A 45608-nucleotide genomic window follows, 5' to 3' on the forward strand; every position below is an offset into this window, starting at 1 on the left:
CTTCCAGTTCGGATAAGGCAAAGGGCTTGGCCATGTAATCGTCTGCACCGAGGTCCAGGCCCTTGACCCTTTGTTCGACCGAGTCGGCCGCGGTCAGTATCAATACCGGCAGATGCGAATTTCTGGCGCGCAGCCGGCGTAATACTTCGAGTCCGCTCATTTTTGGCAGCCCCAAATCGAGTATCAGTAAGTCAAAATCCTGAGTGGATAAGGCGGAGTCCGCTTCCTGCCCGTTGCCTACGCAGTCGGTGGCATAGCCGGATTGGCGTAAGGAGCGTGTGAGGCCATCGGCCAGCACACTGTCGTCTTCTGCAAGCAAGATACGCATGATGTTTGAATTGTCCCGGAATTTTTATCATTGTCACAGGCGATACACGCGTCGTATTCAACCTGTCTCAGCCCTGCCTGTGATTATCGGCATGTGTACTGGGCTCGCGTTGAGCCAGATACAACTTTACCGTAAAAAACCTGGCTTTATCCTGATTTAAGATAGATATTCTGCTATTTCAGAAGAAACTTGTGACACTTTAATGAATGTTGTCTATACAAGTGGAACTTTCGCAGGTAGGTAGCAACTAAGTGTCTGTGAAATTTCTTCCTGCCTTAACACTTTTAAGAGAAGCCCGAATGAAACTGAATCTGCGTCAGTCTGCCTTAAGTCTGTTTGTTGCTGCCTGTTTTATACCAGTCAGTGGCGGTGCCGCTACCCTCGGCAATATCAGTCAACAAGAGACAGGCGCTGTGCTGCCTGCTGCCGTCCAGTTTACAACGTCCAATGGTGCCGTATTACGCATAGATCTGATCAGTGCGGATGTATTCCGGGTTCAGGCTGGCCTCAATGGAACACTGAGTCCGGCGACTGACAAGGCAGCGCCTATCGTGTTGCCGCAAACACCGCAGGCGGTAAATTTTCAACTGACACTGCAAGACGGTTATCGCTTATTACAGACCGCAGGTTTTGCACTGAGAATTTATGATCAACCGCTGCGGCTGGCCTTGTATGCACCAGACAACCAGAGAAAAATCTGGGAAGAAGTGCAGCCTTTGGATATCACTGAACAGCAAAGTTTTCAGACCTTATCGAGTTCAAAAGACGAAGTGTTTCTCGGTGGCGGGCAGCAAAATGGCAGCTATGTGTTTAAAGGGAAGACCCTCGATATTTCCTATTCCGGCGGATGGGAAGAGGGGGACAGGCCAAGTCCCGCACCGTTTTACATGAGTAATCGCGGCTACGGCGTGTTACGCAACACCTGGTCAAATGGCAGCTATGATTTCCGCTCTGCGGATGTGATTCATACCAGCCATGCTGAAGCGCGCTTTGACGCTTACTACTTTGTAGGTGATTTGCCACGCATACTGAATGCCTATACCAATCTGACTGGCAGAGCAAAGTTGTTGCCGCGCTGGGCATTGGAATTTGGCGATGCGGATTGCTATAACGACGGTGACAATATCAAAAAGCCCGGCACAGTACCAGCGGGCTGGTCGGACGGGCCAACGGGAAAAACGCCGGATGTGGTGCAGTCAGTTGCAGCACGCTATCGTGAGCACGATATGCCGGGTGGCTGGATATTGCCAAATGATGGTTATGGCTGTGGCTACTCGGATTTGCCAACGGTCGTCAGTGGTTTGAAAAAATATGGATTCCGTACCGGGTTATGGACAGAAAACGGCGTTGACCAAATCGCCTGGGAGGTTGGCAAAGCGGGGACGCGCGCACAAAAGCTGGATGTGGCATGGACCGGAAAAGGATATCAATTCTCGTTGGATGCCAATCAGGCAGCGGCGCAAGGCATATTGACTAACTCCGAAGCACGGCCTTTCGTCTGGACCGTGATGGGGTGGGCTGGCACCCAGCGTTATGCCGTGACCTGGACCGGTGATCAGTCGGGCAGCTGGGATTACATACGCTGGCATATTCCTACCCTGATCGGTTCCGGCCTGTCCGGCCAGGCCTACGCGACCGGTGATGTGGATGGGATTTTCGGCGGCAGTCCGGAAACCTTTACCCGTGATCTGCAATGGAAGACGTTCACGCCGGTGTTGATGGGCATGTCGGGCTGGTCCAAAGCCGTGCGCAAGCACCCGTGGTGGTTTGACGAGCCTTACCGCAGCATTAACCGCCAGTACCTGAAGCTGAAAATGCGCCTGACACCGTACATGTACACCTATGCCCGGGAAGCCGAGCTGAGCGGCGCCCCCATCGTGCGTGGCCTGATGTGGGATCATCCGCAAGACGCGTATGCACTGACTGAGCAATACAAATACCAATTTTTTCTCGGTAAAGACTTTCTGGTCGCACCTGTTTATAAGAGTCAGGCTGCGAGCCGTGGCTGGCGCAAAGGTATTTATCTGCCGCAGGGGCAGTGGATCGATTATTGGGATGGGCGGGTAGTTGAAGCCGGAGTGAATGGCAAAGTGATCGATCAACAGGTAACGCTGGAGCGCTTACCTGTGATGGTACGTGCCGGCGCCATCCTGCCTATGTACCCGAGTGCTTTGTATGACGGGCAGGTCGCGAAAGACACGCTGACACTGGATATTTATCCGTATGGAAAATCCAGTTTTACCATGTATGAAGATGATGGTGAAACCCGCCAGTATCAGAAGGGCGAGTTCGCTTCCCAGACCTTTACGGTCGATGCACCAGCTGGTAAAGCGGGTGATATCCGCGTTCGGGTTGAGCCGGTGACCGGTAGCTATCGTGATATGGAAGCAGCGCGCGCATTGGAATTACAGATACATAGCCGGGTTGCACCGAATCAGGTCTTGGCCGGAACGCAGGAACTACAGGCGTTGAACAGTCGCGCTGCCTGGCTGACTGCATCCAGTGGCTGGTACTACGATGCTCAGGATAAGTACGGCACAGTTTATGTGAAAACGGCTAAGCAAACTGTGCGTGAAGCGCAGGAATTTTTATTGCGTATTCCTACAGATCAAAAGCTGAACGCGACCGCATCTTATCTATCCGCGCCAGACTTGGGCGATGCGATCGCACCGGATAACCTGTTGGTGGTCAATCGTCCTGCCGAAGAGCCAGGTCACCCGCTGGAAAACGCTTTTGACGGTAAGCCGGAAACCTGGTTCCGTACGGTGCGTGATCAGTCGCAGAAAACCGGGGCACATGAATTTGCGCTGGCGCTGGGTGAGCGCCGTATGGTGAAGGGCTTTGAGATTGCACCGCGTACCGATCAGCATTGGCAATATGGTCAGCCTAAGGATGTTGAAGTGTACTTGGCAGACAGCAACGGTGAATGGGGGCAGCCGGTATATCGCGGACGCTTGCGTAAGCAGCAGGCTAAGCAAAAAGTTGAATTTGCAGCCAAGCCCGGACGTCTGTTCCGCTTTCGCATTTTGAGTACCTATGACCAGAGTGATGATGGCAGCACACAGGATCCTATGGTACTTACATCTTCTGCAGAAGCGAGTCCGGCAAAAGCCTATCACGCCGCGATTCCTGCGGTCGTCACGCCGGTCACGATCTCCGAATTCAATGTTCTGGAGCAAGCCTTACCTGACCTGCCTAAGCAACAATTGTATTTGTCGGATGTGCTGGCTAAGACCAGTTTACCGCTCAGCCTGGATCAATCCGCCTATCGGCCCGACGGAAGTTCTGGCGTGATGCAAATGAATGGACTGAAATTCCGCAAAGGGCTGGGCGTGGTGGGCAATACCGCCATACCTTTACAATTGAGCGGACAGTGGCAAACCTTCCGTGCCGATGTTGGTATCGATGATGCGTGTCGCCAGTTTGGTGGTCTGCAATTCCAGGTGTGGGGCGATGAGCGCTTGCTGTTTGACAGCGGCTTGATTAAAGCACCTGCGGTGGTGAAGCCCGAACTGGATATCCGTGGTGTGAAGCAATTGCGCCTAGTAACGACCGGCGTACAAGGCAACACCAAAGCGCCGGTCTGTGCCAACTGGGCAAATGCACAATTGCTAGGATATCAGGGGGATCAGGTGCAGCCCTGAGCATTGTTGACTCCATAACCCTTAGGCTGAAAGGCTGGAAAAACACGGGGTCACAGAAAGATTAAAAAATCGCTTGCCAAAAGAACTGATTTTTTATACAGTGCTGAAAACGCTCAATGTACTGTGTTTAAATACAGCACTTTTCCACCATCCGATTATTGACTGAAAGAATGTATGGACGATAAAAAACCTGACAACAGCTCTGAAAAAGCTAAAGCCCTTGCCGCTGCACTCGCACAGATCGAGAAGCAATTTGGTAAAGGTTCGGTCATGCGTATGGCTGATGGCGAGGTGGTTGAAGAAGTGCAGGTGGTTTCCACTGGTTCCCTGGGGCTGGATATTGCGCTGGGTGTAGGTGGTTTGCCACGTGGCCGTGTGGTGGAAATTTATGGACCTGAGTCATCCGGTAAAACCACGCTGACACTGCAAGCAATTGCTGAGATGCAGAAGCTGGGCGGTACATGCGCGTTTATCGATGCTGAGCACGCACTGGATGTTGGTTATGCTCAGAAGCTGGGTGTGAATTTATCTGATTTGCTGATTTCTCAGCCGGATACCGGTGAACAGGCATTGGAAATTACCGATGCACTGGTACGTTCCGGCAGTGTCGATCTGGTGGTCGTGGATTCCGTTGCGGCATTGACGCCAAGAGCTGAGATTGAAGGCGATATGGGAGATTCCCTGCCAGGTTTGCAGGCGCGCCTGATGTCCCAGGCTTTGCGTAAGCTCACAGGCAGCATCAAGCGCACCAATACCTTGGTCATCTTTATTAACCAGATACGTATGAAGATCGGTGTGATGTTTGGTAGCCCTGAAACCACGACCGGTGGTAATGCATTGAAATTCTATGCATCGGTTCGTCTCGATATTCGCCGCACAGGCTCAATCAAGTCGGGTGATGAAGTCGTTGGCAGCGAAACTAAAGTGAAAGTCGTGAAGAATAAAGTCGCTCCACCGTTTAGAGAAGCGCATTTCGACATCATGTATGGCGAAGGGACGTCGCGCGAAGGTGAGATTCTGGATCTGGGCGCGGAAGCGAAGATCGTAGAAAAATCGGGTGCCTGGTATAGCTATAACGGTGAAAAAATTGGTCAGGGCAAGGATAATGCGCGCAGCTTCCTGAAAGATCATCCGGAACTCGCGTATGAAATTGAAAACAAAGTGCGTGAACATCTGGGCGTTCCTTTGTTGCCAGCAGGGAACGACGAGTAACGATCAGTCATGCGCTCCGAGTAATGATATACACGGGTCTTGAGTTGTCGCTGATGAATATGAACGCCAGCATGGTTTGCTGGCGTTTTTCATTTCTAACGGTAAAATTATTGTTGCCTGATGCAAAAGCCTAAATTAAGCCTGAAAGGCCGTGCCCTGCGTTACTTATCGCAGCGTGAACATAGTCGCCTGGAACTGGCACGCAAGCTCAGCCCCTATGTGGGTGAAGGAGAGGATCTCGATGCGGTGCTGGATTGGTTGCGGGATGCTAAATTCCTTTCCGCAGAGCGCTTTTCTGAATCTCTGGTGCATAGGCGTTCTGCACGTTTTGGAAATCATCGCATACTGGCCGAACTACAAAGTCACCAACTCAGTGCCGAAGATATGGAAAACCGTAAAGCAGAAATGCAGGAAACTGAGTTAGCCAGAGCAGTGGCTTTGTTACATAGAAAATTTCCTGCCGCACCGGCTGATCAGGAAGACAAATATAAGCAAATACGTTTTTTGCAACAACGCGGATTTTCCAGTTCGTCGATACGTGCGGCTATGCAGGCTGAGCGTGAGGATTTGCTCTGACAGCCCGCTGCTTGTAGCAAAAACTTAAATGGCTTCCCGTGTAAGTCACCTAATTTTGTTTCATGGTTGTTATCTTAAAATAAATGATTCTGGTAAAAAACCGCTGTTCCTTGCAAGTTCATCGTTTAGCTGTGCTAGAATTCCGTGGTTTTTGCAGCGCCGCAGGAGCGGCTGTTACCGTAGAAGCTGCGGTAACGACACGCAATTGTGGCTCTTTTATTCAGAATTAGCCGCCCAAAAAGGCATGATGCCCATATCTCAGTCCACCACAAACCGCACGTTGAAGCATACGCGCGCGATTACTATCGAAGCGTTTGCACGCGACGATGGCTTGTGGGATCTTGACGCTCGCATAACTGATCACAAGCAACGTGATATTCAGCTCGCTTCCGGCCTGCGGCCACAAGGCGCGGCTTTGCACGACCTGACTTTGCGTGTGACAGTTGATCTGCAACTCAATGTGGTTGATGCATTTGCCTGCTCGGACGCGGTTCCTTATCCTGGATATTGTGAGTCTATTGGCCCTGATTACCAGAAACTGATTGGTTTGAACCTGATGCGTCAGTTCCGTCAGGGCGTCAAAGAGCGACTATCCGGTACCAATGGGTGTACGCACCTCACAGAGTTAGCACAGATTCTACCTACCGCAGCAATTCAAGCATTCGCCGGTGACGTGATCGATACACGTGACGCCGCCAGCAATTCCACTGATTCCAACCAGCCTTTCCAGTTAGACCGCTGCCACGCATTGCGTCTGGATGGACCGGCCGTTGTTCAGTATTACCCGCGTTGGGCGAAATCTTCGCCTGATGCAAAATCACCCAGCTAGTTTGTTTAATTATTATTTATACCTCAGTGTCTGAAGGGAAGTCGTATGAAAATCCATGAGTATCAGGGTAAAGAAATCCTCCGCAAATACGGAGTGACCGTACCGCGCGGTATCCCATGCATGTCCGTTGAAGAAGCAGTCAAAGCGGCTGAAACTCTGGGCGGACCAGTCTGGGTCGTCAAAGCACAGATCCATGCCGGTGGCCGTGGTAAAGGTGGTGGCGTTAAAGTTGCTAAATCCCTGGAGCAAGTGCGTGAATACGCAGACGCCATCATGGGTATGCAATTGGTCACACACCAAACCAGCCCTGAAGGCCAGAAAGTTCGCCGTTTGCTGATCGAAGAAGGCGCGGACATCAAGAAAGAACTGTACGTGAGTATGGTGACCGACCGTATCAGCCAGCGCGTTGTGTTGATGGCTTCCTCCGAAGGCGGTATGGACATTGAAGAAGTAGCGGAAAAACATCCGGAACTGATTCACTCCATCGCTATCGACCCTAGCGCAGGCCTGCAAGATGCAGAAGCTGACGATATCTCCCGCAAAATCGGTGTGCCTGAAGGCTCTATCGCTGATGCACGTGTGCAGTTGCAAGGTTTGTACAAAGCATTCATGGAAACTGACTGCTCCCTGGCAGAAATCAATCCACTGATCCTGACCGGCTCTGGTAAAGTGATCGCGCTGGATGCGAAATTCAACTTCGACGCGAACTCTCTGTTCCGTCAACCGGAAATCGTCGCTTACCGCGATCTGGATGAAGAAGATCCGGCTGAAATCGAAGCGTCCAAGTTTGACCTGGCTTACATCTCCCTCGACGGTAACATCGGTTGCCTGGTGAACGGTGCTGGTTTGGCGATGGCAACAATGGATACCATCAAACTGTTTGGCGGCGAGCCAGCTAACTTCCTCGACGTAGGCGGTGGTGCAACAGCTGAGAAAGTTACTGAAGCATTCAAGATCATGTTGAAAAACCCAGGTCTGAAAGCCATCCTGGTCAACATCTTCGGCGGTATTATGCGTTGCGACGTGATCGCAGAAGGCGTGATCACTGCATCTAAAGCTGTTTCCCTGCAAGTACCTCTGGTTGTACGCATGAAGGGTACGAATGAAGACATCGGTAAGAAAATGCTGGCTGACTCCGGTCTGCCTATCATTTCTGCTGACACGATGGAAGAAGCAGCTCAGAAGGTTGTTGCCGCTGCTGCTCACGCTTAATTATCGCAAGGAATCACTATGTCCATCCTGATTAATAAAGACACTAAAGTCATTACCCAAGGTATCACTGGTAAAACTGGCCAGTTCCATACACGTATGTGCCGCGATTACGCGAACGGCAAAGAATGTTTCGTTGCTGGCGTGAATCCAAAGAAAGCCGGTGAAGATTTCGAAGGCATCCCGATTTACGCAAACGTGACAGAAGCAAAAGCTGCAACTGGCGCTACCGTTTCCGTGATCTATGTTCCGCCAGCAGGTGCCGCGGCAGCGATCTGGGAAGCCGTGGAAGCGGAACTCGATCTGGCGATCTGTATCACTGAAGGCATCCCTGTTCGTGACATGATGATGTTGAAAGACCGCATGGCTAAAGCCGGTAGCAAAACTAAATTGCTCGGCCCTAACTGCCCTGGTCTGATCACACCAGACGAAATCAAAATCGGTATCATGCCTGGTCATATCCACAAGAAAGGCCGTATCGGCGTGGTTTCCCGTTCCGGTACACTGACTTATGAAGCAGTTGGTCAGTTAACCGCACTGGGTCTGGGTCAGTCTTCCGCAGTTGGTATCGGTGGCGATCCAATCAATGGTCTGAAACACATTGACGTCATGAAGATGTTCAATGATGATCCAGATACAGATGCAGTGATCATGATCGGTGAAATCGGTGGTCCGGATGAGGCAAACGCCGCTTACTGGATCAAAGAAAACATGAAAAAACCAGTCGTTGGCTTCATCGCTGGCGTGACTGCACCTCCAGGCAAACGTATGGGCCATGCTGGCGCATTGATTTCCGGTGGTGCAGATACAGCGCAAGCTAAGCTGGAAATTATGGAAGCTTGCGGTATTAAAACAACAAAGAACCCGTCTGAAATGGCGCGTTTGTTGAAAGCAATGCTGTAATCTGAACTGATTCAGGTAGCTGGTATCGAAAAGGCCGCGCATGTCGCGGCCTTTTTTGCATCTGGCGTACGCAGTATTTGTGCTTATGTGTGAATTAAGTGCAAACTGTTGTGGTCAGTGTTAAGCTTATCGTTGGCAAGGTCTTATGGGATCTGGATCATGATCAGGTTTGCGTAAAAGTTGACAGGTTGGTTTACAAGTTTGCGTAATGGCATATGCATTTGGTCTAAATTCCTTTAAACACCGGAAAACCGGAAATGCCGGAAACGCTGATTTGCCTGTGACTAGCAGGTCCTGAAAACAAAGAGATAATGCCCAGTTCGCAAAAAATAGAATTTTCTGCACTGTCCGATACAGGAAAAGTCAGAGCACACAACGAAGATGCGATTGTCGTGTGCGAAGACTACGCCTGTGCAATTCTGGCCGATGGTATGGGTGGATACAAAGCAGGCGAAGTGGCCAGTGCGATGGCAACTCAAATTATTGCTGACGATTTAAGCCATCATTTTGAGCGCCGCTGGTTACCACATTTTCGTCTTCGCGGAAAACAAATAAATCGCTGGCTGCATGATGCTATCGATCATGCGAATGCGCAGATACTGCGCGCGTCACAGGCTGATCCGGCTTGTTTCGGTATGGGTACTACAGTCGTGGTTGCTTGTTTTTTTGAGGATAAGCTGGCCATTTCTCATGTTGGTGATTCCCGTGCCTATGTTTTCCGGCAAGGCCGTTTGATCAGACTGAGCTATGATCACTCGGTATTGCAGGAGCAAATTGATGCTGGTTACATCTCTGAGGAGCAGGCGCGACATTCTGCAATAAAAAATTTAATCACCCGCGCCGTTGGAACACAGAGTTATGTGCAGGTAGAGCAGCATATCCATGACGTGTACGATGAGGATATTGTTCTTTTATGCTCTGATGGTTTGACTGACATGCTCAGGCATGATGAAATTCTACAGATCCTTGAGCAAAATAAACTGAATTTGCCAGCTTGTTGTGAGCGCCTGATTGCAGCTGCGAATGCACAGGGTGGATTTGATAATGTCTCTGTTGTGTTGCTACGTGTACCAGCAGTACGCGGGCAGAGTTGGTTGCAGCGTCTGACTGGACGCTGATTGCTATTTAATTATTTTCTGAATCTGAGATTATGGCGAAAATTATCGTCACCTTTAACGGGTTGATACAACAAGAAGTCAGCATCAGTAAGTCGCGTATTACGATAGGGCGCAGACCTGGCAATGACATCGTGATCGATCATTTGACTGTGAGCGGGCAGCATGCCGCGATCGATACCACATCGAATGGCTCATTTATTCTCGATCTGGGTAGCACCAATGGCACCATGGTCAATAGTCAGCCTGTCAAAAAACATTTATTGCAACATGATGATGTGATTGACATCGGTAAATATAAGTTGCGTTTTCAGGTCAATAAACAAGAGCAGATCAGGACGCTGGACACAGCAACATTGACTCCGGCAGCGAAAACAGGCATCGCGAAAATTAAAGTCATGAACGGCGCGAATATCGGCAAAGAGCTGACGCTGACCAAACCAGTGACGACGATAGGATCGCCAGCTGCACAGGTAATCGCGATCACAAAACAGGATGGCCGGTATACCCTGCGCTTTGTTGAGGGAAAAGAGATGCCTAAATTAAATGGTCAACTTCTCAGCGATGCATCTCATACCTTGAATCACGCTGATATCATCGACTTGTTGGGCGTACACATGCAATTCAGTTTGTGCTGAAATAGAAAGTAGTCGTGTTTGCTAATGTCAACGGAAATTTTTGACGAAAACTGGCAGTTAACTGACAAATTTTGTCTGGACTCAAAAAAATGTCAGCGTTTTGCGAGTAAGTTTGGTACATGGCTGAGCTGGCACACTGTTTGCTGACTATACGATCAGGAATATTCCTGATTACCTCTCAACTGGAGATTAAGCATGAAATCGATGACATTTGCTAAGAAAGTACAACAAGGTTTTACTTTGATCGAATTGATGATCGTTGTTGCGATTATCGGTATTCTGGCTGCTGTTGCATTGCCAGCATACAATGACTATACAACACGTGCTCAGGTAGCTGAACCGGTTGAATTGCTGGCTGGTCTGAAAGGTCCTTTGGCAGCTTATGGCTACGAAAATGCAGCATGGCCAACAGCATTGGTTGCCTCTAACCCAGCTGCAACAGAAATCGTTGCAACTTTAACAGGTAAATACTCAAATGTAACAAGTACTATCACAGGAACTTTCCCAATTGGTGCTGCGACTGCAACTTTGTCTTCCGGCCAGGCTAGCGGTAAAAAAGTAATTTTGAAAACTTCTGATGGTGGCCAGACTTGGGCATGTAATTCCACAGCAGGTACTGATGTTGCAATCAAATGGTTGCCACAAGCTTGCAAATAATCTGTTTGTGTAATTGATAAAGAAAGGTGCTTTCTGAAGGGCACCTTTTTTTTTCTCAATATATTGTTTCTTTTTTAATTTTTATCGGGCTTTCTCTGATGTTTATGCCTGTATAAAAGCTGTTTGATGCAACAAGGAATTTGATTCAATTGACTGCTTGTTCTAAGACCAGAAGCTAGAACATTGATGTTTCCTGTGGGGAGGGTGAAAAATGAAATCAAGAAGATTATTAAAAAACATTCAGCGTGGATTTACCTTGATCGAACTAATGATCGTGGTCGCTATCATTGGTATCCTGGCTGCCGTTGCATTGCCAGCGTATAACGACTACACCACGCGTGCCCAGGTCGCGGAAGCGGTCGAATTACTGGGAGGTTTGAAAGGCGCTGTGGCGGCCTATGGGTATGAAAATTCTTCCTGGCCAACGATGGTAACCTCCAGCTCAACGGTCGCAGCGACCAATATCGTCGCGACTTTGTCCGGCAAATACGCGACGGTGACGCCGAGCGTAACGGGTACTTTTCCATCAGGTATAATCAAGGCAACAATGCAAGCTGGTCAGGCAAGTAGTGAAATTGTTGGTTTGGCAACTACTAATGGTGGGCAAACCTGGAATTGTTCGTCAGGAAATGGCGTAACAACGGTTGATAAAAAATGGTTGCCGCAAGCCTGTAAATAAATTGCGTGAGCGATTCGTTGTGTATTTTTCTTAAGGCACCCGAGGGTGCCTTGTGTTTTTTTATTTATTTTTTATGCGTAGCTGGTGAAACAAATTCGTTACGTCCTAGCTATAGATGTACAAAAAACAGCGCAGTACAATGCTGCTATTGATCCTCAGATGGCAAAGCTGAATTAATTATGAGTACAGGAAAACCTAGATTAAAGGCGGCAACCTTGCATTTGTTAGTTTCAGGTGTGATTGCTGGTGTCGTTACTGCATTGATTTTGTTGTTATGGTATCCAGGGCAGTACGCGGAAATCGCAAGAGGCCTCAAACTGATTATTCTGGTGGCTGGGGTAGATATTGTACTTGGCCCTTTATTGACGCTAGTCGTCTTTAATCCTGTAAAAAGCCGGACAGAACTAGTGCGTGATATCAGCGTGATCGCGTTGTTACAAGCTTCTGCTCTGATCTATGGAGTACATACAGTATTTGTCGCGCGTCCGGTTGCCTTGGTCTTCGAGGGTAGTCAGTTCCGTTTGGTAAGTGCAGCGGAAGTCGAGCAAAAAGAATTAGTGCAGGCATCCCCGGGCTTGCGGAAATTGTCTTTGACTGGTCCCATAATATTGGGAGCCCGAGAATTTAAAGATGCGAAAGAAAAATCTGACGCGACCTTCACCGCTTTCGCGGGCGCAGATATTGGTGTCCGACCATCCTTCTGGCAGAACTATGAACAGTCAGCCGAAAAGGTCAAACTGCTCGCTAAACCACTGTCCATTTTGCGCTCAAAATATCCAGGGCAGAAAGCCCTGATTGACAGGGCAGTGCAAGAATCAGGTTTGCCAGATACGGCTTTAGGGTTTGTGCCTTTAATTGCCAGAGGTACTGAGTGGTCAGTTTTGGTGGATGCGGAGAGCTCGGCAGTAAAAGGATTTGTTAAACTTGACGGTTTTTGACTCTTTCCTGTTCAATGCAAATTGCGGTAATCGTCTTTGTCGCAAGCCGGCATCGCGGGCTTTATATTGCAAATACCAAAGCGGCTTTTGCAATTTCTTTTTCGAAATATGAAACCACAACTTGTTTTAGCAGCACTCCCATTTACTTTGGGTATGGTGATCGCATTTCTGACACCCGTGCACCTGCATCCCCTGCGCTCCTATTTTAATGATTTGGCGATCATATTGGGTTTGTTAGTCAGCGTTTGGATGGCTGCTGGTATCACAGGCTTCCGTTGGCGCTTGAATGCCATCGCCGCAGGTTTTACATCTATTGTGCTACTGATCTTCTTGCAGTATGGCTTGTCCAACCATCAGCCCTGGTATGAGCTTTTGTTGCCATCTGCCTATTTTTTGCTGGCTGCGCTCGCTACGATGCTAGGTGCGGGCTGTGCCTCCGATAATGAGCAATGCGAAAGGCTGGGCTTGATACTGGCGATTGCATTTTTGTTGGCGGGCCTGGTATCGGTGCTGATACAGGTGGTGCAAGCTATGGGCTGGTATTTGGGGCCTTTGTTGATGTACATGGGCAAGTCAGGCGTGTTTCAGCGGCCTTATGCGAATCTGGCGCAACCCAATCAACTCGCTCTGGTGCTGAGTTTTTCAATAGCTGCCTGTTGGTTTTTATATCGTGAAGTTCGCTTAAGTCGTGCGGTGGCGCTGGTATTCAGTGTAATTTTATTGGCAGGAATGGTACTGACACAATCGCGCATAGGCTGGCTTATCGTCCCTGCTTTTGCCATCGTGTTGAGTTTGCCTGATGCCGCCGGACGGCGCTTGCATCCGGCTGCTGCATTGAGCTTTGTGATAGGGTATGCGATCTCGGTGCTGCTGCTTCCTAAGCTGGTTGCGGCCATCGGCCTGGCCGGCGCGTCTGTTGTTGACCATGTCGTTGGTAGTCGCTCCGAGCGTCTTGGTCTGTGGAAGCAAGCCTGGCAACTGGCACAGACTCACCCGTGGACAGGTGTAGGCTGGTTTGGCTTCGGGAGCGGCCAGGTACAGATTGCGGCTGATCTGCCATCCACTACCTATGCCGAACATGCACACAATATTTTGTTGAATTTCGCGGCGGAGATGGGATTTCCGGTCACTATCCTGTTGGCAACTGGCTTGTTGTGGTGGTGTTGGCACGCTTGTGTACGTACTGCTCAGTCTTCTTTTGTGCGTTTCGCTGGCTTGTGCCTGATTGCGGCTGCGGTCCATAGCCTGGTGGAATTTCCACTGTGGTATGCCTACATCCTGTTACCGCTGGCGTTGATGATGGGGGCATTGCATCAGCGCCGCTGGCCTGTTTCAGTCTATGCAGTGCCTGCGATTTACCCCCGTACGCTGGTCCTGATCGCGCTACTGGCTGCAACTTTGCTGACCTGGGATTATATGCGGGTAGTCCGTGCCTTTAAGGTGCTGAGGGTCGATCCTGTCGCGAATCAGCTGCAGAGTCAGCTACAACAGCCCGCATACACGGTGTTTCCACAGTTTTATGCTTATTTTCATTTATTTCAGATACAGCCTCACACTGGTATGTCGGATGCTGAGATCGGGGAGTTACGCTTTTGGGTTGAGCGTTTCGGCTTTGTGCACAACCTCAATAAGCTGGCGGAAGTTTATGTGTTGAATCATCGCCCCGACGAGGGCGTACGCGCGATGCAAACGCTGCAGCGTTTGCATCCTGAGGCTTATGTGGAATATTTTGATTACTGGCAGGCAAAAGCGCGGCAAGAGCCCGCATTCCAGGCCGTTATCAACAGGATTCCTGCCAGAGATGCCCCCTGAGGTATGAGCAGTAATGCGGGGCGCAGGCCATCGCCAGGCGGTAGTGGACCCGCGCCATGCTCAAGTCTGGGCGGGTGCGGCATCAATCATGCTGGTCCAGTCACCCGATTTCCCGCCGTGTTTTTCCAATACCCGGATATCACTCATCACCATACCGCGGTCCACTGCTTTGCACATGTCGTAAATGGTCAGTAAGCCTATCTGGACGGCGCTCAGTGCTTCCATTTCTACGCCAGTTTTTCCTATGGTTTCCACTTGTGCAGTACAGATTATCATTGCCTTCTCTGCCACGATGTTAAAATCAACACTGACCCGTGTCAGTGGTAGCGGATGACATAAAGGAATCAGATCGCTGGTACGCTTGGCGGCCATAATTGCTGCGATACGTGCAATGCCTAAGACATCGCCTTTTTTTGCATTGCCCTGCGTGACGATGGTTAGTGTTGCCGCTTGCATGCGTATTGATCCACTGGCAACCGCAGTGCGGTGCGTATCTTGTTTTCCCGCCACGTCGACCATATGTGCTTGTCCTGATTGGTCGAAATGAGTCAGTTCTGTCGATTGCGCTTCTATAGTCATAGCTTGAGAGGATCAGTGTAAGATGTCCGGAGTATATCCAGCAGTGTCGCCGCGTGGTGCGCTGATCAGAAAAAAAATCACACAAATCGGGCGCTTGGCAACGATGGGCTTGATACTCGCTAGCTGTATTTATCCTGCAGGCAGGTCCGCCAGTGTGCAGGCGCAAAACCTGCCTAACCTGGGGGATACGGCACGGGAAGACTTGTCGCCGCTGATGGAGCGGCGCCTGGGTGAACAGATCATGAGCAGTGTGCGGCGTGATCCGGATTATATGGATGATGGCCCAGTTTCGGAATATCTGAATCGGCTTGGTAACCGCATGTTAGATGCGCGACCTGATGCGCGTGGTGAGCAATCTTATGATTTTGAATTTTTTGCGGTGCGTGATCCGGTATTGAACGCATTTGCCTTTCCTGGCGGTTTTATTGGTTTTCACTCCGGCCTGATACTCGCTGCGCAATCGGAATCAGAACTCGCATCTGTGATGGGGCACGAAATTGGTCATGTGGCACAACGCCATATAGCCCGCATGATCGCGGGTCAGAAATATGATGCGTTTATCCCTTTGGCTGCACTCGCACTGGCAATTTTAGCTGCCCGCTCCAGCCCCGATGCCGCGATGGCAGTGGCCGCTGGCGGGCAGGGGCTCGCTATCCAGAAACAATTGAATTTTAGCCGCGAGGCTGAACGGGAGGCTGATCGCATCGGCTTTCAGATTTTGCGGGATGCCGGTTTTGACACCAATGGCATGGTTGCTTTTTTTGGCCGCTTACAAGCCTCAATGCGAAATTATACCGATAACGCACCCGCCTATTTGCGCAGCCATCCGCTGACCAGCGATCGTATCGCTGATATCCAGGCCAGGGTGCTGGATCAGCGCTATCGCCAGGTCGAAGACAGTATCGACTTCTTTTTACTGAAGGCGCGTATTCGGGTCTTGCAAGACGCGACGGTACAGGGCTTGATGGACAGCAAAGCCGCATTTGATCTGCAAATCAAATCCGAACGCACGGAAGACAAAATTGCGGCTACCTATGGTTTAGCCTTCGTCGCTCTGAAGCAGTTAGATACGCTGAAGGCACAGACGCTGTACAACGAAGCCAGAAAGCTGGCTGAGCAAAGTAAGTCAGCGCAATCGACGTTGACCCGTAGCAGCATGTTTGCCAGTCTGGCGATTGATATCGCTGTGGCCGAAAAACGCTATCCCCAGGCAATTGCGGATGCAGAAAAGTCTATGCAACAGCTGCCCTTGTCGCGTGGCTTGGTCTACCAGTATGTGGAGGCATTGATTGCCGCGAAACAGGAAGCGAAAGCTGAAGTTTTTTTACGTGATCAGGTCGTGCTGTACCGGCAGGACGCACGCTTGCAGAATCTGTTAGCTAAAGTCTATGCTGCGCAGGGCAAGCAGGCATTGCAACACATCGCATTGGCCGAAGCCTATGCAATCCAGGTCAACTGGAAAGCCGCCATGCAGCAACTGGAGCTGGCCAGGCGCGAGAAAGACGCGCAGTATTACGAGTTATCCGTGATAGATGCCCGCGAACGCGAATGGAAAGAAGCGCATAAGGAAGAACTGACTGAAAAGAATAAAAAATAGTCCGGTTCTGATTTCACTGGTTGCGCAACTTTGTTGAATAACAGGGTCTGCCACATTTCTTCACTTATTTGCCGCACCAATTTGGTATTTTTTGAAAAAACAGGTTCCATTTGGTTTTTGCGAGTAGGCATATATATTGCTTTTAAGTAAAAAAGAGAAATTAAGGAGTTTTCATGTTCGCGTGGTTTAATGCAAAAGAGAGTAAGCAGTTTGGTGTGTCATTGGCTGAGTTTTATCTTGAGCGTGTGTTGGTTGAAGGGAAATCACGTACAAAAAAAAATGTGGGAATGAAGCAGGCAGAGCTTTTATTGAAATTGCAGGCGCAGTTACGAACTTTTACAACTAGTCATTCGTTAAACGTTTATAAGAAAGCCGCATTGAGTAATGCTTTTCAATGGAAGTTGAAGGACGCAGGCTTGGACAGGGAGCAGGTCGATCAATTGGTCAGTTGGCTGACCCGGCAGCTATAGGACTCTGACTTCATAGTTCATGAAGCCCGTGACTGGGTATTTTGATTCATGTACAAATTAAGTATCACTATGCCTTGCGGGCGAAAACCAGTATTAGTCCTGCGCTGCGTTCGTGTTACCTTTTTTCACCCTAGATAAAACATGACTTTGCTTAAACGCCTCCGCGCCTTTCTGAGTAAAAAAGAGAGCCACAGCTCTTTCGTTGACCCCGTATCGAGTCAGCGTGAAAAGGAAATGCAACTGGCCATAGGCCTGATTGAGGAAGGAAATGCGCTCGAAGAGCAGGGTAAGTCTGATCTGGCCTTACAGAAGTACCGCCAGGCAAGCAGTACAGACTCGCAATCGGCACGCGCCCATCTGAATATAGGTAATATTCACACTTCCGTAGGTCGCTTTAATGATGCCTTGCGCGAATACCGTACGGCGATTTCTAAGCAGGCAGATTATGTTGGCGCGCATTTCAATCTGGGACGTACCTATATGCTCGCGGCTCAGCCGGAAGCGGCGCAAACTGCGTTCCAGACCGCGCTGGCGCTGGATCCTTCATTTGTTCATGCCTATATCGCGCTCGGAAATGTGCAGGCTGAACTGGGTAAAACAGAGGCGTCTGTCGCCAGTTATGAAAAAGCACTGACGCTGACGCCGGGTAATCCTGAGATTTACCGTAATCTGGCGCTCACTTATTCTGAGCAAAGGGCGCATGCCAAGGCGATAGAGAAATTTGAGTGCATATTGGAGATGGACCCGGCATCTGAATTAGCTCACCAGGGTTTGATCACAGTTTATCAGCGCATGGGGGCCTTAGATAAAGTACTGGAAGTATGTCGCCACGCGTTGCAACAAAGCCCAGATTCAGTGCCTGTCTACACGCAACTGTTATTCCAGCTATCTCACGATGTGCATACCAGTCCGCAAGACTTGTTTGCGCAACACAAAGAATTTGCGACTAAATTTGAATTGCCATTACATTCTGCGCGCTATCAGCATGAGCCTGCAGGCTCAGCCGACAAGCAACTGCGCGTGGGTATCGTCAGTGCGGATTTACGTGGGCATGCGGTTACGTCTTTTATAGAGCCTTTATTGAGCGCTTTGGCAGTTGTTCCGGATGTGGAACTACATATTTTCTATAATTTCCCGGAAGAAGATGAGGCAAGTGCACGTTTGCGTACTTTCTTACCACTTTGGAAAAACGTAGCTGCTTTGACCGACGAGCAGTTTGCTCAAGTGGTGGTAGACGATGAGATTGATATCCTGATTGATTTGTCTGGTCATACGCAATGGCATCGCCTGTTATCGTTTGCACGCCGTCCGGCACCGGTGCAAGTCAGCTGGCTCGGTTATCCGGGAACAACTGGATTGCAAGAGATGGATTACTTCATCGCAGACCATCACTTTTTGCCTTACCCCGAGTTTGATGCATGCTTCACTGAAAAACTCGTTCGTTTGCCGATTACCACGACTTTTCTGCCGTTTGAAGCGGCACCGGATGTATCACCATCGCCTTTATTGCAACGCGCGTATCTGACTTTTGGCAGTTTTAATCGTGCTAATAAAATTAGCCGCGAAGTGGTGGCTTTATGGGCCCAGGTACTACGCGAGATACCTGATGCACGTATGAAGCTGGCAGGTTTGCCTGGGCTGATGGATTACCAATTTTTGATTAACTGGTTTCAGGAAGAGGGTATTTCTGCAGACAGACTGGATTTTTATACCCGCACCTATATGGAAGATTATCTGGCTTCGCACAAAGAAGTCGATGTCTGCCTGGACACCTTCCCGTACACCGGTGGTACGACGACTAACCATGCGATGTGGATGGGGGTGCCTACGTTAACCCTGACCGGAAAAACAGCGCCGGGACGGCAGTCTGCTGCCAACTTGCTGCACGTTGGTATTGCCGAGCATTTCGTTGCAGACTCAGAGCAGGATTTCGTAGCAAAAGCAGTCTGGCTCAATGAAAACCGCAGCTATCTGACTGAATTACGGATGCAATTGCGCGCGCGGTTTGCACAATCCGGATTTTTACAGCCAGAGCAAGTCGCGCATGCATTGTATGCTGCCTTGCGCCAGATGTGGGGTGTCCGCTGCCAGGGTGAGCCTGCACGGCCGTTCGAGGTATTGCGGCAGGAGGAGGGCTATGTTTGCCTTCCACTGGAAGAAAGCTCAACATGAGCAAAGAGTCGGTATATGTGACGCGCCCCAGTCTGCCACCGCTGGCAGATATGCTGCCCTATCTGGAAAAAATCTGGCAAACCGGCATCCTGACCAATGGTGGCCCTATGCACCAGGAGTTAGAGCTGGCATTGGCACGTTATTTAAACGTACCTTATATTTCCTTGTTTTCAAATGCAACCATCGCTCTGATCACTGCATTCAAAGCGTTGCATTTAAGTGGTGAAGTCATCACAACGCCATATTCATTTGTCGCGACTTCGCATGCATTGATGTGGAATCAGATTACTCCTGTGTTTGTCGATATTGACCCGCTCACTTTGAATCTGAATCCTGATCTGATAGAGGCGGCTATCACTGACAAGACCACTGCGATTTTACCTGTGCACTGCTATGGCATACCCTGCAATATAGAGGCGATACAGGCGATAGCAGATAAACACGGTTTAAAAGTTATCTATGATGCTGCACACGCATTTTCTGTGCGTCAGGGTCAGCGCAGCATACTGAGTGCCGGTGACCTGTCTGTCTTAAGTTTTCATGCGACTAAAGTGTTTAATACCTTCGAGGGTGGCGCCATCGTCTCACCGGATGAGGCAAGCAAACGGCATATCGATCACTTAAAGAATTTTGGTTTTGTCGATGAAGTCAGTGTGGTCGAAATTGGCATCAACGGGAAAATGAATGAATTTCAGGCGGCTGTAGGTTTGCTGCAGTTACAGCGTGTCGACGCAGCGATACAGAGTCGTGCCGAAATAGATCGCTATTACCGCGAACAACTGGCGAACGTGAAAGGGATATCTTTTTTGCATACGCCGGCTGACTGGAGTTCCAATTTTTCTTATTTTCCGATAGAAATTGGCAGTGAATTTCCTGTGTCGCGCGACGCGCTGTATCACCACTTTAAACAGCATGATATCCATCCCAGACGCTATTTTTATCCATTGATACCAGAATTTGAAATGTACCGGCATCTGGCTTCCGCCAATATTGCGAACCTGCCTGAAGCTAAAAAAGTCTCAGAACGTGTTTTATGTTTGCCGATTTATCCCGACATGCCGCGTGAAGTGCAGCAAAAAATCGTCAGTCTGATTCTGGCGCTGGCGCAGGGAGCTGAGGCATGAAAGCATATGCCAGCATACAGGCGCTTGCTTATGCATTGCCTGAACAGATTTTAGACAATGCCGAGCTGGCACAGATATTCCCTGAGTGGACTGCCGAGAAGATTTTTGAAAAAACCGGTATCCGTCAGCGCCATATCGCAGCAGTTGGAGAGACTGCAGCTGACCTGGCTGTACAGGCAGCAAAGAAGCTATTTGCTGAACCAGACATTTCCCCGGCCAGCATCGACTATTTACTGTTTTGTACCCAGACGCCGGATTACCTGCTACCCAGCTCGGCCTGCCTGATTCATCAGCAATTGGGTCTGACTTCTGCTTGTCCCGCGCTGGATTTGAATATGGGCTGCTCAGGCTATGTCTATGGTTTGTCCGTCGCGAAAGCCCTGGTCGAGTCAGGCATGGCGAACAATGTTTTACTGCTGACGGGTGACACCTATACCAAGTTAATTGCAGAAAATGACCGCAGTGTACGGCCTTTGTTTGGCGATGCTGCAACCGCTACGCTGATTCAGGCAAAACCGGGTGAGCTGGCAGCGATATCTGCTTTTAACATGGGTACCGATGGCAGTGGCTATGAGCATTTGATTGTGCCGCAAAGCGGCTGTCGCTCTATGGGCTGCGAGGATGCAGCTGTATTTACCGATCATGCAGGCAATGTCAGGGATGCGTCCAGACTGTATATGAACGGCCCTGAAATATTGAAATTCACGCTGCAAAAAATTCCCGGACTATGTAACGAGACCCTGGAGCTGGGCGGCTTGGGCTGGGATAGCATCGATATGCTGATACTGCATCAGGCTAATCGCTTTTTGCTGGAAGCACTCAGGAAGAAAATCGGTATTGCTACAGGTCGTTTTTTAATCGAACTGGAACATGTGGGAAATACGGTTTCCTCATCAATTCCGCTGGCGCTGGCCATCAGCATAGAAAAAGGTTGGAATGCGCAGCATAAGACAGTGTTACTGGCCGGTTTTGGCGTAGGTTATTCCTGGGGCGCTTGTATAATCCGGTTCGATCAAAAACTTATCGTAAAAAGTTAAAGAATTTATTTTCAGGAGTAAGGTATGCAAGAATTTTTTGAAGGTATGGCGGAGATTCTGGAACTGGACAGCGCGCAGATACAGCCGGATCTGAGTCTGCAGGATTATGCCTGGGATTCGCTGGCGGTAGTATCGACGATGGCGCTGGTTGATGATGTGTACTCCGTGATGCTGGATGGTCAGGCGCTGGCAAAATGCACTACTGTTGCTGACATTCTGGCGCTGATAGACGCGGCGAAGAAAGACTGATATGAGTGCCACTGATGCGCAGACCGGCTTGCAGATTCGCGTAGATCACGTTGCTATCCGCGGTGTGGTCAGTGCTGTTCCTCAGCAAACTTGTACGAATCAGGATTTCGCAGACCGCTTTGATACGCAGGTGATTGATGAGATCACCAAGATGACTGGTGTCGAGCGCAGGCATATTGCGGGCCCCAATCAGACCACGGCCGATCTGGCGGAAGCTGCGGCAAGTCGCTTATTGAGTCAATTGGCCTGGTCAGCTGAGAGTGTGGATGCGGTCATTTTTGTATCGCAAACACCGGATTTTCGTTTGCCGGCGACTGCCTGCACCTTGCAGCACAGGCTGGGCTTATCTAAGAATTGTGCAGCACTGGACGTTAACCTGGGTTGCTCCGGTTATGTGTATGGCTTGTGGCTTGCTTCACGCTTAATTGATGGTCTTGCTGTCAAACGTGTGTTGCTGTTGGCCGGAGACACCTCCAGCAAGCTGGTTAATACGGAGGACCGGGCGACTGCTCTATTGTTCGGCGATGCCGGAACTGCGACTGCGCTGGAGTATAACGAGCAAGCTCAACCCGCGTATTACGTGATTGGCACGGATGGTGGCGGTGCACGTCATCTGATGGTGCCACGCAGCCCGGTACGTGCAGAACAACAAGAGGATGCACGTCTTAGTCAGCTGAATCCCGACTATTTGTATATGGATGGCGCGCAAGTATTTAACTTCACCATCAGCAGCGTACCGGCATTAGTCAGACAGTTGCTGAGTTTTTCAGGGCAAACGTTGGAAAGTACTGAGCATTTCCTGTTTCATCAGGCAAATGCCTTCATGCTGAGGCACATCGCAAAAAAACTCAAAATTCCTGCAGACCAGTTTTCCTTGAATTTACAGCGCTTCGGTAACACTTCCAGCGCTTCTATTCCCTTACTATTGACCGATATCAGTCGCCAAACCGCCTTACGTGAACGCGTTGTGATGGCTGGTTTTGGCGTTGGTTATTCCTGGGCTGCGGTCAGTTGCGATCTCAGTCTGTTGCAGGTGACGGACTTAATTGAAGTTGAATCATGATATTTAATGAAAACGCTTTGCAGGGACAGCACATACTGGTCACAGGTGCTTCATCAGGAATTGGACGCGCAGCTGCGATTGCCATGGCGTCTTGCGGTGCCAGATTATGTCTGAGTGCACGCGATGCGGCGAGACTGGACGAAACCCTGCAAGCTTTAGCCGGATCAGGGCATTACTGCGTACCAGCTGAGTTGGATGGCAGTGATCACATCGTTGAGCTGATACAGAAAACGGCACAGTTACATGGCCCGTTTAGTGGCATGTTCCATGCGGCCGGTATCAGCATGTTACGTCCCGCAAAACTGTCGAAGGAAAAGCAGTTTGATGAAATATATGCTTCCAGTGTGAAGTCGGCGATGGCATTGGCGCGCGCGGCGTCGCTGCGCGGTGTGATGGAAGACGGCAGTGCTATCGTGATGATGTCATCCGTGGCCGCAACGCGCGGCCAGGCTGGTATGGCGCTGTATTCGTCGGCGAAAGCGGCAATAGAAGGCCTGGTGCGCTCACTTGCTGTTGAGTTTGCCCCACGTCGCATTCGTGTGAATGCGATAGCTGCCGGTGCGGTGGAAACAGCGATGCATGCACAGCTGACTCATACACTGGGTGAGCAATCCTTATCCGCGTATGAGCAAAAGCATTTGCTGGGATTCGGCACTGTGGACGACATTGCCAGCGCCGTAATCTATCTGATGGCAGAGTCCGGACGCTGGATGACAGGCACCAGCTTGTCTGTCGATGGCGGTTATTCAGTAAGGTAAAAGATGACTCTCCCAACTCAACTCATACTGGCTGGTGCCGGAGGCATGGGCCAGGAACTACTGGCGCTGCTGGCGCCGGATATTGCTAGTGGACGTGTTGTTATCCGTGGCATCATTGATGACACGATAGCGCCCACCGCCTGTTTTTCAGCCGATTTTCCTTACTCGGTACTTGGTGGAATTGCTGGTTTTCAGCCTGAAGCTGAAGACCGTGTTCTGCTTGCGATAGGCGAGCCACAGGCCAGGATGACGGTGGCACATGCACTCAAAAAACAGGGCGCATGTTTTTACACCTACATCCATGCAAATGTGGTGGTTGCACCCAATGCCAGCATAGGTGAAGGCGTAGTGATTTATCCGTTCTGCCTGATTTCAGCCAATACCCGGCTTGCGGATTTTGTCGTGATTAACACCCATTCCGGAGCAGGACATGATGTGGAAATCGGTGAGTCCAGCGTCATTTGTGCACATGTGGATCTGACCGGGCATGTGAAGATAGGCAGCGCGGTACTGGTCGGCTCGCATGCTTCTGTATTGCCGTCGGTGGTTGTGGGCGATGGCGCCAGGATAGGTGCGGGTGCCATCGTGGTCCGGCGCGTGCGCGAGCACACTACCGTTTATGCGCAGCCCGCCAGGACACTGACATGATGAATAAAAAATTACGGGACCATTACTGGCACTTGTTATGCCATCGTTCCGAATTGCCGCAGCCAGGAGATTTTCTGCGCCTACAATGGTTGGGACAGGATATCGTCGCAGCCAACGATGCGGGCGAAATCATTGTTTTCGATAATTTGTGTCCGCACCGTGGCGCGCGGTTTTTTGACGCCGAATACGGCAATGCTCCTATCAGTTGTGCCTATCATGGCTGGACATTTCAAGCCGGAACCTTGCTGATACCGAGTCGCGAAAAATACCAGGCCTGTGAATTAAGCAAAGTCAGCATGGGTATGCTGAAGACAGAATGGTGTGGTGATTTTTTGTTCGCCTCAGTGAAGCCAGCGCAGACGCTGGACATGCAATTAGGAGAGTTGTCGCAACAACTCGCATCCATTTCCATGGATATTAACGGACGTGCTGACTGGAATGCCTATACCTACGAGTGCGATTGGAAAATCGCCATTGAAAATGGTCTGGATTCGCTGCATACGCCCTACGTCCATACTGACACCTTGGGGCGCTTAAGCTTGTCTGATCCTGACAATGTCTATATCGCAGACAATTCAACAGCGTCTTTTCAGATTACTGATGCGTCTGTGGCTAAGAAACTCAGGTCAGCTGCGCGCTTATTTTCTCGAACTGAGCCTATAGACGGATACATCAGTATTTATCTGTTCCCATTCACGATGCTGACGTCTACCTGTGGCCTTTCGTATTCGCTGCAGAATTTTTTCCCCTCTGCGCAAGAACAAAAAACCCATTTTTACAGCCGCTTATTGAAAACTTCGTTAAGAGCAGGTGTGCCAGCCGTCAGCATGGATCATTTTTTCCTATCCACTGCTGAGGTCAACCGTCAGGTTTTCCGTGAAGATCATCACATTTGCAGCCGTATCCCCATACAGGGCTATGACTGGAATGATGTCAGCCGTTTATCTGTGGATGAAGAAAAAATTATTCATTTCAGAAAAAGCCTGCAGCGCGTAGCCAGTGCAGGTGATGTTTAAGCTCTCCAGCTTGTCAGCTGTCCAGTCGTGGCATCGCTTGAAACGGATAGCTGGACTTGAGTGACTGGACCTTGCCTTTGCGCAGACGCACAGCGGCTGTAATACCCGGCAGTTCCAGCCATAAATCACTGGCCTCGTCTTCTTCTATCCAGTGCATCAATGCTTCAGTGCTGAGTGCCTGAGCCTGTTGATCGCGGATACGATCGAGGCAGTCTGCGATGTCTCTGTCATCGAGCAGGCATAAGTTGTGTTCACTGATAAAAAACAGCCGGCCAGTTTCGTCCATCACTGCCTCATGTAGCTGATTCACAACTGTGCCTGTATGTAGTTGCAGATGGCTTGGTGAGAGAGTGCAGATATAAGGCGCTGCTTCCAGATCGACATAGACCCGTTGTGGTCCATTCTGGAAATACCAGCGACCGTTCTCATCATGGGTGTAATTACGTTGTATGAAGCTGATCAGACTGGGGTGACGAATGATATCGCCGGGCAGGCCGAGTGCCTGACAGCGCTCATCGCGCATGCGCCACTGGCCGCGTGCATCGAGTGCCAGCCAGCCAAAACAATGGGGTACATTGGGCCATTTGGTCATGGCTGCTTTGACTATCTCATCCATCATTCACCTGTTTCTGTATGCGCCTTGCTATGGCATGTGCTGTTACGCTTTGAGCTTGTATATCCGTCTGAACGCTTATACAAACTGTTCAAAATAGCCCAGAATTTTTTGCGGCAGCCAGTCCAGCTTACCGGGGAAGCCACCCGTCGCAAAGCCCACATGGCCGCCATGTTGCGGGTAGTCCAGTGTGACACAAGGCGCGGCCTGGCGGGGTAAATGCTGGCCTGGCAGGAAAGGATCATTCCTGGCATTCAGTACCAGCGCAGGAATGCGGATATCGTTCAGTATCCAGCGGGCACTGGCGCGATGCCAGTAATCGTCGGTATCCCGATAACCGTGCAGAGGCGCCGTGACCACGTTGTCGAACTCGTACAGATTTTGCGCTGCCAGCATGCGCTGTTGATCAAACAGACCAGGGAACTGTCTGAGCTTTTCCAGACATTTGGGTTTCAGGGTTTTCAGGAACATGCGGGTGTACAGCATGTTCAGTCCGCCAGACAAAGCAGCGCCACCCTGCGCCAGATCCAGCGGCGCAGAGACTGCGCATACCGCATCGGCCAGACTGGCCTGATGCTGGGATTCACCGGTCCAGCGTAATAAGGCGTTGCCACCCAGCGACACACCGGCTGCAAAAAAACGCGCTGTCGTATACCGAGTCCGCCAGTGCTGATGCAGACGGCGCAGTATCCAGTTGATTTCATTGGAGTCGCCAGAATGGTAGAAGCGCGGCGCCTGATTGAGTTCGCCTGAGCAGCCGCGGAAATGTGGAATCACGCCCGACCAGCCACGCTGCTGCAGCGCATACATCAGCGCCTGGGCATAATGACTCTGGCTTGATCCTTCCAGTCCATGGAACAGTACCACGCAAGGCTGACCCGGCTGGCCATCGAGAAAATCCACATCGATAAAATCCTGATCCGGTGTTTGCCAGCGTTCGCGCCTTAACGCGACTGCAGGACGCGGGATCCACAGCGCTGGCAGTATGGTTTGCAGATGGCCGCCGGGCAGCCATGCAGGAGCTTGATAATTCATGGTTTAGTGCAAGGTACTGGCTTTGAACAGATCCAGTGGTGCTTTGCCTGCTGCAACGGAAGAGTGATGCATGGTGATACGCCATCCTTGCGGTGTTTTCATGTACACATTGGTCGCCAGGATGTGGATATCGGCCAGTTGTTCATTTGGGCGCTGTATCTGCTCGATCACACTGTGCACAGCGGTCAGCATATTATGTGTCGCATGAATTTGATGCGCCTGTACCTGTACACCGCCTCGTTCAAAAATCGCTTCCCATGAGGCCCTGATCGCGGCGTGTCCAATCAGGCGTGGTGCGCCGGGATGGATGCAGACGATTTCTTCATCCTCTGCCCACAGTGCCATCATGGTGTCGAGGTCAGCACGGCTCAGGGCATCGTAAAAGGCAGCTTCGGTCTCTTCCGGGCTGCCGTTCATTTGCTTTTTAGCTGGCATATTCTGATCCGGGTTCGGACAGGCCGGATTAATGCGCTTTGAGTACAGTGCCGGGTGCCAGTTTGTATTTGGTGCCGCAATAAGAGCAGGTTGCTTCGCCACCGTGAGACAGATCCAGAAACACACGTGGGTGTGAGGACCACAATGGCATGGCTGGATTCGGACAATGTGCAGGCAGGTCTTTGGCTTGCAGTTCAACGACATTGTTCGCAGTATTTGGGGTGGACATAAGCGCTCCGTTGTAAGTGTCATCAGTCAGCTGACCGGCAGGGTCAGCGTTAAGCCGCGATTTTAACGGATTTGCGCCACTTCGGTCAGCGTTCTGCGCTGATTTTCATTCGCGGCTAGAATACCGGGCTGCTTGCGCGTGTTGGGGTGCTTTATCGCTAAGCCCGACTGCCACGACTGATCAGACTCGGTATTCAGTGTCTGCGCGGGCGGCGCTGTCGTCCGACAACGTAGCGATATCAACGCGCGCTGCTTGCCCGACGCAGCATACGTGGAACAATTTTTCTTAAAGTCAGAACGATGACATCGATTAAAACAAATCAGGATGCCTGGAAAGAGGCGCTGCAAGCCGGTGCGCCCACCTGGTTCGGTATCGCTGCCTGGGGTTTAGTGGTTGGGGTAGCCATGATTAAAGCGGGTCTCAGCACATCGCAGGCGCTAGGTATGACCTTGCTGGTATTTGCCGGTTCAGCACAACTGGCATCCTTGCCTTTGCTGGCTGCACATGCGCCGCTGTGGGTGATTTTTGCGACTGCGCTGGCAGTAAACCTGCGCTTTGTGATTTTTTCCGCGATACTCGCGCCGCATTTTGCTCATCTGCCGTTGCGTACCCGCGCCTGGCTGGGGTATACCTCAGGCGACTTGTCGGTCAGCCTGTTTTTACAGAAATACCCTGAGCTCAGCGATGCCAAAGGGAAGCTGACTTATCTGAAGGGCTTGATTTTCCCTAACTGGCTGTCCTGGCAGGCCGGTTCCATTATCGGGATTCTGGCAGGCAGTCAGGTGCCGGAATCCTGGGGGCTGGGTTTCGCCGGTACGTTAGCGATACTTTGTGTCATGCTGCCCCTGATACTCAACCGTGCTGCGACCGTGGGGGTGCTGGTATCCGGTGTCGCAGCACTCGCGACCTTTGCTTGGCCTTATAAGCTGGGCTTACTGTTTTCTGTTGTAGTTGGGATGGCAGCCGCGATGTTGTTTGAAGAATACTGTACGCCTTCGCGTGCCGCCGGGGAGCAGCGCGATGCGTGATCTCGATGTCTGGCTGACGATTGCTTTGTTAGTACTCGCTACCTTTATTGCGCGCAGTGGTTTTTGGCTGGTCGGCAGCCGGGTGCAATTGCCTAAGCGGGTGCAGGATGGCTTGCGTTACGCACCCGCCTGCGCACTGGCTGCGCTGATATTCCCGGATTTACTGATGTTGCAAGGTCAGTTGGCAATCAGCTGGAATCAGCCCAGATTAGTGGCCGGCTTGCTGGCAACCGCCTTTTTTCTGGTCAGGCGCAATATGCTGCACACTATCCTGTTTGGGATGGCCGTGTTCACTTACCTCAGGCTGGGGCAATAGGTTGGTGCAAGCCTGCCTGCGGCCTGCGGGATAAAAGTGGTATCAAACCAAGAAAACGCTATAGCCACGGCTGACGCTTTGGTAAAATAGCGAATTCACTCCAGTTTCTGAGAAAAAACGTGCCGTAATTGCTGAAGTTGCAATGCTTCAGGCTTGCACGACAGCATAGGGTCCAGCCCGTAACGGCGATCTCATTCAGAACGGAGCGCAGATTTCCTCACTTTGATACTGAAAAGACGATGCAATTCAACCGACTCAGCGATCTCATCGCAGCTAATCAGCTCCAGGGCAAGCGCGTATTTATTCGTGCTGATCTCAATGTTCCACAAGATGATGCCGGTCAGATTACCGAAGACACCCGCATCCGCGCCTCTGTACCTGCGATACAGCAGGCTTTGCAAGCCGGTGCTGCCGTGATGGTGACTTCCCATTTGGGGCGTCCGGTTGAAGGCGAATTTAAGCCTGAAGACAGTCTGGCACCAGTCGCACAGCGCCTGTCTGAATTGCTGGGCTTGCCAGTTGCATTGAAACAGAACTGGCTGGACGGCGTCGACGTCGCACCTGGTCAAGTGGTATTGCTGGAGAATTGCCGCGTCAATAAAGGCGAAAAGAAAAATGACGACGCACTGGCGCAGAAAATGGCAGCTTTGTGCGACGTGTATGTGAACGATGCCTTCGGTACTGCGCACCGCGCAGAAGCTACCACCCACGGTATCGCTAAATACGCACCTGTCGTTTGCGCAGGTCCTTTGCTGTCCGCTGAACTCGACGCGCTGGGCAAGGCGCTCGGTCAGCCAGCCCGTCCGCTGGTCGCGATCGTGGCAGGCTCCAAAGTATCCAGCAAACTGACTATCCTTAAATCTCTGGCAGATAAAGTCGATAACCTGATCGTAGGCGGCGGTATCGCCAATACCTTCATGCTGGCATCCGGTTTGAAAATCGGTAAGTCGCTGGCGGAAGCGGATTTGGTCGAAGAAGCTAAGGCGATTATCGATATGATGGCTAAGCGCGGTGCTTCGGTACCGATTCCTACTGACGTGGTATGCGCCAAAGAGTTTGCCCCGACCGCGGTGGCAACAGTGAAAGCCGTGGCTGACGTGGCTGATGATGACATGATCCTCGATATTGGCCCTGAAACGGCTGCCAAGCTGGCGGAACAGATACGTCGGTCCGGTACTATCGTCTGGAATGGCCCGGTCGGTGTGTTTGAATTTGACCAGTTTGGCCAGGGCACTCAAGTGCTGGCGAATGCAATTGCCGACTCTTCCGGTTTCTCTATCGCCGGTGGCGGCGATACGCTGGCAGCGATTGCTAAGTACCAGATCGCTGATCGCGTTGGCTATATCTCTACTGGTGGCGGCGCTTTCCTGGAATTCCTGGAAGGTAAAACTCTGCCTGCAGTAGACATTCTGTTGCAGCGCGCCGCAGGCTGATTGTCATGGTGGACTGTGGGCTAGCTGGCCGCTTGTCTGCTTTCCATCTGGGTTTTGCCTCATATGCACAAGCCGGTATCGTTTTTAATGCGGTGCCGGTCAAAATATAAGACACGTTATCAGCGTGCAGTTTGTCAGCGAGTGATTGGTAATCGCTACGATATGTAATCGCATTATTCGTCAATACTAAAAACTGAATTTTTTACTCAGGAGACCCGATGTCACGTGCTACCAAAATCGTTGCTACGATAGGACCTGCTTCCAATGATCCGGATACGTTAAAACGTATGATCAAAGCTGGCGTGAACGTCGTGCGGCTGAATTTTTCACATGGTAAGGCACAGGATCATATCGACCGTGCGACCATGGTGCGCCAGGCTGCGACTGAGTGTGGACGCGAAATTGCGATTATGGCCGATTTACAAGGGCCGAAAATTCGTATCGGTAAGTTTGAGCATTCTAAAATTCAGATTGCGAATGGCGATAAATTTATTCTGGATGCAGATTGCACCTTAGGCAATCAGGAGCGGGTCGGGCTGGATTACAAAGCCTTGCCGCGCGACGTCAAACCTGACGATGTTTTGCTGCTCAACGATGGCCTGATCGTTTTGATCGTTGAGAAAATTATAGGCAATGAAATTCACACCATCGTTAAAATCGGTGGTGAATTGTCGAACAATAAGGGTATTAACCGTCAGGGCGGCGGCCTGACGGCACCGGCGCTGACGGCTAAAGACATGGAAGACATCAAGACGGCGATGTCATTTCAGGCGGATTACATTGCGGTGTCTTTTCCAAAAAATGCCACTGATATGGAAATGGCACGTCAGTTGTCGAATATCGCTGGCGAGCCGTATAACCACAAGCCGATGATGATCGCCAAGATAGAGCGTGCTGAAGCGATTCCGGTGTTGCAGGAAATTCTGGATGCATCGGATGGCATCATGGTGGCGCGTGGTGACCTGGCGGTTGAGGTCGGGAATGCAGCGGTGCCTGCGCTGCAAAAGCGCATGATTAATATGGCACGCGCCTCGAATAAGCTGGCGATCACAGCGACCCAGATGATGGAGTCCATGATCGTCAATGCAGTGCCTACCCGTGCTGAAGTATCCGACGTGGCGAATGCGGTGTTGGATGGCACAGATGCGGTGATGGCATCGGCTGAAACAGCGTCCGGCAAATATCCGGTAGAAACCGTGGAAACCATGTCGGCGATTTGTCTGGAAGCTGAAAAATTTCAGGAATCCAAGCTGGATGCGGATTTCATGAATCTGACCTTTACCCGCATCGACCAGTCAATTGCTTACGGTGCGTTGTTCACGGCCCATCATTTACGGGTAAAAGCGATCGTTGCGCTGACTGAGTCCGGTTCTACTGCGCTGTGGATGAGCCGTCACAGCATAGACGTACCCCTGTTTGCGCTGACGCCAAGTATTGCAACTCAGCGTAAAGCTGCCTTGTACCGTAACGTGCGTACTTTCGCCTTACCGTCTTCCACGGATCGTGATGCAGTCTTAAATGCGGCAGAAACGGTTTTGTTGGACAAGGGTGTCGTCAGCAAAGGTGACATGATTGTGGTGACCTGGGGTGAGCCTATGGGCCAGGTCGGTGGTACCAATGCACTTAAAATTGTGAAAGTGGGTGGCTGAGCGGCGTCTGCCATTCAGCATAGAAAAGGACAGAATTTGTAGTACTCAGCGCGATCAAATCGCTGCGGACAAGGTGCCCTGTAGCGGGCCGCCATCGCTGTGGTATCCGTTTCGCTGAAGAAGTTTTGCTTGTTGCGTTGCTGCGTCAGATGTACCGGAAATCATGCCGGGTGTGGACCACAAGCAGTATCGTTTTTTTTATCGACCTTCTGGAGTTTATTATGCCTCTCGTTTCCATGCGTCAACTGCTGGATCATGCTGCCGAAAACGGTTATGGTCTGCCTGCGTTTAACGTCAACAATCTGGAACAAGTTACTGCGATTATGCAGGCTGCGGACGAAGTCGGCGCACCTGTGATCATGCAAGCTTCGGCTGGTGCGCGTAAGTACGCTGGTGAAGCCTTCCTGCGCCATTTGATCGAAGCTGCGGTTGAAGCCTATCCACATATTCCTGTTGTCATGCATCAGGATCATGGTCAGTCGCCTGCAGTGTGTATGGCAGCGATCAAATCCGGCTTTACTTCTGTGATGATGGATGGCTCGCTGATGGAAGACGGTAAATCTGTCGCCAGCTACGAATACAATGTGGAAGTATCACGCAAAGTGGTGGAATTTTCGCACGCGATTGGTGTGACGGTTGAAGCGGAACTCGGTGTGTTGGGCTCGCTGGAAACCATGATGGGCGATAAGGAAGATGGTCATGGTGCGGACGGTAAAATGACCCGTGAACAATTGCTGACAGACGTGAATCAGGCGGCAGACTTTGTAAAAGCCACCCAGTGTGACGCGCTCGCAATTGCGATCGGTACTTCACACGGCGCGTACAAGTTCTCCCGTAAACCTACCGGCGATATCCTGGCGATAGACCGTATCAAGGAAATCCACGCACGTATTCCTAACACCCACCTGGTTATGCATGGTTCTTCTTCCGTGCCTCAGGAACTGCTGGAAGAGATCCGTCAGTTCGGTGGCGACATGAAAGAAACCTATGGCGTACCAGTTGAAGAAATCGTCACTGGTATTAAGCATGGCGTACGCAAGATCAATATCGATACCGATATCCGTCTGGCGATGACAGGTGCAATCCGTCGCTTCATGTTTGAAAATCCGGGCAAATTTGATCCGCGTGACTACCTGAAGCCAGCACGCGAAGCAGCTAAGCTGGTGTGCAAAGCACGTTACCTGTCTTTCGGTTGCGAAGGTCAGGCTGCCAAGATCAAGCCGATGGCACTCGAAAAAGTCGCAGAGCAATACAAAAAAGGCGCGTTGTCGCAGATCGTCAACTAAGCTGAAGTAGTCACCAGGGCGCAGATAATGCGCCCTGCGCATTTTTACTGATTCAGAATCGGGGCCACTGGATGGTCTGGCAGAGCACAGTGTGAATCTGCCTTCGGTCTGAATCACAGACAGTCACAAACTGCAGTATCCAAAGTATCGAAATCACCATGACAACCCAAATCAATTCCACTCTCCATTCCCTGCCATTGCTCGGTCGCGGTAAAGTCCGTGATAACTACGCAGTCGGCGACGACAAATTATTGATCGTGACCAGCGATCGTCTGTCGGCTTTCGACGTGATTATGAACGAGCCTATTCCTGAAAAAGGCCGCGTGCTGAATCAGATGGCAAATTTCTGGTTTGAAAAGCTTGGCCATATCGTGCCAAATCACTTAACTGGTATTGCTCCTGAGTCCGTGGTGGCAACCGATGAAGTGGAGCAGGTACGTGGCCGTGCCGTGGTCGCAAAACGCCTGCAGCCTATTATGGTGGAAGCAGTGGTGCGTGGTTATATCATCGGTTCCGGCTGGAAGGATTATCAGGAAACCGGCGCGGTCTGCGGCATCACGCTGCCTGCCGGTTTGCCTCAAGCAGCGAAACTGCCTGCACCTATTTTTACACCGGCTGCCAAAGCAGAAATGGGTGAGCACGATGAAAACATCAGCTTTGCTGAGATGGAGCAAAGAATCGGTGCTGAGCTGGCGGCGAAAATCCGCGACATCAGTATCCAGCTCTACACTGAAGCATCTGAGTATGCAGCGACACGTGGCATACTCATCGCCGATACCAAATTTGAATTCGGTCTGGATGAACATGGTGTACTGCATCTGATGGATGAAGTGCTGACTGCCGATTCTTCACGCTTCTGGCCTGCGGATTCCTACGCGACCGGTATCTCTCCGCCTTCGTTTGACAAACAGTTTGTGCGCGATTATCTGGAAACCATCACCAGTTGGAATAAGACCGCGCCGGCACCGGCCTTGCCTCAGGATGTGATTGCCAACACCTCGGCCAAGTATCAGGAAGCGCTGCAGCGTCTGACTGGTGAAACCTTGAAGGCCTAATCATGACTCAGGAAAAAAAAGTGCAGGTCGGCGTGGTGATGGGTTCTTCGTCTGACTGGGATGTGATGCAACATGCCGTCGCTGTTCTGAAGGAATTTGACATCGGCTTTGAAGCGCAGGTCGTGTCTGCTCACCGTATGCCAGATGAGATGTTCCGCTATGCTGAGACAGCGCGTGAACGCGGCATACGTGGCATTATCGCCGGTGCCGGCGGTGCGGCCCATTTGCCAGGCATGATCGCAGCGAAAACGATCGTACCGGTGTTTGGCGTACCGGTGCCATCCAAGTATCTGCGTGGAGAAGATTCGCTGTTGTCTATCGTGCAGATGCCTAAGGGCATACCGGTTGCGACCTTTGCGATTGGTGAAGCCGGTGCGGCCAATGCGGCGCTGGCAGCGGTCGCGATGCTGGCTACCACGGATGCAGCATTGGCAGAAAAATTAGAGGCTTTCCGGGTACGTCAGACCCAGGTCGCACGCGACATGGTATTGCCGGTTTGACGCTGATTAAAGCGGCGGGATGCAGGCTGCAGCTTCGCTTAACCTGCATTCTTGAGCGCCTTAGCTTGCGCTACAGTGTAGTGTGCCTGTCCCGCTTTGCCTGATACTCCCCGGAGTATGTTCAAAGCCGGATCGCTCATGCGATCACAGGTCAGATTTTTTAACTATGAGGGGGAGTATCTTCCTCAGGGCTGATGCAGGATGGTTCTGGCACGGTAGGCGAGGATGGCAGCTCTTGGTTGCCAGTATTCGCCCGCCAGCTTCAGGGCCGGTATTGCGTCTTTCCTATTCCTTTGCATTTTCAGTAAGACATCATGAATATCGACAAACAAGATCAGCCGCGCCAGCCGCTGTTACCGAATACTGCAGCAAGCCGTCTTGGCATACTGGGTGGCGGTCAGTTGGGCCGTATGTTTGCTCACGCGGCTCAGGCAATGGGTTATCAGGTTGCTGTGCTGGAGCCCGAAGCGGCTTGTCCTGCAGCGCAAGTGGCAGAACACCATGTGCAATTGGCGTATGACGATGAACAAGGTCTGGCCTTGTTGTCCAGGCTTGCGCCGCGTGTCACCACCGAATTTGAAAATGTACCGGCCGACAGTCTGAAACTGCTGGCGACTGGCGGCTTCGTCGCACCTGCCGCAGCCTGTGTGTCTATCGCGCAGGACCGTCTGGCGGAAAAGCATTTCTTCACCCGCTGTGGCTTGCATACCGGTGTGTATCCGGCGCCGCACTGGGGTATCGCTTCTGAAGAAGACCTGAAGAGTGTGAACGACGATTTGTTGCCCGGCATACTGAAAACAACACGCATGGGCTATGACGGCAAAGGCCAGGTGCGGGTGCGTAATCGCGAAGAATTGCATACCGCGTATGCATTGATGCAAGGCCATTGCGTACTCGAAAAAATGTTGCCGCTTGCGTACGAAGTTTCCGTGTTGGTTGCACGTGGTGTCGATGGAGAGGCAGTGGTCTATCCTATCGCTGAAAATGTACACCGCGATGGCATCTTGTTCACGACACTCGCGCCTAGCCCGAATGTGTCACCGGAAGTCGCACGTCAGGCACAGAAGGCAGCATTGGATATCATTGCTGAGCTCGGCTATGTGGGCGTATTGTGTATTGAGTTCTTTGTGCTGACTGATGGCTCTATCGTGGTCAATGAAATGGCACCGCGTCCGCATAACAGCGGCCATTACACCATGGATGCCTGCGATACCAGCCAGTTTGAGCAGCAAGTCCGTGCACTGGCGCAACTGCCACTGGGTAGTGTGCGTCAGCATTCGGCAGCGGCCATGCTAAATATTCTCGGCGATGTCTGGTTTGATGGCGAGCGCCAGCGTGAACCCGCCTGGGATCGGATACTCGCTATCCCTGGTGCGCATCTGCATTTGTATGGCAAAGCCGAAGCACGCCGTGCGCGTAAGATGGGGCACGTCACGTTTGTCGCGTCCAGTATGGAACTGGCCCGTGCCAATCTGCGCAGTGCCTGCGTCATCCTCGGTATCGCCACACCGGAGTCCGCATGAAAGCAGTCGCTTGTACACCTTGCGCGATTGCGGAAGCAGCAGAAGCCTTAGAGAGCGGCCTGCTGGTCGCGTTTCCGACCGAGACCGTGTATGGACTGGGTGCTGATGCCGAAAATCCGGATGCGGTAGCGCGTATTTATGAAGCCAAAGGCCGCCCCTCCAATCATCCTGTGATCGTACATGTAGCGCCCGGTGCGGATATTTCTTATTGGGCACAGCAGATTCCAGAGCAGGCGCAGCAACTGATCGCGGCTTTCTGGCCCGGTCCACTGACCTTGATACTGAAGCGTGCTGCACATATACCGGATGCGGTATCGGGCGGACAGGACACAGTAGGCATACGTTGCCCATCGCACCCGGTGGCGCAGGAATTGCTGCGTGCGTTCAAAGGTGGGCGTGGTGGTCTGGCTGCTCCCTCAGCCAATAAATTCGGTCATGTCAGCCCGACCATGGCTGAACATGTGATGGAGGAATTTACCCAGGAACTGAGTCCAGGTGGCCTGATTGCTGCTGTGCTTGATGGTGGTCAGAGTGAAGTCGGTATTGAGTCGACCATCGTTGATCTGAGCCGGCTGGCTACCCATGGGCCAGTCTTGCTGCGTCCGGGTCATATCAGCGCGGCCCAGTTAGAGCAAGTCATGCAGATGCCGGTCGCCAGTCCTGATGCCGCTGCACCACGGGCTTCCGGTACCCTGGACGCCCATTATGCACCGCATACGCCGGTGGTGCAGATCAGGGCAGATGAGCTGGATCAGGTCGTAACCCAATTGCAGGCACGTGGTAAACAGGTGGCGCTGATGAGTTATCAGGCGCATCCTGCAATACAGACCAGTGCCTGGCGCTATTTGCCCGCAGATCCGGTATCGTACGCGCATGACCTGTATGCCGGTTTGCGTGAGCTCGATCATGCGCAGGCTGACCTGATTCTGGTCGAGGCTTTACCCCAAGACCAGGATTGGCAGGGCGTCAATGACAGATTGCGTCGTGCTGCTTTCGATTCGCGTGATGTACTCGCGCGACTGTTGGGCTAAGCGGACTGTTTATTTGTAAATCAGTTTCATCGCCAGGATGAAGGACGCAAGCATCAGCGTCACGATATTGGCGATGATGACTGGCCAGGCTGACAGCAATATGCCGTAAGTAAGCCACATCAGGATGCCGCCGATGAAAATCACATACATGCTCAGCGAAACGCCTTCTGCGCGTTTGCAGCGCCAGGTCATCCAGGCTTGGGGAACGAAGGCGGTCGTTGTCAGTACGGCTGCGATATAGCCGATAATGTCGGAAGTTTGCATAGGCTTATTACGGCAGGGTCTGAATAAATTGACCCGAATGATAAACCAGCGGGGCTTGCGGGGTAAATTCGCAATGCTCGACTTCCCCGACGAAGATGACATGATCGCCTTCAGGATAGCGGCTGCGGTTATGGCATTCAAACCAGGCGGAGGAACCCTTGAGTATCGGGTGTCCGGTACGCGATAAGCTGAATTCCACGCCCTCAAAGCGATCCGTTTTTTTACTCGCGAACTGTTCTGCCAGCCAGCCCTGTTCTGCTGACAGGATATTCACAACATAATGAGAATTACCGCTGAAAACAGGCATGCTGTTAGCCGCATTACCCAGACTCCAGAGTATCAGGGGCGGGTCCAGTGAAACCGAATTGAAGGAGCTGGCAGTCAGCCCTAGAAACTGACCATCCGCGAGACGGGTCGTGATCACGGTCACTCCGGTCGCAAACTGTGACAGGGCCTGACGGAAATGGCGGGTATCGAATTCGCGCTTTTCAGCGCGCGGAGCGCGGGTGTGCATTGGGAGTCCATGGCTTTTTTGCGACATTATCCCAGATTTCCCCGCATTCGTAGAAGTCGGTGCGGCTTTCCTGTTCTGATGGCAGCACTGTGTTAAACTTGCGCCCTTGACGGATTCCTGATCCGGACTTTAAGTGGTTGATTTGTTTGGTTTTTTTAAACACAGGACTTACGCAAAACCGCCCCGGCTGCGTTATGGCTCCTTGTCGTACTATGCGTACTGCCTGCGTCGCCATGCCTTGCCGGGACAATTGTGCGTAAGTCCTAAATACTGACAGGTTGAATGATATGAAGACACTGAGCAGCCTGGCTGGACGCCTGGGATTGTTAGTATGCCTGCTTTTCTTGGGTGCCAGCGCCTTTGCGCAGATGACGACCGAGCGTCAGTTCCCGCCCGGAACCAAACGTGGTGTGCTCGATATGTCACGTTATCCGGATGTACGCCTGGATGGCAAGGCGCGTTTTTTGTCGCCAGGCGCCAGGATTTTTAATAATGAAAACTTGTTGGTGCTGCCGTCTACACTGGATGCGCCTAAAATCATCGTCAATTACACCGAAAACACCATGGGTGATATTGATAAGGTCTGGATACTGACGACAGCGGAAATGCCTAAAGTATTACCTAAGCCGGAAGTCTGGGCACCGATACCGTTTAAAAATCCGGAAGTAAAGTAATTAAGCTGCAGTACAGATACAGGTCTGGAATGTCGGTGAACGCTAGTACAGACACGTTGCGGCAGTCCTGAAATCATGTACTGGTTGTAAGAGAAATGTCTGAGGCGGTGCGGTTTGGCATGCACAGATGACTATAGCGCCAACTCAGCCTCATAGTTTTGCGTCAATTTTCAAAATAGTAGAAGTAAATAATGCAAAAAAAAGTATTTATTAAAACCTTTGGCTGCCAGATGAATGAGTATGACTCAGACAAAATGGCAGATGTATTGAATGTCTCTGAAGGTTTAGTCAAAACCGACACGCCGGAAGACGCGGATGTGATTCTGCTCAATACCTGCAGCGTGCGCGAAAAAGCCTCGGAAAAAGTGTTTTCCGACCTCGGGCGTCTGCGTGAACTGAAGAAGAAAAATCCGGATCTGCTGATCGGTGTCGGTGGCTGCGTCGCATCCCAGGAGGGCGAGGCCATCATCAAACGCGCACCCTATGTGGATGTGGTATTTGGCCCGCAGACCTTGCACCGCTTACCGCAATTGATCGATGCGCGCCGCCACTCGGGTCGTTCGCAAGTGGATATCAGCTTCCCTGAAATCGAAAAATTTGATCACCTGCCACCAGCCAAAATAGAAGGCGCGACCGCCTACGTGTCTATCATGGAAGGCTGCAGTAAGTATTGCAGTTACTGTGTCGTTCCTTATACCCGTGGTGAAGAGGTGTCGCGTCGCTTTGAAGATGTGCTGGCCGAAGTGGCCGGTCTCGCGGCGCAGGGTGTAAAAGAAATTTCGTTGCTGGGTCAGAATGTGAATGCGTATCGCGGCGTGATGGAAGATGGTGAGATCGCCGACTTCGCCTTGCTGATCGAGTACATCGCTGAATTTCCGGAAATTGAACGTATACGCTTTGTAACCAGCCATCCTAAGGAGTTCACTCAGCGTCTGATTGATTGCTATGCCAAGGTTCCTAAGCTGGTGAATCATTTGTATTTGCCGGCTCAGCATGGTTCTGACCGCATTTTATCTGCGATGAAGCGCGGCTATACCGCGCTGGAATACAAATCGGTGTTGCGTCGCCTGAAGCAGGTACGCCCTGATATCGCAGTATCTTCCGATTTCATCGTTGGTTTCCCAGGTGAGACAGACGAGGATTTCAATGCCTTAATGAAGCTGATAGAGGATGTTGGCTTTGATAACAGTTTCAGTTTTATTTTCAGCCCACGTCCAGGCACGCCGGCTGCGAATCTGGCCGACGATACGCCGCAGGAATTGAAATTGCGGCGCCTGCAGCATCTGCAGGCAGTGATCGATGCGAACACCAAAAAATACAGCAATGCCATGATAGGTACGGTACAGCGTATCCTGGTAGACGGTCGTTCAGTCAAAAATCCAGCCGAACTGCAGGGGCGTACGGAAAACAACCGCGTCGTGAATTTCGCTGGTCCTGCCAGCCTGATTGGTACGCTGGTGGATACCCGCATTACTGAATCGTATAACTATTCGTTGCGCGGTGAACTCATCGATGCGAAGGATGCGGCTGCATCATGATAAAAACGCCTGTGCCGGTCACACATTTTGTTCCTCAGCCGCTGGATAACAACCGGCTGGCGAATCTGTGTGGCCCGCTCGATGAAAATCTGCGCCAGTTGTCGGCAGCGCTGGATGTGACCATATTCCGTCGCGGTGAAAAATTTATCATCAGTGGGCACCAGGGGGAACGCGCGCTGGCGTTGCTGGAGCATTTTTATACGATAGCGAAAAAGCCCGTGTCTATCGATGAGGTGCAGCTGGCGCTGGTGGAGCAACGTGCACGCCAGCATCAGGCTCAGCATGCCGATACCGCTGAGCAGCGTAGTCAGCTTACGGTGAGTGAAGCGGCGCTGCCGGTTTCTGTGCCGGATGTGAGTGAGATTGAAAGTCCGCTGCTGAAAACCCGACGTACCGATTTGCGTGGGCGTACCCCACTGCAGAATTACTATCTGAAATCCATTTTAGAGCACGATATCACCTTCGGTATCGGTCCGGCCGGAACCGGTAAGACCTATCTTGCTGTTGCCTGTGCGGTTGATGCGCTGGAGCGTGATGCCGTTAAACGCATTATCCTGACCCGTCCTGCCGTAGAGGCAGGTGAACGGCTGGGCTTTCTGCCGGGTGATCTGGCGCAGAAAGTCGACCCCTATCTGCGTCCTTTGTATGACGCGCTGTACGACTTACTGGGTTTCGACCGCACGCAGAAGCTGTTTGAAAAACAAGTGATAGAAATCGCGCCGCTTGCCTATATGCGTGGTCGTACCCTGAACCATGCGTTCATCATTCTGGATGAGGCGCAAAATACCACGCCGGAGCAGATGAAAATGTTCCTGACCCGCATAGGCTTTGGTAGTAAAGCCGTGGTGACCGGCGATCCTTCTCAGGTGGATTTGCAGCGCGGACAGCGCAGTGGCTTGGTGGATGCCTGCCATGTGCTGAAAGAGGTGCGCGGCATCGCCTACACCCAGTTCACCAGCGCCGACATTGTGCGTCATCCATTGGTCGGCCGCATCGTGGATGCCTATGAGGCCGCCAGCGAGCACAACACGACACATCAGACTGCACTGGGCCTATTTAAAGCCGGCAGTTCTTCTACTTCTACATTAAGTACTTCACATCATGGCCGTAAAAAATCCAGCTAAACCTAAACTGACTTTATCCGTGCAGTACGCAGATACCCGACTGCAGGAAGTCTTACCACGGCCATTGCTCAGAAAGACGGTGCAGGCTGCTTTGTTTTTCCCGGCCGAGCTGACTTTGCGTTTTGTTGATGCGGAAGAAGGGCAGAGTCTGAACCGTGATTACCGCGGTAAAGACTATGCAACCAATGTGCTGACCTTTGCCTATACCGAAGATCAGGATGCTGAAGTGACGCAGGCTGATATTATTTTATGTACCGATGTTTTGCAGCGTGAAGCGGCAGAGCAGGGCAAACCACTCATCGATCATGCACAACATCTGATCGTGCATGGTGTCTTGCACGCGCAGGGCTACGATCACGAGGTTGACGAAGAAGCGGAAGAGATGGAAGCGCTGGAGATTGAAATACTCGCTGGCCTGGGTTTAGCCAATCCTTATCAGGAGTAAGTCTGCATGCGGTTTCCCTGGCAGCGGCATTATGGACAGCGCATCACCATGGGCGGGCGTGACGTGGTGGTGTTTGGCATGGAGCGTCACTACTGGCAGGATATTTACTATTACGCGATGACGTCCAGCTGGCCGCAGTTTTTTCTGGCAGCGGCTCTGGTTTTTCTGAGCTTCAATCTAATTTTCGCGAGCCTGTATATGCTGGGCGAACATCCGATTGCGAATATGGCACCGGATAATTTTCTGGGTGCTTTTTTCTTTAGCGTGGAAACCCTCGCGACGGTTGGTTATGGCGATATGCATCCGCAAACCGTCTATGCACACTGGGTGTCGACGACAGAAATTTTTGTTGGGATGGCTAGTGTGGCTTTGATTACGGGAGTCATGTTTGCCCGCTTTTCACGCCCGCGTGCGAGCATTTTGTTTTCTCAGTATCCGGTCTCCCATGTCGCAGATGGTCAGCAATTGCTCTTGTTCAGAATAGCCAATGCACGCCTGAATATCATCAGTGAAGCATCGGCGAAATTGCGCATGCTGCATGATGAAGAAACTACCAGTATGGGCAAGTTTCGCAAATTGACTGATCTCAGACTCGAGCGCGATCAGCATCCTATGTTCAGTCTGGGCTGGACAATTATTCACGTGATTGATGCCGATAGCCCCCTGTATGGAAAAACACCGGCGCAACTCAAAAATATGAATGCGGCATTTGTACTGACCGTTGAAGGGGTGGATGAAACTACCCACCAGATGCAACGTGCACGTCAGTATTATCAGGCACAGGAAATCCGTTGGGGACACCGTTATATCGATGTCTTGAATTATCAGGGCACAGTAGCCCATCTGCATTATCAACGTTTTCACGAAACCGAGGTGGTTCCCGGCCAGGAGCGCGTGGATCAGTAGGCCAGGGATGCTGCCTGGCGGCAGGTGGTATGCGTATTAATTTTGCAATAGGTGCAACCTCCATCTGCAGGATAATTTTGGATTCCGGTGTATTTGTTGTATTCTGTAGGATTGAAACAACGGCGTTAAGCCTCCTATGCAAGAGCACTCTAGTAAGGTCAGATCAGCTGACCTTAAACCCCACAGGTCACTTTTCGAAAGATTGACCGCCTTAATTTCTCCCGAACCCGAAAATCGTGCGGAACTGTTAGAGGTTCTGACGGAAGCCCAGGAGCGCAACCTGATTGATGCCGATGCATTGGCAATGATAGAGGGTGTGTTTCAGGTTTCTGATTTGTGCGCACGTGACATCATGGTGCCGCGCGCCCAGATGGATGTGATTGATATTTCCAAGCCAATTGATGAATGGATGCCGGAAGTGCTGGCCACGGCACACTCACGCTTCCCTGCCATCGATGACGATGACGAAAAAGTGGTCGGTATTTTGCTGGCTAAAGACTTATTACGTTATTACGCGGAAGAAGCGTTCGATGTGCGCGATATGCTGCGCCCAGTCATTTATATCCCGGAATCAAAACGCCTGAATGTCTTGTTGCGAGATTTTCGCGCCAATCGCAATCACATGGCGATGGTGGTCGATGAATATGGCGGCATTGCCGGCCTGATCACGATTGAAGATGTGCTGGAGCAGATCGTAGGTGATATCGAGGATGAATACGACTTCGAGGAAGAAGAAGATAACATCCTGGCGCTGGAAAACAAAGGCAATGGTAAGCGCTGGCGGGTTAAGGGCGTCACAGAAATCGGACAGTTCAACAGCGTATTAGGCGTGCGCCTGGCGGGGCCTGAGACCGACAGTCTGGCTGAATTCCTGGAAGGCCATCTGGGTGAAGTGCCGCACAAGGGGGATGAATTTACACTCGCCAATCTGCATTTCGAAGTCTTGCGTGCTGATGCACGTCAGGTACAGATTGTGCAGGTAGAGCAAAGGCTCAGGATGGACGAGGATGATTAAAGCGGTTGCCTTAGCCGCGACCTGGCTGACATCTTGCCGTGGCTGGAAACTGAATGTGTTGTTGCTCATCGCAGGTGGATTGAATGTATTTGCATTTGAGCCTTACGGGGTCTGGCAACTGCAAACGCTGGGCATGGCACTGTTGTTTGCCGTGCTGCTGGCGCCAGCGCCTGAACAGCAAAGCTACCGCCGCATCATGCTGCAGTCTGGTTTGTATAGCTTTGGCTGGCTGACGACGACGATTAGCTGGCTGGTGATTGCGATGTCGCGTTATGGCGGCATGCCCTGGTTGCTGGCTATAGCCGCACTGCTGGTGTTAACACTTTTCTTGTCACTGTATGGTGCGGCTTTTGCAGCGCTGTCACTCTATTTGCAACGCCGGTTTGCGTTAAGCCGTCTGAGCCTCTTGCTGAGTATTTTTCCGGCTGCCTGGATGTTGACGGAATGGTGCAAAGGCTGGATGTTTACCGGTTTTCCTTGGGCGATAGCCGGGTATGCACACACCAATAGCCCGCTGGCTGCCTATGCGCCGGTGGCGGGGGTGTATGGCCTGAGTCTGCTGGCTGCAATGTTGGCTGCATTGCTGACGACCACGCTGTTACCCGCGGTGAGTCGTCGCACACGCTGGGGCGCCCTGGCAGGCATCGTTGTCTTGCTGTTCTCCGGTACCGCGCTGCGCGAGCTGCACTGGACTCAGCCGCTGGGAAATACCTTGCAAGTCCGCTTATTGCAGGGGAATGTGGATCAGGATCTGAAGTTTCAACAGGAGCGTCTGAATGATTCGCTGCGCCTGTATTTCGACATGATCACCGCAGCACCCGCAGATTTGATCGCTACCCCTGAGACGGCTTTGCCTACCTTGTCGTCGATGTTGCCGGAAGATTATCTGCCACGTATTAATGCATTTGCCCAGCAGAGTGGCAGTACGGTTTTGCTGGGGCTGGCCGTGCAGGATGCAGCCGATGTGTATTCCAACAGCCTGCTCGGATTTTCACCCCACTATGCAGCGCGTGCATATCGCTACGATAAGCATCATTTGCTGCCGTTCGGTGAATTTATTCCCTTCGGTTTTCATTGGTTTGTCAAACTGATGCATATACCGATTGGTGATTTCTCCGGTGCCGGTTTGTATCAGATGCCGATGGCGGTGAAAGATCAGTTTGTGATGCCGGATATTTGCTACGAGAGTTTGTTTGGTGAGGAAATCGCAGCACAAATCAAAGCCCGCCATGCGGCGCAACAGGCGGTACCAAGCATATTATTAAATGTCTCCAATCTGGCCTGGTATGGCGACTCGATTGCGATGCCTCAGCATTTGCAGTTTGCGCAGATGCGGGTGCTGGAGACGGGGCGTCCTTTAATCAGCGCTACCAATACTGGTGCGACCGTGATTATCGATGTCTCGGCCAAAGTCAGGCAGCAATTACCTTACCAGCAGCAAGCGGTATTACAAGGCGCTGTACAAGGGATGCAAGGTGTCACGCCTTATATACTGTTTGGTAATAGCCTGGCGCTGGGGCTGGCTGTATTGCTGATACTGCTGACAATTGTGTCGCGTCGACGCCTGCGCTGAACGCGCATCAGCGGTTGAGCAGAATAAAAAAGGCACTCGTGATTGAAGTGACCCCATTTAGTTGGACAGCTTGATAGTTACGTGGCCAAGGGCTGATTCCTGTATTGAACAGGACTCAGCCCTTTTAATTTCAGTTTTATACGGTCATGATTATAGTAGTGGATGTAGT

General features: G+C 51.4%; 47 protein-coding genes (1 of these 47 only partly in view). 38 read left to right on the plus strand and 9 right to left on the minus strand.

What is annotated here, in order from left to right; translation table 11 throughout:
- A protein-coding gene (locus H8K47_RS11710) for a response regulator (protein ID WP_186881594.1) crosses the window boundary here: on the minus strand, positions 1 to 328 show its beginning. Its footprint begins 386 nt before the window's first position; only the first 328 of its 714 coding nucleotides appear in the window; its start codon is at positions 326 to 328; its stop codon lies off the left edge, out of view.
- 299 nt (positions 329 to 627) lie between these two features.
- Here H8K47_RS11710 and H8K47_RS11715 point away from each other — a divergent pair, with 299 nt between their 5' ends.
- The 12 genes from H8K47_RS11715 (at position 628) to H8K47_RS11770 (ending at position 14540) form a co-directional block, all read left to right on the plus strand.
- Entirely contained in the window at positions 628 to 3972 is a 3345-nt protein-coding gene (locus H8K47_RS11715) for a TIM-barrel domain-containing protein (RefSeq protein ID WP_186881595.1), read from the plus strand.
- 174 nt (positions 3973 to 4146) lie between these two features.
- On the plus strand, positions 4147 to 5184 hold the full coding sequence (gene recA, locus H8K47_RS11720) for a recombinase RecA (protein ID WP_186881596.1): 1038 nt from the start codon (positions 4147 to 4149) through the stop codon (positions 5182 to 5184).
- Positions 5185 to 5304: 120 nt separating this feature from the next.
- A complete protein-coding gene (gene recX, locus H8K47_RS11725) occupies positions 5305 to 5760 on the plus strand; it encodes a recombination regulator RecX (protein ID WP_186881597.1) in 456 nt (151 codons plus the stop codon).
- A gap of 247 nt (positions 5761 to 6007) precedes the next feature.
- Positions 6008 to 6589: a DUF2889 domain-containing protein gene (locus H8K47_RS11730; RefSeq protein ID WP_186881641.1), complete on the plus strand. Its 582-nt coding sequence runs from the start codon at positions 6008 to 6010 to the stop codon at positions 6587 to 6589.
- A 30-nt stretch (positions 6590 to 6619) separates the two neighbouring features.
- A complete protein-coding gene (gene sucC / locus H8K47_RS11735) occupies positions 6620 to 7801 on the plus strand; it encodes an ADP-forming succinate--CoA ligase subunit beta (RefSeq protein ID WP_268977675.1) in 1182 nt (393 codons plus the stop codon).
- Between the two features lie 18 nt (positions 7802 to 7819).
- Positions 7820 to 8701 carry a succinate--CoA ligase subunit alpha gene (gene sucD / locus H8K47_RS11740; protein WP_186881599.1) on the plus strand — a complete coding sequence of 294 codons (882 nt, stop codon included), beginning with the start codon at positions 7820 to 7822 and terminating at the stop codon, positions 8699 to 8701.
- Positions 8702 to 9012: 311 nt separating this feature from the next.
- The gene (locus H8K47_RS11745) at positions 9013 to 9819 is read left to right on the plus strand and encodes a Stp1/IreP family PP2C-type Ser/Thr phosphatase (RefSeq protein WP_186881600.1); all 807 of its coding nucleotides are present in this window, start codon (positions 9013 to 9015) and stop codon (positions 9817 to 9819) included.
- A gap of 32 nt (positions 9820 to 9851) precedes the next feature.
- Positions 9852 to 10454, plus strand: a complete 603-nt coding sequence (locus H8K47_RS11750) for an FHA domain-containing protein (protein WP_186881601.1) — start codon at positions 9852 to 9854, stop codon at positions 10452 to 10454.
- A 195-nt stretch (positions 10455 to 10649) separates the two neighbouring features.
- Complete coding sequence (locus tag H8K47_RS18390; RefSeq protein WP_212681277.1) at positions 10650 to 11111, plus strand: pilin; 462 nt, start codon at positions 10650 to 10652, stop codon at positions 11109 to 11111.
- 211 nt (positions 11112 to 11322) lie between these two features.
- Complete coding sequence (locus H8K47_RS18400) at positions 11323 to 11790, plus strand: pilin (protein WP_186881602.1); 468 nt, start codon at positions 11323 to 11325, stop codon at positions 11788 to 11790.
- Between the two features lie 179 nt (positions 11791 to 11969).
- Positions 11970 to 12728, plus strand: coding sequence for a TfpX/TfpZ family type IV pilin accessory protein (gene tfpZ, locus H8K47_RS11765; protein ID WP_186881603.1), 759 nt, complete (start codon positions 11970 to 11972; stop codon positions 12726 to 12728).
- 108 nt (positions 12729 to 12836) lie between these two features.
- Entirely contained in the window at positions 12837 to 14540 is a 1704-nt protein-coding gene (locus H8K47_RS11770) for a PglL family O-oligosaccharyltransferase (RefSeq protein WP_186881604.1), read from the plus strand.
- A gap of 60 nt (positions 14541 to 14600) precedes the next feature.
- On the opposite strand, the gene moaC is transcribed toward H8K47_RS11770, so the two are convergent.
- Positions 14601 to 15119: a cyclic pyranopterin monophosphate synthase MoaC gene (gene moaC / locus H8K47_RS11775; protein WP_186881605.1), complete on the minus strand. Its 519-nt coding sequence runs from the start codon at positions 15117 to 15119 to the stop codon at positions 14601 to 14603.
- A gap of 22 nt (positions 15120 to 15141) precedes the next feature.
- Between moaC and H8K47_RS11780 the strand changes: the two genes are divergently transcribed.
- From H8K47_RS11780 to H8K47_RS11825, 10 genes are all read left to right on the plus strand, one after another.
- Complete coding sequence (locus H8K47_RS11780; RefSeq protein ID WP_186881606.1) at positions 15142 to 16716, plus strand: M48 family metalloprotease; 1575 nt, start codon at positions 15142 to 15144, stop codon at positions 16714 to 16716.
- Between the two features lie 173 nt (positions 16717 to 16889).
- Complete coding sequence (locus H8K47_RS11785; RefSeq protein WP_186881607.1) at positions 16890 to 17186, plus strand: hypothetical protein; 297 nt, start codon at positions 16890 to 16892, stop codon at positions 17184 to 17186.
- Positions 17187 to 17327: 141 nt separating this feature from the next.
- Positions 17328 to 19358 carry an O-linked N-acetylglucosamine transferase, SPINDLY family protein gene (locus H8K47_RS11790; RefSeq protein ID WP_186881608.1) on the plus strand — a complete coding sequence of 677 codons (2031 nt, stop codon included), beginning with the start codon at positions 17328 to 17330 and terminating at the stop codon, positions 19356 to 19358.
- On the plus strand, positions 19355 to 20482 hold the full coding sequence (locus tag H8K47_RS11795; protein ID WP_186881609.1) for a DegT/DnrJ/EryC1/StrS family aminotransferase: 1128 nt from the start codon (positions 19355 to 19357) through the stop codon (positions 20480 to 20482). Before H8K47_RS11790 ends, H8K47_RS11795 begins: the two co-directional genes overlap by 4 nt.
- Positions 20479 to 21519 (plus strand): 3-oxoacyl-ACP synthase III family protein, encoded by a 1041-nt coding sequence (locus tag H8K47_RS11800; RefSeq protein ID WP_186881610.1) that lies wholly within the window; start codon positions 20479 to 20481, stop codon positions 21517 to 21519. The genes H8K47_RS11795 and H8K47_RS11800 overlap by 4 nt, the downstream gene beginning before the upstream one ends.
- A gap of 24 nt (positions 21520 to 21543) precedes the next feature.
- Entirely contained in the window at positions 21544 to 21768 is a 225-nt protein-coding gene (locus H8K47_RS11805; protein WP_186881611.1) for an acyl carrier protein, read from the plus strand.
- Position 21769: 1 nt separating this feature from the next.
- Positions 21770 to 22831 carry a ketoacyl-ACP synthase III gene (locus H8K47_RS11810; RefSeq protein WP_186881612.1) on the plus strand — a complete coding sequence of 354 codons (1062 nt, stop codon included), beginning with the start codon at positions 21770 to 21772 and terminating at the stop codon, positions 22829 to 22831.
- Complete coding sequence (locus tag H8K47_RS11815; RefSeq protein ID WP_186881643.1) at positions 22831 to 23589, plus strand: SDR family NAD(P)-dependent oxidoreductase; 759 nt, start codon at positions 22831 to 22833, stop codon at positions 23587 to 23589. Before H8K47_RS11810 ends, H8K47_RS11815 begins: the two co-directional genes overlap by 1 nt.
- A 3-nt stretch (positions 23590 to 23592) precedes the next feature.
- Positions 23593 to 24237, plus strand: coding sequence for a NeuD/PglB/VioB family sugar acetyltransferase (locus H8K47_RS11820; RefSeq protein WP_186881613.1), 645 nt, complete (start codon positions 23593 to 23595; stop codon positions 24235 to 24237).
- The gene (locus H8K47_RS11825; RefSeq protein ID WP_186881614.1) at positions 24234 to 25253 is read left to right on the plus strand and encodes an aromatic ring-hydroxylating oxygenase subunit alpha; all 1020 of its coding nucleotides are present in this window, start codon (positions 24234 to 24236) and stop codon (positions 25251 to 25253) included. The genes H8K47_RS11820 and H8K47_RS11825 overlap by 4 nt, the downstream gene beginning before the upstream one ends.
- Positions 25254 to 25266: 13 nt before the next feature.
- On the opposite strand, the gene H8K47_RS11830 is transcribed toward H8K47_RS11825, so the two are convergent.
- From H8K47_RS11830 to H8K47_RS11845, 4 genes are all read right to left on the minus strand, one after another.
- Positions 25267 to 25872, minus strand: coding sequence for a DUF2946 family protein (locus H8K47_RS11830; protein WP_329604170.1), 606 nt, complete (start codon positions 25870 to 25872; stop codon positions 25267 to 25269).
- A 72-nt stretch (positions 25873 to 25944) separates the two neighbouring features.
- Positions 25945 to 26901, minus strand: a complete 957-nt coding sequence (locus H8K47_RS11835; RefSeq protein ID WP_186881615.1) for a YheT family hydrolase — start codon at positions 26899 to 26901, stop codon at positions 25945 to 25947.
- Between the two features lie 3 nt (positions 26902 to 26904).
- A complete protein-coding gene (locus tag H8K47_RS11840) occupies positions 26905 to 27336 on the minus strand; it encodes a YybH family protein (RefSeq protein ID WP_186881616.1) in 432 nt (143 codons plus the stop codon).
- A gap of 28 nt (positions 27337 to 27364) precedes the next feature.
- Positions 27365 to 27565, minus strand: a complete 201-nt coding sequence (locus H8K47_RS11845; RefSeq protein WP_162020566.1) for a zinc-finger domain-containing protein — start codon at positions 27563 to 27565, stop codon at positions 27365 to 27367.
- 299 nt (positions 27566 to 27864) lie between these two features.
- Between H8K47_RS11845 and H8K47_RS11850 the strand changes: the two genes are divergently transcribed.
- The 9 genes from H8K47_RS11850 (at position 27865) to H8K47_RS11890 (ending at position 37386) form a co-directional block, all read left to right on the plus strand.
- Positions 27865 to 28593 (plus strand): AzlC family ABC transporter permease, encoded by a 729-nt coding sequence (locus H8K47_RS11850; protein ID WP_186881617.1) that lies wholly within the window; start codon positions 27865 to 27867, stop codon positions 28591 to 28593.
- Entirely contained in the window at positions 28586 to 28909 is a 324-nt protein-coding gene (locus H8K47_RS11855) for an AzlD domain-containing protein (RefSeq protein ID WP_186881618.1), read from the plus strand. The genes H8K47_RS11850 and H8K47_RS11855 overlap by 8 nt, the downstream gene beginning before the upstream one ends.
- A 239-nt stretch (positions 28910 to 29148) precedes the next feature.
- On the plus strand, positions 29149 to 30342 hold the full coding sequence (locus tag H8K47_RS11860; RefSeq protein ID WP_186881619.1) for a phosphoglycerate kinase: 1194 nt from the start codon (positions 29149 to 29151) through the stop codon (positions 30340 to 30342).
- Positions 30343 to 30560: 218 nt separating this feature from the next.
- Positions 30561 to 31991 (plus strand): pyruvate kinase, encoded by a 1431-nt coding sequence (pyk, locus tag H8K47_RS11865; RefSeq protein WP_186881620.1) that lies wholly within the window; start codon positions 30561 to 30563, stop codon positions 31989 to 31991.
- 221 nt (positions 31992 to 32212) lie between these two features.
- A complete protein-coding gene (fba, locus tag H8K47_RS11870; RefSeq protein WP_186881621.1) occupies positions 32213 to 33277 on the plus strand; it encodes a class II fructose-bisphosphate aldolase in 1065 nt (354 codons plus the stop codon).
- A gap of 158 nt (positions 33278 to 33435) precedes the next feature.
- Positions 33436 to 34332: a phosphoribosylaminoimidazolesuccinocarboxamide synthase gene (locus H8K47_RS11875; protein WP_186881622.1), complete on the plus strand. Its 897-nt coding sequence runs from the start codon at positions 33436 to 33438 to the stop codon at positions 34330 to 34332.
- 2 nt (positions 34333 to 34334) lie between these two features.
- Positions 34335 to 34832 (plus strand): 5-(carboxyamino)imidazole ribonucleotide mutase, encoded by a 498-nt coding sequence (gene purE, locus H8K47_RS11880; protein WP_186881623.1) that lies wholly within the window; start codon positions 34335 to 34337, stop codon positions 34830 to 34832.
- A gap of 314 nt (positions 34833 to 35146) precedes the next feature.
- A complete protein-coding gene (locus H8K47_RS11885) occupies positions 35147 to 36355 on the plus strand; it encodes a 5-(carboxyamino)imidazole ribonucleotide synthase (protein ID WP_186881624.1) in 1209 nt (402 codons plus the stop codon).
- Positions 36352 to 37386: an L-threonylcarbamoyladenylate synthase gene (locus H8K47_RS11890; protein WP_186881625.1), complete on the plus strand. Its 1035-nt coding sequence runs from the start codon at positions 36352 to 36354 to the stop codon at positions 37384 to 37386. The genes H8K47_RS11885 and H8K47_RS11890 overlap by 4 nt, the downstream gene beginning before the upstream one ends.
- A gap of 9 nt (positions 37387 to 37395) precedes the next feature.
- Here H8K47_RS11890 and H8K47_RS11895 read toward each other — a convergent pair whose 3' ends face one another.
- Together H8K47_RS11895 and H8K47_RS11900 are read right to left on the minus strand one after the other, a co-directional pair.
- The gene (locus tag H8K47_RS11895; RefSeq protein ID WP_186881626.1) at positions 37396 to 37650 is read right to left on the minus strand and encodes a SemiSWEET transporter; all 255 of its coding nucleotides are present in this window, start codon (positions 37648 to 37650) and stop codon (positions 37396 to 37398) included.
- A 7-nt stretch (positions 37651 to 37657) separates the two neighbouring features.
- The gene (locus tag H8K47_RS11900; protein ID WP_186881627.1) at positions 37658 to 38164 is read right to left on the minus strand and encodes a flavin reductase family protein; all 507 of its coding nucleotides are present in this window, start codon (positions 38162 to 38164) and stop codon (positions 37658 to 37660) included.
- 287 nt (positions 38165 to 38451) lie between these two features.
- Here H8K47_RS11900 and H8K47_RS11905 point away from each other — a divergent pair, with 287 nt between their 5' ends.
- The 7 genes from H8K47_RS11905 (at position 38452) to lnt (ending at position 45439) form a co-directional block, all read left to right on the plus strand.
- The gene (locus H8K47_RS11905; RefSeq protein ID WP_186881628.1) at positions 38452 to 38838 is read left to right on the plus strand and encodes a hypothetical protein; all 387 of its coding nucleotides are present in this window, start codon (positions 38452 to 38454) and stop codon (positions 38836 to 38838) included.
- Positions 38839 to 39029: 191 nt separating this feature from the next.
- On the plus strand, positions 39030 to 40376 hold the full coding sequence (miaB, locus tag H8K47_RS11910) for a tRNA (N6-isopentenyl adenosine(37)-C2)-methylthiotransferase MiaB (protein ID WP_186881629.1): 1347 nt from the start codon (positions 39030 to 39032) through the stop codon (positions 40374 to 40376).
- On the plus strand, positions 40373 to 41500 hold the full coding sequence (locus H8K47_RS11915; protein WP_186881630.1) for a PhoH family protein: 1128 nt from the start codon (positions 40373 to 40375) through the stop codon (positions 41498 to 41500). The genes miaB and H8K47_RS11915 overlap by 4 nt, the downstream gene beginning before the upstream one ends.
- Positions 41478 to 41945 carry an rRNA maturation RNase YbeY gene (ybeY, locus tag H8K47_RS11920; protein ID WP_186881631.1) on the plus strand — a complete coding sequence of 156 codons (468 nt, stop codon included), beginning with the start codon at positions 41478 to 41480 and terminating at the stop codon, positions 41943 to 41945. Before H8K47_RS11915 ends, ybeY begins: the two co-directional genes overlap by 23 nt.
- A gap of 6 nt (positions 41946 to 41951) precedes the next feature.
- The gene (locus H8K47_RS11925) at positions 41952 to 42851 is read left to right on the plus strand and encodes an ion channel (RefSeq protein ID WP_186881632.1); all 900 of its coding nucleotides are present in this window, start codon (positions 41952 to 41954) and stop codon (positions 42849 to 42851) included.
- 136 nt (positions 42852 to 42987) lie between these two features.
- Complete coding sequence (locus H8K47_RS11930; protein ID WP_186881633.1) at positions 42988 to 43866, plus strand: HlyC/CorC family transporter; 879 nt, start codon at positions 42988 to 42990, stop codon at positions 43864 to 43866.
- Positions 43859 to 45439 (plus strand): apolipoprotein N-acyltransferase, encoded by a 1581-nt coding sequence (gene lnt / locus H8K47_RS11935; protein WP_186881634.1) that lies wholly within the window; start codon positions 43859 to 43861, stop codon positions 45437 to 45439. Before H8K47_RS11930 ends, lnt begins: the two co-directional genes overlap by 8 nt.
- A gap of 77 nt (positions 45440 to 45516) precedes the next feature.
- Here lnt and H8K47_RS11940 read toward each other — a convergent pair.
- A partial coding sequence (locus H8K47_RS11940; protein ID WP_186881635.1) for an IS3 family transposase occupies positions 45517 to 45608 on the minus strand: 92 nt, incomplete at its 5' end.

The organism is Cognatundibacterium rugosum (assembly GCF_014284365.1).
Classification (GTDB): Bacteria; Pseudomonadota; Gammaproteobacteria; order Burkholderiales; family Burkholderiaceae_D; genus Undibacterium; species Undibacterium rugosum.

Bases quoted from the DNA above. Each gene is read 5' to 3' on its own strand.
- H8K47_RS11715 (WP_186881595.1), top strand. From the start codon at position 628: ATGAAACTGAATCTGCGTCAGTCTGCCTTAAGTCTGTTTGTTGCTGCC.
- recA (WP_186881596.1), top strand. From the start codon at position 4,147: ATGGACGATAAAAAACCTGACAACAGCTCTGAAAAAGCTAAAGCCCTT.
- recX (WP_186881597.1), top strand. From the start codon at position 5,305: ATGCAAAAGCCTAAATTAAGCCTGAAAGGCCGTGCCCTGCGTTACTTA.
- H8K47_RS11730 (WP_186881641.1), top strand. From the start codon at position 6,008: ATGCCCATATCTCAGTCCACCACAAACCGCACGTTGAAGCATACGCGC.
- sucD (WP_186881599.1), top strand. From the start codon at position 7,820: ATGTCCATCCTGATTAATAAAGACACTAAAGTCATTACCCAAGGTATC.
- H8K47_RS11745 (WP_186881600.1), top strand. From the start codon at position 9,013: ATGCCCAGTTCGCAAAAAATAGAATTTTCTGCACTGTCCGATACAGGA.
- H8K47_RS11750 (WP_186881601.1), top strand. From the start codon at position 9,852: ATGGCGAAAATTATCGTCACCTTTAACGGGTTGATACAACAAGAAGTC.
- H8K47_RS18390 (WP_212681277.1), top strand. From the start codon at position 10,650: ATGAAATCGATGACATTTGCTAAGAAAGTACAACAAGGTTTTACTTTG.
- H8K47_RS18400 (WP_186881602.1), top strand. From the start codon at position 11,323: ATGAAATCAAGAAGATTATTAAAAAACATTCAGCGTGGATTTACCTTG.
- tfpZ (WP_186881603.1), top strand. From the start codon at position 11,970: ATGAGTACAGGAAAACCTAGATTAAAGGCGGCAACCTTGCATTTGTTA.
- H8K47_RS11770 (WP_186881604.1), top strand. From the start codon at position 12,837: ATGAAACCACAACTTGTTTTAGCAGCACTCCCATTTACTTTGGGTATG.
- moaC (WP_186881605.1), bottom strand. From the start codon at position 15,119: ATGACTATAGAAGCGCAATCGACAGAACTGACTCATTTCGACCAATCA.
- H8K47_RS11780 (WP_186881606.1), top strand. From the start codon at position 15,142: ATGTCCGGAGTATATCCAGCAGTGTCGCCGCGTGGTGCGCTGATCAGA.
- H8K47_RS11785 (WP_186881607.1), top strand. From the start codon at position 16,890: ATGTTCGCGTGGTTTAATGCAAAAGAGAGTAAGCAGTTTGGTGTGTCA.
- H8K47_RS11790 (WP_186881608.1), top strand. From the start codon at position 17,328: ATGACTTTGCTTAAACGCCTCCGCGCCTTTCTGAGTAAAAAAGAGAGC.
- H8K47_RS11795 (WP_186881609.1), top strand. From the start codon at position 19,355: ATGAGCAAAGAGTCGGTATATGTGACGCGCCCCAGTCTGCCACCGCTG.
- H8K47_RS11800 (WP_186881610.1), top strand. From the start codon at position 20,479: ATGAAAGCATATGCCAGCATACAGGCGCTTGCTTATGCATTGCCTGAA.
- H8K47_RS11805 (WP_186881611.1), top strand. From the start codon at position 21,544: ATGCAAGAATTTTTTGAAGGTATGGCGGAGATTCTGGAACTGGACAGC.
- H8K47_RS11810 (WP_186881612.1), top strand. From the start codon at position 21,770: ATGAGTGCCACTGATGCGCAGACCGGCTTGCAGATTCGCGTAGATCAC.
- H8K47_RS11820 (WP_186881613.1), top strand. From the start codon at position 23,593: ATGACTCTCCCAACTCAACTCATACTGGCTGGTGCCGGAGGCATGGGC.
- H8K47_RS11825 (WP_186881614.1), top strand. From the start codon at position 24,234: ATGATGAATAAAAAATTACGGGACCATTACTGGCACTTGTTATGCCAT.
- H8K47_RS11830 (WP_329604170.1), bottom strand. From the start codon at position 25,872: ATGATGGATGAGATAGTCAAAGCAGCCATGACCAAATGGCCCAATGTA.
- H8K47_RS11835 (WP_186881615.1), bottom strand. From the start codon at position 26,901: ATGAATTATCAAGCTCCTGCATGGCTGCCCGGCGGCCATCTGCAAACC.
- H8K47_RS11840 (WP_186881616.1), bottom strand. From the start codon at position 27,336: ATGCCAGCTAAAAAGCAAATGAACGGCAGCCCGGAAGAGACCGAAGCT.
- H8K47_RS11845 (WP_162020566.1), bottom strand. From the start codon at position 27,565: ATGTCCACCCCAAATACTGCGAACAATGTCGTTGAACTGCAAGCCAAA.
- H8K47_RS11850 (WP_186881617.1), top strand. From the start codon at position 27,865: ATGACATCGATTAAAACAAATCAGGATGCCTGGAAAGAGGCGCTGCAA.
- H8K47_RS11855 (WP_186881618.1), top strand. From the start codon at position 28,586: ATGCGTGATCTCGATGTCTGGCTGACGATTGCTTTGTTAGTACTCGCT.
- H8K47_RS11860 (WP_186881619.1), top strand. From the start codon at position 29,149: ATGCAATTCAACCGACTCAGCGATCTCATCGCAGCTAATCAGCTCCAG.
- pyk (WP_186881620.1), top strand. From the start codon at position 30,561: ATGTCACGTGCTACCAAAATCGTTGCTACGATAGGACCTGCTTCCAAT.
- fba (WP_186881621.1), top strand. From the start codon at position 32,213: ATGCCTCTCGTTTCCATGCGTCAACTGCTGGATCATGCTGCCGAAAAC.
- H8K47_RS11875 (WP_186881622.1), top strand. From the start codon at position 33,436: ATGACAACCCAAATCAATTCCACTCTCCATTCCCTGCCATTGCTCGGT.
- purE (WP_186881623.1), top strand. From the start codon at position 34,335: ATGACTCAGGAAAAAAAAGTGCAGGTCGGCGTGGTGATGGGTTCTTCG.
- H8K47_RS11885 (WP_186881624.1), top strand. From the start codon at position 35,147: ATGAATATCGACAAACAAGATCAGCCGCGCCAGCCGCTGTTACCGAAT.
- H8K47_RS11890 (WP_186881625.1), top strand. From the start codon at position 36,352: ATGAAAGCAGTCGCTTGTACACCTTGCGCGATTGCGGAAGCAGCAGAA.
- H8K47_RS11895 (WP_186881626.1), bottom strand. From the start codon at position 37,650: ATGCAAACTTCCGACATTATCGGCTATATCGCAGCCGTACTGACAACG.
- H8K47_RS11900 (WP_186881627.1), bottom strand. From the start codon at position 38,164: ATGCACACCCGCGCTCCGCGCGCTGAAAAGCGCGAATTCGATACCCGC.
- H8K47_RS11905 (WP_186881628.1), top strand. From the start codon at position 38,452: ATGAAGACACTGAGCAGCCTGGCTGGACGCCTGGGATTGTTAGTATGC.
- miaB (WP_186881629.1), top strand. From the start codon at position 39,030: ATGCAAAAAAAAGTATTTATTAAAACCTTTGGCTGCCAGATGAATGAG.
- H8K47_RS11915 (WP_186881630.1), top strand. From the start codon at position 40,373: ATGATAAAAACGCCTGTGCCGGTCACACATTTTGTTCCTCAGCCGCTG.
- ybeY (WP_186881631.1), top strand. From the start codon at position 41,478: ATGGCCGTAAAAAATCCAGCTAAACCTAAACTGACTTTATCCGTGCAG.
- H8K47_RS11925 (WP_186881632.1), top strand. From the start codon at position 41,952: ATGCGGTTTCCCTGGCAGCGGCATTATGGACAGCGCATCACCATGGGC.
- H8K47_RS11930 (WP_186881633.1), top strand. From the start codon at position 42,988: ATGCAAGAGCACTCTAGTAAGGTCAGATCAGCTGACCTTAAACCCCAC.
- lnt (WP_186881634.1), top strand. From the start codon at position 43,859: ATGATTAAAGCGGTTGCCTTAGCCGCGACCTGGCTGACATCTTGCCGT.